Raw genomic sequence first — 55,983 nt, 5'->3', positions numbered from 1 at the left:
CCCACCCGCCGCGCTTCGGCGCCACGGTGAAGTCGGTGGATGCGGAGGCTGCGCAGGGCCTGCCGGGGGTTGTGGGCATCGTCACGATCCCGACCGGCGTCGCGGTGATCGCCCGCGACACCTGGAGCGCGATGAAGGCGCGCGAGGCCCTCAAGATCACCTGGGACGAATCGGCCGCCGAGACCCGCTCGTCGGACGCGATCCTCGCCGAGTACCGCGAAACCGCCAAGACCTCCGGCCTCGTCGCCTCGCAGGCGGGCGACGCCGATGCCGGCATCAAGGGTGCGGCCAAGGTGCTGGAGGCGGAGTTCTCCTTCCCCTATCTCGCGCACGCGGCGATGGAACCCCTCAACGCCACGATCGAGCGGGCGGCGGACGGAAGCTACGACGTCTATGCCGGCTGCCAGATCCAGACCATCGAGCAGGCGGTGGTGGCGGCGACGCTCGGCGTGACGACGGACAAGGTCCGGCTGCACACGCAATGGGCCGGCGGCTCGTTCGGCCGCCGCGCGACCCCGGGCGCCGACTACTTCGCCGAGGCCGCGGCGATCGTGAAGGCCTGGGACGGCAAGGCTCCGGTCCATCTCGTCTGGACCCGCGAGGACGACATGACCGCGGGCTTCTACCGGCCGCAGGTCTACCACACGGTCAAGGCGGGCCTGAACGAGAAGGGCCAGATCACCGGCTGGCGCCACGCCATGGTCGGCAAGTCGATCATGATCGGCTCGCCCTTCGAGGCGATGCTGGTGAAGAACGGCATCGACTCGACCACCGTCGAGGGCGCCTCCGACACGCCCTACGCCCTGCCCGCCTACCGCTTCGAGGTGCACAACGCCCGCGAAGGCGTGCCGGTGCTGTGGTGGCGCTCGGTCGGCCACACCCACACCGCCCACGTCATGGAGGTGTTCATCGACGAGCTGGCGCATGCGGCGGGCGCCGATCCGGTGGCCTACCGGCTCTCGCTGCTGACCCGCGCCCCGCGCCTGTCCGGCGTGCTGCGGCTCGCCGCCGAGCGGGCCGGCTGGGGCGGCAAGTCCTCCGAGAAGGGCCGCGGCCTCGGCGTCGCCGTGCACGAATCCTTCGGCTCCTACGTGGCGATGGTGGCCGACGTGACGGCTGCGGATTCGAATGTGCGGGTCAACCGCATCGTCGCCGCGGTCGATGTCGGCGTCGCCGTGAACCCGGACGTGGTCCGCGCCCAGGTCGAGGGCGCGGTGGGCTTCGCCCTCTCGGCGGTGCTGCGCAACCGCATCACTCTCAAGGACGGCGTGGTGCAGGAGCGCAACTTCGACAGCTATCAGCCGACGCGGATCTCCGAGATGCCGCGGGTCGAGGTCCACATCGTCCCCTCCGAGGTCGCGCCCACCGGCATCGGCGAGCCCGGCGTGCCGGTGCTGGCGCCGGCCATCGCCAACGCGGTCTTCGCCGCGACGGGCCAGCGCGTCCGCTCGCTGCCGCTCGATCTGTCGGGTCTGCGCGGAGCATAATCGCATAGTCCGGTCTCCCGCCGGTCCCGAATCGGGATCGGCGGGCGGAAGGCGGCGGATCCGGACACGTCTCGGGGAGGCCGCGCCGCAACAACCTGGGCGTGCTTTACAAGCGCGCCGAACCGACACTTAGGTTGAACCCATCGAGCCGCAACGGGGCGCAGGATGGGCGAGAGAACGAAACCGCCCGCTCGGTCGCCGGATTGGGGCGAGACGGGACGGTTTCGGGAGTTCGAGTGGGCCGAAGCCGCGCTTCGGGCCAGCGAGGAGAAGTATCGCACCCTGTTCCAGACCATGGGCCAGGGGTTCTGCGAACTCGAATTCGTGCGCGATGCGCAGGGCCGTGCCGTCGATTTCCGCTACATCGAGCTGAACCCCGCCTTCGAGCGGCTGGTCGGCGTGCCGGCGGCGCAGGCGCGCGGCCGGGCGGGGCGGGAGGTCGTTCCGAAGCTCGATCCCTGGTGGGTCCAGACCTACGAGCGGATCGCCGCCGCGGGCGTGCCGGCGCGGCTCGAGCATACGGACACGCCGCTGGGGCGCTGGTTCGAGGTCTTCGTCTATCCACAGGCGAATGACCGGCTGCTCGTGCTCTACGATGACGTCAGCGAGCGCAAGCGCGCCGAGATGGCCCTGCGCGAGCGCGAGGAGCGGCAGGCCTTTCTCCTGAGCCTGAGCGATGCGGTGCGCACCCTCACCGATCCGGCCGCGATCCAGGGCGAGGCCTGCCGGCTGATCGGCGAGCGGCTGGACGTCGGCCGGGCCTACTACGTCGCCATCGACGAAGCGTCCGATCTCGCGCGGGTGGCATGGGACTATGTGCGCGAGGATGTCCCCTCGCTCACCGGCGAACACCGGATCGCCGACTTCGCATGGTCCGTCGATATCCTCCGCCGGGGCCTGTGCCACGTCGTGGACGACACGCAGACCTCGGACACGGTTCCGCCAGCCGACCGCCCCGCCCTGGCCGCCCTGCGCATCGCCGCCTGCATGGGCGCGCCGCTCATCAAGAACGGCAGCCTCGTGGGCGCCCTCTGCGTCACCCATTCCGGTCCGCGGTCCTGGACGGAGGGTGACGTCGGATTGCTGCGCGACGTCGCGGAGCGGATCTGGTCCGCGGTCGAGCGCGGCCGGGCGGAAGCGGATATCCGGCGCAAGAATGCCGTGCTCGAGGGGATCAACCGCATCTTCCGCAAGGCGCTGACCGCGCGCACGGAGGAGGAACTTGGCCGCGTCTGCCTCGCGGTGGCCGAGGACGTGACGCAGAGCGCCTTCAGCTTCATGGGCGAGGTCAACCACGAGAGCCGTTGCTTCAACGAACTCTCCATCAGCGACCGCGGCTGGGACCATTTCGCGATGGACGACCCCGCCTTTTCGAAGGGTCTGCCTCCGACGGGACTCAAGCTCCACGGCCTCTACGGCCGGGTGCTGCAGGACGGGAAGAGCCTCATCGCCAACGAGCCGGGCACCCATCCCGATCGGATCGGCACGCCGCCCGGCCACCCGCCGCTGAAGGCGTTCCTCGGGGTGCCGCTGAAGCGGGACGGGCAGACCGTCGGGATGATCGGGCTCGGCAACCGCGAGGGCGGGTACCGGACGGAAGATCGCGAGGCGGCCGAGGCGCTCGCCCCGGCGATCCTTCAGGCGCTGCTGAGCCGGCGCACCGCCGACACCCTGCGCGAGAGCGAGGAGCGGTTCCGCACCCTCGCCGAACTCGTGCCGAGCCTGCTGTGGAACTGCGATCCCGCGGGCAAGGTCGTCGTCGTGAACCAGCAATGGGGTGACTATACCGGCCAGGGACCGGACGAGATTCAGGACGGTGGCTGGCTGGCGACGATCCACCCCGACGAGATGGCGGAGACGGAGCGCGTCTTCACCGAGGCCTTCGCCACCGGTCGGTCGGTGGAGCGGCAGCAGCGCATCCGCCGCCGCGACGGCGCCTACCGCTGGTTCCTGGTGCGCCACGCCCCGGCGCGGGACGCGGACGGCCGGATCACCCGCTGGTTCGGCGCCGCCACGGACATCCACGACCAGCATCTCGCCTCGCAGAACCTGCGAGCGGAAGAAGCGCGGCAGGCCTTCCTGCTCGACCTCGCCGACCGGCTGCAGGGCCAGATGGATCCGCAAGCCGCCCTTCACACCGTGGTCGAGGCCTTGGGGCGCCATCTGGGCGCCGGCCGGGTCGGCTACGCGCGCCTTTCCGCGGACGGCGAGCGGGTCGAGCGGCAGGTCGGCTATCACGCCGAGACCGAGGCCCGGCTCGGCCCCCTGCCGATCACCGCCTTCGGGCGGGCGATCCTCGACCGGCTCCGTGACGGCGAGACGATCATCGTGGACGATGCCGCGGCCGTCACGACCCCCGGCGTCTGGCGACAGGGCGCCGTCGGGAGCTTCGTGGCGGTGCCGCTGGTCCGGGACGGCCGAGTGCGCACCGTCCTCTACCTGACCCATCGCGAGCCCCGGACGTGGACGCGCTCCGAGACGACCCTGATCGAGGAGGTCGCCGCGCGGACCTGGGAGGCGGCGGAGCGGGCGCAGGCCGAGACCGAGCTGCGGGCGAGCGAGGCGCGCCAGCGCGCCCTGGTCGAAGGCATCCCGCAGCTCATCTGGCGCGCCGGCATCGACGGCGCGTGGAGCTGGGCGAGCCCGCAATGGTGCCGCTACACCGGTCAGACCGAGGCCGAGAGCCGCGGCTTCGGCTGGCTCGACGCGGTCCATCCCGAGGATCGCGACCGCGCCCAGGAGGTCTGGGGTGGTGCCGCCGCGGCCGAGACGCTGACCTTCGACTACCGCATCCGCCATGCCCCGGAGGGCCGCTACCGCTGGTTCCAGTCGCGGGCGCTGCCGCTGCGCGAGGGGAGCGAGATCATCGAGTGGCTCGGCACGTCGACCGACATCGACGATCTGCGCCGGCTGCAGGAGCAGCAGGACGTGATGGTCGCCGAGTTGCAGCACCGCACCCGCAACCTCATCACGGTGGTGCGCTCGCTCGCCGAGCAGACCATGGCCCGGAGCGCCTCGATGGAGGTGTTCCGCAGGCAGTTCTACGACCGGCTCTCCGTGCTCTCGCGGGTGCAGGGCCTGCTGTCCCGCTCCGGCATCGAGCCGATCACGCTGCACGCGCTGATCTCGACGGAACTCGATGCCCTCGGCGCCGGGGAGGCGGCCGACCGCATCTATCTCGAAGGCCCCTCCGTGCGGCTGCGCAAGGCGATGGTGCAGACGCTGGCGCTGGCCCTGCACGAACTCGCCACCAACGCCCGCAAATACGGGGCGCTGGCGGGTAATGCGGGGCGGCTGACCGTGACGTGGCGGACCTATGCCGAGAACGGCCGGATGCGGCTGGCCCTGCGCTGGAACGAGACGGGAATCGCGGGCCGGAGCGATGCGCAGGCCTCGGAACGGCGCGGCTACGGACGCGAGCTGATCGAGAAGGCGCTGCCCTACGCCCTCGACGCGCGCACGCTCTACGAATTGGGCGAGACCGCCCTGCACTGCTCCATCGACCTGCCGCTCACGGAGCAGCGCAAGACGCTGCGCTAGGGCGGCATGTCCGGGACAGCGGGTGCTCTCTGCCCGGACCGATGCCTATTCCCGGGCCAGCGCCCCCTCGATCCCCCGCGCGACGGCGAGCGCCCGGCCGTCGTCGCCGAAGCGGGCAATCACCTGCACGCCGAGCGGCAGGCCGTCGCCCGGCACCGGAACGTTGACGCAGGGCACGCCCATCAGGGTCCAGAGCCGGTTGAAGCGCGCATCCCCGGTCGAGCCGAGCCCGCGCGGTGCCCGGCCGACACTGGAGACGGTCAGGATCGCGTCGACATCCGCGAACAGCTCCTTGAGCTGCCGCCGCGCCCGGTGCGCCTCCCGGCGGGCGGCGTCGTAATCGGCGGCCGTGAGATCCTGCGCCCGGTCGAGCTGGCCGCGCAGCACCGGCGGCAGGGCGTCGCGGTGCTCGGCATATTCCCAGGCGAGCGCTTGGCGGGCCTCGAAATCCTGCACGGTCGGGTGCACGGCCCAGGCCCGCGCGAAGGGTGCGGGCAGGACGAGATCGTGCACCACCGCCCCGGCCCGCTCGGCGGCGCGGACCGCGCGCTCCAGGGCCGCGAGGGCGTCCGCGTCGGCGCTTCCGGCAAAGTCCTGGAGGCAGAGGGCGAGGCGCGGACGCTCCGGCGCCGGGGCCTCGATCGCCGGCCGCTCGGCGATCAGGGCCAGCGCGTGGGCGATGTCGGCCACCGAGGCGCCGAACAGGCCCACCGTGTCGAGCGCCCACGAGAACGTCTTCACCCCCACCGTCGGCAGCAGCCGGAAGGAAGGCTTGATCGCTGCGACTCCGCAGAACGCCGCGGGCCGGATCACCGATCCGCCGGTCTGGGTGCCGAGCGCCAGCGGCAGCATCCCGGCGGCGACCGCGGCGGCCGAGCCCGAGGAGGAGCCGCCGGGGGTATGGCCGGGATCGCGCGGGTTGACCGTCGCCGCCGGGTCGAGGCCGGCAAAGGCCGTCGTCGCGGTCTTGGCGAGCGGCACCGCGCCGAGCGCCCGCAGCCGCGAGACGATCGCCGCATCCGCTCTCGGCCGCCAGCCGGCATAGATGTCCGAGCCGTACTCGGTCGCCATGTCGGCGGTCGCGATGATGTCCTTCACGCCCACCGCGATCCCGGCAAGCGGCCCGACCTCGGGCACCACCGCCGTCTCGGGCGCGAGGCGCAGGATCGCGCCGATGGCGGGGTCCTGCGCGGCGATCCGTTCGCGCGCCCCGCGGATCGCGTCCGCAGCCGGGAGGGTGCCGTCCGCGATGCGGGCGCGGATGTCGAGAAGCGAGATCATGGCACCCGAGTCACGGCCCGTATCGGATCTGTCAACAGCCCTCCACATGGCGCCGGCGCGACGCGGCATCGTTAGCGGCTCGTTTACGGGACGGTGCGCATCGTTCGGCCCATGTGGCGTAAAGCGTTAGCGTTCTCGGCCCTGGTGCTGTTCGGCGCGGGGCTCACGGGCTGTGCGATCAACCGGTTCGAACGCCGGGAGGCATGGCGCGACCAGGCCGAACAGATGTGCATCGCCCGCAAGCTGGTGCAGCCGACGGCCTATGTCTCGCTGGCCAAGGAGATCGACGGTCCCGGCCCCTGCGGCATGCAGCAGCCCTTCCGGGTGACCCGGCTCGGCGGCGGCAGCGTGGCGCTCAAGCAGCGCATGACCCTGGCCTGCCCGGCGCTCGCCGAGGCCGAGGCATGGCTCGCCGACACCATCCAGCCCGCCGCCAACCTGTATTTCGGCGTGCCGGTGGCCGAGATCAACGCCGGCTCCTATTCCTGCCGCGGCCGCAACAACCAGGCCGGGGCCAAGCTCTCCGAGCATTCGTTCGGCAATGCGCTCGACATCATGTCCTTCACGCTGGCCGACGGCCACGTCATCACCGTCAAGGGCGGCTGGCGCGGCACCGAAGCCGAGCAGGCCTTTCTGCGGGAGGTCTTCGTCGGGGCCTGCGCCCGGTTCTCGACGGTGCTGGCGCCGGGCTCCAACGTGTTCCACTACGACCACATCCACGTCGATCTGGCGATGCACGACCCGCGCGGGCTGAAGCGTATCTGCAAGCCGCTGCTCAAGTTCGAGTCGCAGCTCGCCACCGCCGACGGCTCGCCCCGTCCCCTGGCCTCGCCCCGCCCGCCCGCGCGTCAGACCGTGCCGACCCAGGCCCCCATCGACGTCGAGGAGGACGATCCCTACGGCGTCGCGCCGACCTCCTCGCGCACGACCGGCACGCGCGTCGCCCGCGCCCCTTCCGCCCCCGCACCGACGGCCTACGCCGCCGCGCCGGCGCCGAGCCGGCCGCGCTCCCCGGTTCCGGCTCACGATGCGGCCTACGAGCCCCTGTCGCTGGCGGCCCCCCACGACTCGGACGAGCCGATTTATTGATCTCGGACCATCGCCCCGAAAGGTGGTTTCCGGCCTTCGGACGAAGGCGATGATCAGCGTCGAGGTGTGCCCGGCACACCCCAGGCCCGGCCAAAAGCGGCGCCCGCGCCCGGTCCAAGCTTGACTTGGGCCGGGGCCGGCGCATCGTCTCCGGCCATCCGGTGCCTGTCGCGACACGCCCTTCGAGGTCGAGCGTCGCCCCACGGCACCCTCAACAGGCGGATTTTTGAGCGGCATGCGCCCGAACCTTCCCCTCGCCGTCCTGGCGCTCGGCCTCGTCACGGCCTCCTCCGTGCTGCCGGCGCTCGCCCGTTCCGGCCGCGAAGAGATCTCGCCGGCCGAGGAGCAGACCTTCCCCTACGACGCCGACATTCCCGGCTGCCAGGACGCCGACGTGCTGGAGAAGGTCTCGACCCAGTTCGCCGAGAAGGAAGCGAAGTTCTGGAACTCGTCGCTGACGATCGTGTCCTACGAGCGGATCGAACGCACGGCGTGGCGCCCCTACGGCGTCGACTTCATCCCGCGCCGCTACTGCTCGGCGCTGGCCACCACCTCGGACGGGGTGCGGCGCAAGGTCGATTACTCGGTGCGCGAGAGCCTCGGCATCATCGGCGCGACCTGGGGCGTCGAATTCTGCGTCCACGGCCTCGACCGCAACAACGCCTACGCCTACGCCACCGCCTGCCGGATGGCCCGGCCCTGATCGGGGCGGGAACGCCGGGGGCGCGGCGGGCACACGCTTGACTTGTACCCCGCGCCCGGCATCGTCCTGAGACGTCCCGATCCCGAGTCCCGTCCATGCCTCGCCTTCGCATCGCCGCCCTGGCCCTCGGCCTCACCCTGGCCTCCGGCGCGCAGGGGCAGGATTTCGGCGGATTTCGCCGCGGCGGCGAACCCGGCAGCTTCGATTTCTACGTGCTGGCGCTGTCGTGGTCGCCGACCTACTGCGACGGCGAGGGTGCGCGCCGCGACCGCAACGGACAATGCGCGCCGGGCCGCGGCCTCGGCTTCGTCGTGCACGGGTTGTGGCCGCAATACGAGCGCGGCTTTCCCTCGAACTGCTCGGCGGTGGAGCGCCCGCTGACCCGCAATGCGGTCGAGGCCGCGGGCGAAATCATGCCGAGCGAGGGACTGGCCCGGCACGAGTGGCGCACCCACGGCACCTGTTCCGGCCTCGATCCGCTCGCCTATTTCAAGGCGGTGAAGACGGCCCGCGAGGCGGTGACGATTCCGGACGCCTTCACCAAGCCGGAGACGAGCCTGCGCGCCGCCCCGATCGAGATCGCCCGGCAATTCGTGACCGCCAACAAGGGCCTGCGTCCGGATATGATGTCGGTGACCTGCCGCCGCGGGCAGTTGCAGGAGGTGCGGATCTGCTTCTCGAAGGACCTGCGCGGCTTCACCCCCTGCCCCGAGGTGGCGCGCCAGAATTGCCGCGCAGGCGAGGTGACGGTTGAAGCAGCGCGGTGAACCGTCGGCCTACCGCCGGATTATGTGAAGCCTCAATTCCCCGGATTGTGGAATTCCGTGAAACGACATTATGTTGTGGGTGGAGGCCGGCAGGTGGCAGCCCGCCGGCCCCCGTGTCAGACGATCCTGATCAGATCAGCGCGAGGTGGATGGCTAGGCGCCAACCATCTCGCGTTCTCGTCACGGTGATGCTGACCGCAATCGAAAAACCGATCACATCCTCTCACCTCCTTCCCGGTCTGCCTGCTCGCGATGGGCGGTGGCCGGCTGGCTCCACCGCAAGCCCCGCTGGCCACGGGACCGTCGCAACCGGGAAGGTTCGCGTCCGACAAGGACGACTATGAGAGGTTGCGTTTCAGCCCGTCAACGACGGCGGCGCCGCGCCATCGATCCGCACGCCCTCGACGCCGCCCCTCCTGATCTTGGATATCCACCCTGAACTACCGTCACGCCTTCCATGCCGGCAATTTCGCGGACGTGCTCAAGCACCTCGTGCTCACCCGCGTGCTCGTGCACCTCTGCGCCAAGGACAAGCCGTTCCGCGCCATCGACACCCATGCGGGCCTCGGCGTCTACGATCTCGAAGCGGACGAGGCCGGGCGCACGGGCGAGTGGCACGACGGCTTCGGCCGGCTCGAGGCGCCGTTCCCGCCCGAGGTCGAGGTCCTGCTGGCGCCCTATCGCGCAGCGGTCGCGGCGGTGCGGGCGCGCTTCGGCGCCACCACCTATCCCGGCTCGCCCGCGATCATCCGCGAGGCTCTCCGGGCCGGCGACAAGGGCGTGTTCGTCGAGCTGCATCCGGCCGATGCGCAGACGCTCGCGCAGCGGTACGCCAGCGACTCCCGCACCAAGGTGATGCATCTCGACGGCTGGACCGCCCTCAACGCCCTGATTCCGCCCCCTGAGCGCCGCGGCCTCGTGCTGATCGATCCGCCCTACGAGGAGCGCGGCGAGATCGACCGGCTGGGCGCGCAGCTGCTGAAGGCCGCGCGGAAATGGCCGACCGGGACCTATCTCGGCTGGTATCCGATCAAGGACGTCGCCGGAATCGACCGGATGACCGCGGCCCTCGATGCAGGCTTGGAGCGGCCGGCCCTGCGGCTGGATCTCATGATCGAGCGGCCCGACGATCCGACCCGGCTGACCGGCACCGGCCTCGTCGTCATCAACCCGCCCTGGACGCTGGCGGCGGAGGCGGAGCTGTTCCTGCCGGCCCTGGCCCAGCGGCTCGCCCGCGGCGGCTACGGCGCGTTCCGCTGCGATCGGCTCGGGCCGGAGGCGTAGGACAGGCGCAGGGCGCCGGCCTCGCCGTCAATGCAGCGTCCCCTCCCCCGGCCCCGGCGGCGTGTCGGCCCCGGTGATCGCTTCGGCGAACGGAAATTCCAGAACCACCTCGCCCGCCTCGTCGATGACGACGAGGATCGCCGCGACGAGACGGGGGTCGGCGCCCTCGTCTTCCAGGCTCGCCTGGATCGTCGCCCGCGCCACCCGCCACGCCTGATCGGGATCGCGCAGCTCCACCCCCTCCTCGTCGGGGAGGATGTCGGCACCGATGCGGGTGTGGAAGAAGTAGCGGGGCACCGGGGAGAACGGCCTTACTTGGATGGGTCCTGCTGCGGGTTCTGGCCGCCGGACTTGTCCTTCTTGTTGGCCTCGTGGTGGCCGACGGCGCAGCCTGCGGCGGCCCCGGCCTTGCCGTGACCGGCCATGCTGCCCGCGACGCCACCGACGACGGCGCCCTTGAGGCATCCCTTGGCGTCGGCCGGACCGGCGAGGACCGCGACGCCGAGACCGAGGACGGCGGCGGTCAGGATCGATTGCTTCATCGCGAAGGCCTCTCTTCGAAGCATCCAGCCGGAAGGGGATCCGGCTCGACGCGTTAGGGTGAGACGCCAACCGGCGGCGGATCGCATCCGTTCCGCCGCCGCCGAATGCTCAGGCCGCCACCCGTCCTTCGAGCGGGAACACCTTGGCCGGATTCATCAGCCAGGCGGGATCGAACACGTTGCGCACCCGCATCTGCTGTTCGAGGTCTTCCTGCGCGTACTGGAAGCGCATCAGCTCGCGCTTCTCGATACCGACGCCGTGCTCGCCGGTGAGGCAGCCGCCGACCTCGACGCAGAGCTTGAGGATCGCGTCGCCCGCGGCCTCCGCCTTCTGCAGTTCGCCCGGCTTGTTGATGTCGAACAGGATCAGCGGGTGCAGGTTGCCGTCGCCGGCATGGAACACGTTGGCGACGCGCAAGCCCTGCTCGGCGCAGATCGCGCCGATCCGCTCCAGCACGTGGCCGAGCTGACCCGTGGGGATCGTGCCGTCCATGCAGATGTAGTCGGAGATGCGGCCCGTGGCGCCGAAGGCGGATTTGCGCCCCTTCCAGATCGCGGCGGATTCGGCTTCCGACTTCGAGACGCGGATGCTGGTCGGGTTGAAGCGGGCGGCGATGGCCTCGATGCGGGCCAGCATGTCCTCGCATTCCTCGTCGGACCCCTCGACCTCGATGATCAGCATCGCCGCGGCGTCGCGCGGGTAGCCGGCCTTGGCGAAGTCGTCGGTGATGAGGATCGCCTCGCGGTCCATGTACTCGATCGCGACGGGGATGATGCCCGCCGCGATGATCGCCGCGGTGCAGGCGCCGGCATCCTCCACCGAGGAGAAGCCGACCAGGGCCGGCCGCGCCCCCTCCGCTGCACGCAGGATGCGCACGGTCGCCTCGGTGACGATGCCGAGCTGGCCCTCAGAGCCGCAGATCAGCCCGAGCAGGTCGTAGCCGCCGGAATCGAGGTGCTCGCCGCCGATCTCGACCACGGTGCCGTCATTGGTCACCAGCGTCACGCCCATGAGGTTGTTGGTGGTCACGCCGTATTTCAGGCAATGCGCCCCGCCGGAGTTCATGGCGATGTTGCCGGCGATGGTGCAGGCGAGCTGACTCGACGGGTCGGGAGCGTAGAAGAAGCCCTCGTGCGCCACCGCCCCCGAAATCGCGAGGTTGGTGATGCCGGCCTCGACCCGCGCGACGCGGTTGGCGAAGTCGAGATCGAGGATGCGGGTCATCTTGCCCACCCCGAGGATGATCGCGTCCTCCTGGGCGATGGCGCCGCCGGCGAGCGAAGTGCCGGCGCCGCGGGGCACCACCCGCACGCCGTTGGCGTGGCAGAACGCCATCACCGCCGAGACCTCCCGGGTCGTGGAGGGCAGCACCACGGCCAGCGGCATCTTGCGGTAGGCGGTGAGGCCGTCGGTCTCGAATGCGCGGCGCTCGTCCTCCGTCGTCACCAGGGCTTCCGGCGCCACCAGCGCGGACAGGCCCTCGATGATCGCCTCACGGCGGGCAACCACATCCGCGTCCGGCGCGGGGAAGGCGATCGACATGGCCGGCATCTCCTCCAGAAATTTGCAGAACCCCGTCTGCGTCCTGCCGTTGCGGCGCGACGAGGATGCGAGCGGTGAGCGTCCGCCGTCCGGCGATCCACAGCCGCCGGGCCGAGTCTTCAGCCCCGCTTCAGCCGCCCTGTTCCAAGTTCGCTTGGACGACCTCGGACGCGCACTCTAACCGAAACGATCCCGGGACGCACGGCGGTTCCCGCCGACCCATGCAGCCACCGAAAGGAGCGTGAGCGTCATCGTGAAACGACCTCGGCTGGACGCGTGCCCGGCTTAGTCTATATCTGTTCTAAGGCTACAAGCTCTGCCATAAGCAGGCCGGCTTCGGCCCTTCCAAGGAGGAAAACAACGATGCGTCATCTCATCCTCGGCGCCGCATTCGCGCTGCTTCTGCCTGTCGCCGCCCAAGCCGAGGGCGATGCCGCCGCCGGCGAGAAGGCGTTCGCCCCCTGCAAGGCCTGCCACAACTTCGAGAAGAACGGCGTCGGCCCGACCCTGAAGGGCGTCGTCGGTGCGAAGGCCGGTGAGGGTGCCGACGGCTACGCCTTCTCCGATGCGCTGAAGAAGTCCGGCATCACCTGGGACGAGGCCAACCTCAAGGAGTGGCTCACCGACCCGAAGAAGAAGGTGCCCGGCACCAAGATGGTCTTCCCCGGCATCAAGGACCCGAAGAAGGTCGACGACATCATCGCCTACCTCAAGACCAAGTCCTGAGGCCTGCGCGGCCCGTCCGGGCCGCCTAGCGAAAAAGGAAAGCCGCCCCTCGGGGCGGCTTTTCTCGTTTGCAGCGCTCGGTGAACGGGGCAACGGGTCAGGGCGTCGCGCCTTCCGCGGGCATGTCGACGCTTCCCGCACGGGCGTGCAGCTCGTCGCGCATCAGGGCGAGATTCTCGAGAAGCGCCCGCCGCTCGTCGAGGGTCATCCCGGTCATGCCGCCCACCGTCAGCGGCAGGCAGTCCATCTTGCCCTTGAGCCCGCGGCCCTTCTCCGTGAGGAAGATGCTGACTTGGCGCTCATCCGGCCGGTCGCGGGCGCGGCGGACATGGCCCGAGGCTTCCAGGCGCTTGAGCAGCGGCGTGAGCGTGCCGGAATCGAGGAACAGCCGGCTGCCGATCTCCTTGACCGACAGACCCTCCTCCTCCCACAGCACCAGCAGGACGAGGTATTGCGGGTAGGTCAGTTCGTGGTGGGCCAGCAGGCTGCGGTAGGCGCGGCCGAAGGCATGTGCCGCCGCGTAAACGGCAAAGCAGAGCTGGTTATCGAGTAATTGCGGGTCATCGCGGCCCGTTTGACTCATGACACTCTTCCTCGGTGCGCGTACGGCGCACTGTCGTTTCGGACCCGCGGACGCGCCCGGCACCGGCAGATATGGGGGCGGCAAGCCGCCTTCGCGAATCGTTGGGCCGCCCCGCGACCGACCGCCGCCCGGCGCGGCTCTTCGCCGCTCCGCACCATGCGAACCGATGGCGGCTGCGCGGCAAGAATCCCTGCGACCGACCTAAGGCGCGGACTCTAAAGAAAAAACCTCGTGGGTACAATCGAACCACGCGCATGGCTTTCGCGGTCCTCCGCATGGAGGCAGCCCTCGTCCAGCCGGCCAGCGAAAATTAATCCGGGCGTACGGGAAAAATCGTGATCGGGGACGCGCTGTGAACACCGCGGCTCCGCTCCAAGCGGAGCGCACTGACCGCCCTCATCCGAGAGGCCGGCGACGTCCCTCCGGGCGACGCTCTACCCCTTGCCGCGCCCCGGCTCCTCGTCGGTCGGCTCGGCCGGACTGTCGATGGTGCAGGAGACCGCCTGCACCGCCGCATCCGCCACGGCGCGCTCGCTCGGCAGCGCGGCGATGACGCGGACCGTAGCGAAGCCGCGCCGGGACGGAGCGATGATGCGCACGTCGCGGGTCACCTCGCCGGCCACGTCGTTGGCCAGAGCCTCGTCGTACTGGGCGCGGGTCATCACCACGAGGTCGAGGCCGCCACGCACCGCCGCCTGGTCCGTCACGGCGTAGAAGGCGCCGCGGCGGCTATGCATCGAGACCGAGAGCATCAGCGAACCGGCCTGGGCCGAGACCCGCATCGGCCCGTCGTCGAGGTCGTAGGAGCACACGCCGACCGAGACCGAAGGGTCGGGATTGGGCAGCCACTCGCCGCCCGCCGCGGGCGGGCCGCCCGCAAGTCCGTGGATGCGCAAGGGATGGTCGAGGGTTTCGCTCGCCCGGGCGCGGGTGAAGGCGTCGCCCTCCGAGAAGCGCGGGATCGCCAGCACCGTGGCGATGTGGACGATGCCGGCGATGACGAGGCCGCAGGCGGTGGCGAGCCAGAAGGCGCTGCGGCTCATGATCCGCACCCCGTCCGCTCGATCGCCGGCAGGCTGTCACGGTCGAGCGAGCCGACGCTCGCCGCCACCGGGGTGTCGTAGAGGCGCAGCGCAAGCCGCACCGGACCGCTCGGACGCGGCATCGGCAGCCAGTTGCCGGGCTGGACCTCGGGGCTCAGCAGGATCGCGAAGCGGCCGTCGGTCTCACGCAGGATCTCGGTCGAAGTGAAGCCGGTCCGCACCGGCTCCTGCCCCGGCGGCAGCGCGCCGCGGCCCGTCACGGTGATCGTCCAGGCGCGGGCCGGGGGCGTGACGCCCGCGAGGCGGTAGCTGCAGCGGGCATCCAGCGTCCGCCCCTCGTCGTCGCTGGCGGCGGTGAGCAGCATGCCCTCGCCGACCGCGAGGGGAATGTCGCCGCGCCGGGCGTTGACGGCGCGGGCGTAGGGATCGGAATCGAGCGAGCCCGCCCGCGGCCAAGCGGTCCAGCTTCCGATCGACGTGCCGCCGAAGGGATAGCCGCCGCTCGTGGCGTAGTCGGCGCTGGCAAGGCCCAGCAGGCCGCCGAGGGTCAGCGCGTAGACGAACAGCCCGACCCGCGAGCTGCGCGTGGCGGCACCGCGGGCAAGGCGGCGCAGGCGCGAGGACGACTCCTCGCGTGCAGAACGTGCGGCCACCGGGCCGATCCCACTCGACAGGGCCATGCAGCCGGCCTCAAGGCGTTCCGAAACCACCGGAGGCGCGCGCGCCCTCGGCGACGTCGACCGGCGCGAGGCCGGGCGCCCGCATCCGCTCCGGAGCGACGGAGCCGGAGCGCGCCGAATCGGGTTTGCCAGACTCGTTCTTGGCGGCCGAGCGGCTGGTCTCGACGGTGCGGAACAGGCCGTTGAGGCCCGACAAGACCTCGAAGGAGCGGCGCGAGAGCCGACCGCTCGTGCTGGCGGCGGCCGCGGCCCCGTCGGCCTGGGCCTGGGCGACCTGCGGCGCGCCCTTGCGGTCGTTGAGGCCGGGCATCGGCTTCAGCTCGATGCCCTGGTGGGCGGGCGCCATGATCTCGTGCCACGTCATCGCGGGGAGCGAACCGCCGGTCATCTTGTTGGTCGGGCTGTGGTCGTCGTTGCCGTACCAGACGGCGCCGACATAGTTGCCGGTGTAGCCGACGAACCAGGCGTCGCGGTAGCCGTTCGTGGTGCCGGTCTTGCCCGCGACCTTCACGCCCTCGATCTGGGCCTTTCGCGCGGTGCCTTCCTCGACGACCTTGTTGAGCATGTAGTTCATGTCCGCCGTTACCTGGGACGAGAGCACCTGCACCGGCTTCTCGTCGGCGTGGCGGTAGATCACCTCGCCGCTGGAATTGCGCACCTCGGTGGCGACGTAGGGTTTGGCGACCCGTCCGCCATTGGCGAAGACGGCGAAGCCCGCGGCCTGATCCATCACCGTCACCTCGGTGGCGCCGATCGGCAGCGAGGGCGTGTCGGTGAGCGGCGTCGTCACGCCCATCGCCTTGGCGAGTTGGATGATCTTCTCGCGGCCCGCCTTGGCCGCCTTCCAGTCGTGGGTGATGCCGAGCCCCTTGCCGATGGCGGTGGTGACCTTGATCGGGATCGTGTTGACCGATTTCGCCACGGCGAGCCACATCGGCTGGCGGCCGGAATAGGAGCGGCCGTAGTTCTGCGGGCACCAGTTGCCGACGCAGACCGGCGAATCCACCACCGGCGTGTCCGGCTTGAACAGGCCCGAGGCCAAAGCCGCGGCGTAGACGTAGGGCTTGAACGAGGAGCCCGGCTGGCGCAGCGCATCGGTGGCGCGGTTGAACTGGCTCTCGCCGTAATCCGCGCCGCCGACCATGGCCCGCAGGGCGCCGTCGGGATCGAGGATCACCACACCCGCCTCGTCCACGTCGTACTGGTCGCCGAAGCGGCGCAGGGTGTTCTCCACCGCCTGATCGGCGGAACGCTGGATCGAGAGGTCGAGGGGCGTCTTGACGGTCAGCACGCGGTCGTTGCGGAGCTTGCCCGCATCCGCCATCCGCTTCACCTCGTTGAAGGCCCAATCGAGATAGTAGTCGGCGGTGATGTCCTTGGTGCGGGTCACCGGGGTGGCCGGGTTGCGCAGGGCCGTCTGGATCTGGCCCTCGGTGACGAAGCCGGCCTCGACCATGTTGTGCAGCACGTCCACCGCGCGGCTGCGGGCGGCGGGCAGGTTGACGTTGGGCGAGTACTTGGTCGGCGCCTTGAACAGGCCGGCGAGCATCGCGGCCTCCGCCAGCGTGACGTCCTGCAGGCGCTTGCCGAAATAGTAATCCGCCGCCGCCACCGCGCCGAAGGTGCCGCCGCCCATATAGGCGCGGTCGAGATAGAGCTTGAGAATCTGGTTCTTGGTCAGATGCGTTTCGAGCCAGAAGGCGAGGAACGCCTCGTTGATCTTGCGCTCCAGCGAGCGCTCGTTGGTGAGGAACAGGTTCTTGGCGAGCTGCTGCGTCAGCGTGGAGCCGCCCTGCATGTTGCCCCGGCCGGACGAGTTCGAGACCAGGGCGCGGGCGGTGCCGATCGGATCGATGCCCCAGTGCTCGTAGAAGCGCCGGTCCTCGGTCGAGAGCAGCGCCTTGATCATCAGCTCTGGGAAGTCGTCGAATTTGAGCGAGTCGTCGTGCTTGATCCCGCGGCGCCCGACCTCGGTGCCGTAGCGGTCGAGGAAGGTGACGGCGAGATCCTGCGCCTTGAGCCAGTTGTCGCTCGTCAGGTTGAAGGCGGGCTGGGCCAGGAACAGCAGCAGCAGCGCGCCCACCGTGCCGAGGGTGACGCCCTCGCTGGTGAGGTCGAGGGCATAGCGCTTCCAGCCACGAACCGAGAAGACCTGCATCCGCGCCTGGAAGCGCTCATAGGCCTCCGTCGTGGAATGGCCGCCCTCGTACAGGCTCGCATTGACCCAGGCGTCGAAGGCCAGGGCCGCGCGGCTGATCCGCGTCGTCAGCGTCTTGAGGCTGGGCAGGCGCAAGGCGGATTCCGGTTTCTCTCGGCGTGGTCCGGGTCGGCACGGAGCGGTGGTCCGGACAACGATCTCCCGATACGTTCTGTATCAGGACACGCGCCGGCCCGCGAGCTTTCGCTTCCGTTAAGGAACGCGAAACGCGGGCCGCCGACACCGCGGCGCCGGCAAACCCGGCATTAACCTTAAGATCCTGATGACAGCCGAATCCGGCGGGCGGATGGCGAGGTGCCCTGCCGTGCTTGCTCCCGGCGCCGCCATGCGGCAGGAGGGGCACCTGTCCCGAAACGAAACGATCGAAGGCGAGCGAGGCGCCCGATATGGCCGAGCGCAGCGACGGGCCGTTCTGGCGCGTGAAGACCCTTGAGGCGATGAGCCCGACGGAGTGGGAGAGCCTGTGCGACGGCTGCGGACGCTGCTGCCTGCTCAAGCTCGAGGACGACGATACCGGCGAGATCCACCACACTGATGTCGGTTGCACCCTGCTCGACACCCATACCTGCCGCTGCCGCGACTACCGCAACCGCGCCAAGCGCGTGCCGGACTGCGTGCGCCTGACCCCGGAGGCGGTGCGCACGATCCCCTGGCTGCCGCCGACCTGCGCCTACCGACTCGTGCGCGAGGGCCGCGACTTGCCCGCGTGGCATCCGCTGAAGACGGGCCGCCGGGCCAGCGTCCATGAGGCGGGGATCTCCGTGCGCGGGCGGGTTGCCGGCAACGAGGAGGAATTTGCCGAGGACGAGCTGATCGAGCGCATCGTCGCGTGGCCGGATGAGGCCGCCTGAGGGACAGACCGGCGGGAGGCTCAGGAGGAGGCTCAGGCCGCCCGCCGCAGAAACGGCAAGGGAGGCGGCGCCGGCAGAGGCGCCGGCAGCGGCAGGGCCGCCACGGCGAGACTGAAATCGAGGGCGACCTCGAACCCCTCCCGCCAGAGCGAGAGCGGTGTCGCCCGCGCGAGACGGATCGCGCCCTCGCTCTCGCCCTCGGTGAGGCGCACCTCGGCGCCGAGCCCCGCGACCAGCCGCCGCATGGGGGCATTGTGGGGCAGGCAGCGCAGGCGAAGCTCGGCGATGCCGTGGTTGCGGGCCGCCTCGGCCAGACGCCGCAGCAGCCTCGAACCGAGGCCCGAGCGCCGGAATCCCCGCTCGACCGTGAGCGCGACCTCCCCCGTCCGGGCATCCGTCCGCCCGACCCCGTATGGACGCAGTTCGCCGAGCGCCCGCAGGGTGCCGTCCACGAAGACGCCGACGACCAGACCGGGGGCTGTCATCGCCTGCGCCGCGTAGGCGGCGATCGTCCGGTCATTCATCGCGGCCATGAAGCGGCTCGCGCGGGTATCGGGGTCGAGGCGCAGGAAGAAGGCCTCCACCGCCGGTCCGTCGCTCGGCCAGAGCCGGCGCAGACTCGGTCCGCCCCACACGGTGCCGGGGACGCGGCCCGCAGGGGGGTCGATCGGAAACGTTGAGGGGGACATCGGGGACGCGAGAGAACTCTTGTGCTGAGCCGGATCGGCACTCCACCCGCGCGGCCTCCCTCTCCGGCGCGGACCGGACGGATCTGGTGCTTAACCGCCGGTGCCGCAATGCACCAAAGCGCATGGTCCGGGCCCAGGCCTGCATGGCTCGTCTGTCAGAGACCATCCCGGCACCGTGGCAGACGCCTTGCGGGCGTCTCACCACGCGTTCGCAGCATAAACCCAAATTTCTAGCATCATGTTATCTTTTATTTAAATTCTGAACGATACAATCCCCCTATGCGGCGAGAATCGAACTATATTAGAAACGAGGAGGGATCGACAGCTGTCGAGTTCGCCCTCGTCGGGACTGCATTCATTCTTACGCTCTTGTTTGTCATGGCGTCCTCGCTGGTATTCTACATGAATCAGGCGCTCGACAATGCGACCGCGCGGGCATCGCGTAAGATCCTGACCGGCGACCTCCAGTCACAATCGACGGCTGCTACGCTGACGAGTTTCAGAGAGAACGTCTGCAGCAATCTGCCGGCCGCATTTTCCTGCAGCAACCTCGTCATCAACCTCTACGTCGTACCGAAAGAGGTTCAGCCCAGCGGTTACTATTCTTTCGTCAGCGCCAACTTGGACGGCGTCCTCGTCTCCAACCTCGCGGCGGGCGCGGGTCAGTTCAACCTGGGCGGTCGCGGTGATTACCAATACCTGCAGGTCATCTACCCGATCATGTTTCTTCCGCCGCAGATCTCGTCCTGGCTGAGCGGCGGAGCGACCTTCGGCGGCAAGCCGGCCTATCTCGCGGTTTCAGCCGCGGCCTTTCGCAACGAGCAGTACTGATGGCGGCCGCCTCCCCCCGCCCGCCCGTTCCCGCGGTACGGCCCGAGTCCATCGGAGCAGGCGGCCGCAACTGTCACGGCAAGGCCCGGCCCGGAACCCTCCGTGCCGGTCTCCTCATGCGGATGCGGCGCTTCGGCGCGGCGGATGGGGGCCTGGCCGCCATCGAATTCGCACTGATCATGCCGACGCTGCTGTTCATCTTGTTCGCCGGAGCGCAGCTGATCGCCTACGTGGACGCGACGCGCAAAGTCGAACTCGTCGCCCATTCGATCAGCCAGATGATCTCGCAGGCAACGCCGCCCAAGGGCGAGACCGTCGCGCAGGTCAACGCCACCGACCTTCACTTCAGCTACGACGCGACACTCGTTCTGTTCCCCTACGTGATGAAGGATGCCAAGCGCCGCAAGGTCGCTTGGTGGGAGAATATCTCGATCAACTATGCCAGCATCAGATTCACGGCGAAGAATGCGGCATGCAAGTCCAATACTGATACCAGTGCCGACCTGAGCACCTGCTACGACGCCAATGTCGTCTGGACGACGACGGGCACGGCTCAGCCCGGCGGCAACAACTACCGCTCCTGCGATACGCCGCAATTGCCGGTCGCCGACGACGCAACGCCGAGTCGAACCACCCTGCCGCGCTCCTCCTACGGACCAGGATCGCTCGTGGCGATCGACGTGGTGTTTGATTTCCAGCCGACCTTCGGCTCGGGCCTCGTTCCCGCCATCCGGATCGCGCGGTCGGCCTATGTGCAGCCGCGCTACGCTTCGCTGGTGAGCTTCGACACGACCAATAACGACGGGATCGCAACCAAATGTACCGGCTACTGACCCGCGCGAACCGTCTGAAGGACCGAGCGGCGGCTCTGGCCTCCGACCGCGGCGGCAGCATCAACATCATGTTTGCCCTCGCCCTGCTTCCGACTCTGGGCCTCGTCGGCCTCGGCATCGATTACGGCATGGCGATCACGAGCAAGACCCGGCTCGACAACGCGGCGGACGCTGCCGTTCTCGCGGGCGTGGTGACGGCCAAGGAGTACATCGCTTCCAACGCAAAGCAGGGCGACGCGACGGCAGCCGGCCTCACGGCAGGCCGGAACCAAGCCACCAAGGCCTTCGCGATCAATACGGGCAAAGTCCCGTTCGCAACCGTCAGCGTGTCGAGACTCGACGTGACGCGGAGCGGGCAGACGCTGACGGCAACGGTCATCTACACGGCCACGATCCAGAACACCTTCGGCAAGATCTTAGGTTTGTCGTCGACGACGTTCACCAATACGATCACCGCCTCGGCTGATTTGGCGAGCTACCTTGATTTCTACCTGATGGTCGACGTGTCGGGCTCCATGGGTCTGCCGACGGCGGCGGCCGATGCCGAGAAACTCGCCAGTATCACCAAAGAAGATCAGGGAAACTGCCAATTCGCGTGCCACTTCCCCGGTCGAAAAGGCTGGAACAATGCTGCGGGCAAGATTCAGCTGCGGTCGGACGCGGTGAACAATGCGGTCTGCGAGCTGCTCAAGCGGGCCGCGACGCCGGTGGTGCCGAACCAGTACCGGATCGGTTTCTATCCCTTTATCAACCGATTGGCGACGCTCTCCCCCCTCAGCGATACGACGACGTCCATGACGGCCCTGAGAACGGCCGCGCAGTGCGACAAGACTTGGCCGCTGGCCTTCACCAATCTGCTCGATACCGGCAGCACGCAGCTCTTCACCGGCAACAATCCAACCACCGGCACCGGCAGCGGAGGCACCCATTTCGAGAAGGCCCTGCCGCAGATGAAGGCGACCATCCAGCCCTATGGCGACGGCTCGTCCACGACGAACTCGAAGCCCTTCGTGTTCCTGATCACGGACGGCATGCAGAACAGCCAATCCTACTCCACAAACAACGATGCGAGGACGTTCCCCGGCAGTCCTTCCCTTTTCAAAGGCTACGGCAATGCCGGCTGGGACGGATCACAGCCCGCGCAGATCGATCCGAGCAAGTGCAAAGAGCTGAAAGACGCAGGCGCAATCATCTCGATCCTGTACATTCCGTACAACCAAGTCAAAAACTACACCAATGACAGCTACATTGTCTGGGAAAACAACCGAGTGAACGGATTCAGCCCAACGTTGGCCGATCCGCTTCGGAAGTGTGCTTCGCAAGGTTTCTTCTACACGGCCAATAGCGCGGACGATATCACTGCATCGCTCGGCGCGATGTTCGATCAAGCGCTGAGAGTGGCGCGCATCACCCAGTAGGGTCGGCCGTTGGCCGATCGCGGCCGCATCGCGGCTCGCCCCGCGGTCCTGCTTCGGATCGCGGCGGATGTATGCGCGGTTGACCCGGGCCGGCTTGATCGGCGTGCTGCGGCGCGGCAGAGCGGGGGCGAGCCCCATCGCCCCTCTCCTCCGCCGGCGCGCTCGCCGGAAGAGACGCTTCCTCACGCAAACGATCGGCCGGGATGCCCGAGAGTCACACCCCCTCCGACCATGCCCGCGCCGGCGCGGTCTCGCCCGGCCCCGTCCGCGAGCGCTACGATGCCCTGGTCGCCTCGGGCGCGATCGAGCGCGACCCGGCGCAAATCCGCCTCGTCCAGGCCCTCGACCGGCTGCTGCCGAACCTGGAGCGCCGCCGCCGTGCCAAGAAGGGCAGCGCCCTGGGCTGGCTGTTCGGCCGCAAGGACGACGATGCCGGGCCGCCCAAGGGACTCTACATCTGGGGCTCGGTCGGGCGCGGCAAGACCATGTTGATGGACCTGTTCCACGAGGCCGCGCCGGGACCCAAGCGCCGAGTTCACTTCCATGGCTTCCTCGCCGACGCGCATGAGCGCATCCACGCCCACCGTCAGGCCCTGAAGCGGGGCGAGGTGAAGGGCGACGACCCGATCCCGCCGGTGGCCGAGGCACTGGCGGCAGAGGCGACGCTGCTCTGCTTCGACGAATTCACCGTAACCGACATCGCCGACGCGATGATCCTGGGACGCCTGTTCGGCGCCCTGTTCAAGCACGGGGTGACGGTGGTGGCGACGTCGAACGTCGAGCCCGACCGGCTCTACGAGGGCGGCCTCAACCGTGCCCTGTTCCTGCCCTTCGTGGCGGAGTTGAAGGCGCGGGTCGAGGTGCTGCGCCTCGATTCCCGCACCGATTTCCGCCTGGAGAAGCTCGGCGGCACTTCGGTCTACCACGTGCCGGCGGATGCGGCGGCCGATCAGTCCCTCGACGCCGCCTTCAAGGCGCTCACGGGGCGCGCGAAGGGCAAGCCGGGCACGGTGCAGGTGAAGGGCCGCGCCGTGCCGGTGCCGGAGGAGGCCGGCGGCGTCGCCCGCTTCGGCTTCGACGACCTGTGCCGCAAGCCGCTCGGCGCCTCCGACTACATGGCGCTTGCCGACCACTTCCACACCGTGATCGTCTCGGGGATTCCGGTGATGGGCGAGGCGGAGCGCAACGAGGCCAAGCGCTTCATCACCCTCATCGACACGCTCTACGACGCGCATGTGAAGCTCATCGCTTCGGCCGCGGCGGAGCCGACGGGCCTCTACACCGCGGCGGAAGGCCGGGAGGCCTTCGAGTTCGAGCGCACCGCCTCACGCCTGATCGAGATGCGCTCGGAGGAATATCTCGGCACGCCGCATGGGCGGGCGCCGTCCGAGTCGAGCGCGGGCCTGGCCGAAACGTAGAATCGTATCCGACCCGATCGCATCGGGCCGGCGCCTCTCGGTCTTTGTCTCGACGCGCCTTCGTTCGACGAACCGGTGACCCCTTCGTCGCAATGCGCTCTAAGCCCCCTCCCCCGCAGCCCCGGGCTTCGCCCGCGGCAGCGGCCGGCTGAGATAGGGCGAGCCCGGCACGAGGAACCGCCAGGGCGCCTCGATCCCGCGGCTGATGCCGATGCGGGTCGTTGCCGCGACCGTCAGAGGCCCACGCGGCGGCTCGAGGGCGAAGGGGGGCCGGTCGAGGGGCAGGCCGTCATGCGAGAGGTCGATGCCGAGCGCCTGGGCGAGCCGGCCCGGCCCGGCACAGAGGAGGCGCGGCGCGTCGAGGCCGCGGCGGGCCCGCATCGTCTCCAGGCCCGCGCTCGGTTCGAGCGCGCGCAAGAGTACGGCGCTGCCGGTCTCGCAGACGAGGTTCAGGCACCAGTGCAGGCCGTAGGAGCGGTAGACGTAGGCACGGCCCGGCGGCCCGAACATGCTGGCGTTGCGCCGGGTCGGCCCGCCGAAGCTGTGGGAGGCCGGGTCGGTCCGGTCATAAGCCTCGGTCTCGACGATGACGCCGCCGACCCCGTCCACGAACAGCCGGTGGCCGATCAGGGCGGCGGCGACCGTCGCCGCGGGTCGATCGAAGAAGGCCGGGCCCATCGCGCCTGCGCCGGTCCGGCTCAGGAGGCCTTCTGCAACTCGGCCCGCACCCGGGCGACGCCCGGGGGCTTGAGTTCCAGCGCCAGCCGCACCGCGTCCTCGAGATAGGCCTGGGGCGTGATCCCGGCCCGGCCCGCCGCCCGCGACAGGGCGTTGGCCAGATCCGCGCTCAGCGCCACCTGCACGGTCTTAGTGTGCGCAGGCGATGGCACAGGCGGCTCCGGCACGGGATCGGCCGGCGGGAGCGTCGCCTCCCCCGACGTCGTTCCACTCAGAGCCTCCCGCCGGCCCAGCGCCGCGAGACGGTCGGCGCGCTCGTTGCCGGCCTCGCCGGCATGGCCGCGCACCCAGGTCCAGCGCACGTCACGGGCTGCGGCCAGCGCGTCGAGGCGCTGCATCAGGTCGATGTTCTTCACCGGCCCCGTGGCGGTGCGCCACCCCCGCGCCTTCCAGCCGCGCATCCACTCGGTGACCGACTTCACCACGTACTGGCTGTCGCAGCGCATCTCGATGGAGGCGCCTTCCGGGAAATGCTCCAGGGCGCGGATCGCCGCGGTCAATTCCATGCGGTTGTTGGTGGTGGCGCGGTCGCCGCCATGCAGTTCGACGGTGCCGGCGGGATCCTGGATCACCACGCCCCAGCCGCCGGGGCCAGGATTGGGGTCGCAGCCGCCATCCGCGTAGACGATGGTTCGCATCGGTCCTGTTCGCTCCGGGCCCTGTGCCTGCCGACTTCGAAGCGAGGCTAATACTTGGCCACCACGGGCTGCGCCACCACCGGCGCGGCCAGCACCGCCTGCGCCGGAGGCTCGATGAGCCCGCAGCGGGCCGCGGCGTCCGGCGGCAGCAGCGGATCGAGCAGCGCCCGGCGCCCTTCGAGGAAGGTGATCGCCTGCTCGGCCGGAGCCGCCTCGCGGCCGGGCATCTCGATCAGGAAATGTTCGAGCGCGTAGCGGTAGCGGGCGATGCGCAGGGCCGTTTCGAGCCGCGTCCAGGCCACGATGCAGCGGTTCTCCGCGACCCGCATCGCCGCCTGCTTCACGTCCCCGTCGTCGAGGCTCTTGGAGAACGGCAGGGCACGCAGGCGAACCCCGTCCGCGGCGAAGACGCGCTCGGCAATGGCTGCGAAGGGCGGGATCAGCCGGCCGTCGGCGACCGCGTCGTCCGACAACCTGCGGTAGCGCGAGTAGGGAGAACGAAACGCTTCGGAGATCAAATCGTTGTGATAGGCGGGGATGTCGTCGGTTCGCCAGCGTGGCGGCAGGACGCGGGCGCGGGTCAGGTTGGCGAGCGCATCCTCGAAGGCGGAACGGGTGTCGGCGGGCATCAAGAACCGCCACGCACGATCCCGCAGGATGGTCTCGTCGTCGGTGAGCGGAAAGACCGAGGCCGGTGCGCCGCGCTCGCGGGCCGCCAGCGTCCCGGTGGTCTCGATCAGGCTGTTCCAGGCGCTCGGGGCCGGGCGTCCGAAATCCCCCTCCTGTGCGCAGGCGCCCAGCAGCAGCAGAAGCGGGCCGAGTGCGCGGGCGCCGGGGGCCATCACGAGCGGCGGCGGCGCGGAACCGGCAGCGCCTCCGCGTCCGGCATCCTCTCATAGCGCACGCCGGTGAACAGCAGGATCTGACCCCGCGGTGCGTCGTCCGCCTCGCGGCGGAAGCGGCGGGTCGTCGCGGGCGCGAAGGGGACGACGGAGCCCGTCGGGGTGCGGTCCCGGTGGGCCGGCGCCGTCGGAGCCGACGAGAGAAGAAGCGAGGACGTCTTTGAAGGAGGCATGAACCAGTCCCGTCGATGTGTGTGGCGGCCGGCTTCCACCCCGCCACGCCCCGGAAGGGACCGGCAGCGGAATGGGCGCTCCTCGTGAGCGGGACGGGCCCGCCCCGGCCGGGCGATCTCGGGAAAAGCTCAGCACGACGTGGTTAACGGAGTGTTTCAACGCACGCGGCATCCGGGCCGTGGGTGGGCCGATGCGCTGCCTTCCTCACCACCTGTCACGCCACCGGCACAGTCCTTGCAATGCCCGTCCTGCCCATGGCGGGCGTTTCCTCCCTTGACTCCGGCCCCGCGCGAGCCCGCTGCGGGGCCGTTCTTTGAGAGCCCTGTTTCCGGGCTTGCCGAAGCCCAGGCCGGGCGCCGCGATGCCGACGCAACGACGGCGTGCTGCGCTTGCTAACGAGGGGCGATGCCCGATATGCGGGGCCAACTCATCTTCGATCGAGCGAAGGACAAGGCAGGATGCGTCCGGACTTCTCACGATTTGGCAGCCTGGTGCGCGGCAGGTCCCCGGCCCTGAAACTGGTTCCCCTCGCCCTGCTCGCGGTGGCGGCGGCGAGCCCGGCCCAGGCCCAGCGCGACGACCAGGGGCTCCAGCTCGGCTGTGCCAACGACTATTTCCGGCTCTGCGCCGGCGTCGATCCGAACAGCCCGGATGCCGATGCCTGCATGACCCGCAACCGCCCTCGCCTCTCGCCGGAGTGCAAGGCCGCGATCAGCGACTACGACCGGCGCACCGGCGGCAGTTCGCAGTCCCGCGGCCAGCGCTAGGGCGCATTTCGACGAAGGGGTCACCGGTTCGTCGAAATGCGCGTCACAACGCCGACCTAGAGCTGCCGGCCTGACGCGGTCAGGCCGGACACGGCTCGAGGAGCCTGTCCCGACACGGCGCGTGCCGGCTTTTGGGACGGGGCACGAACCACAGGATCGACCGGCGCGGGCTCGCGGCGAGCCCGCTGTTTCGGCAGACCGTGCAGCAATCCGGGGACGAGCATGGCGTTGACCGTCGCGGTCCAGATGGACCCGATCCAGTCGATCCGTATCGCGGGCGACACCACCTTCGGCCTGATGCTGGAGGCACAGGCCCGGGGCCACAGCCTCTACACCTACACGCCGGACCGGCTCTCGATGCAGGGCCGGCTGGTGACCGCCTATGCCCAGCCGGTGACGGTCCAGGATGTCGAGGGCGCCCATGCGAACCTCGGGGGCCCGGAGCGGATCGACCTCGCGCAGGTCGACGTGGTGCTCATGCGCCAGGATCCGCCCTTCGACATGGCCTATGTCACGGCCACGCACATGCTGGAAAAGGTGGCCGGGCGTACCCTCGTGGTCAACGATCCGGCCGAGGTCCGGAACGCGCCGGAGAAGTTGTTCGTCCTCGACTTCCCCGAACTGATGCCGCCGACCCTGATCTCCCGCGACCGCGCCGAGATCGAGGCGTTCCGCAAGGAGCACGGCACGATCGCGATGAAGCCGCTGCACGGGCATGGCGGCGCGGCGGTGTTCCGGGTCTCGGAGGAGGATCCGAATTTCGGCTCGATGTTCGACCTGTTCTCCGCCACCTTCCGCGAGCAATGGGTGGTGCAGCGCTTCCTCGAAAAGATCACCGAGGGCGACAAGCGCATCATCCTTGTGGACGGCGAGCCGATGGGCGCAATCAACCGCGTGCCCGCCAAGGGCGACATCCGCTCCAACATGGTCCGCGGGGGCGCGGCGGGCGCCTCGGAGCTGACCGAGCGGGAGCGCGAGATCTGCGCCACGATCGGGCCGGAGCTGCGGCGGCGCGGCCTGATCCTCGTCGGCATCGACGTGATCGACGGGCACCTCACCGAGATCAACGTCACCTCCCCCACCGGCATCCGTACCATCAAGCGGCTCGGCGGCCCCGATCTCGCGGTGTCGGTCTGGGACGCGATCGAGGCGCGGCTTTCGGCCCGTCGCAGCGCCGGGGCCTGACCGGTCGCCCGACACCGCCTCGTCCGAGCGGGCCGCCGCGGCTCTGAGCTTCTGTTCTGACGCGCACTCCTGCGCCGAACCGGTGACCACTTCGGCGGAGAACGTTCTAGCGGAAGACTGGAAGCCCGAGCCCGATCAGGACGAGGCCGGCGATCAGCAGCCCTCCCGCGAAGGTCTCGGCGAGCGCCGCGCGCGCACCGAAACGCGGCGCCTGGGCCGCCAGCCCGACCCCTGCGACGAGGCAGACGGTGCTCGCGACCATCAGCACGAGCATCCCAGCGAAATGGCAGACGGCCGACGGCGCATGGGGCCCGGCCGGCCGGACCGGGCGGTTACCGGGCACACGAAACGTTGCCGACCAGGGCGCGACGGCGCGGGCATCGATCGGGGTACCGGACTCACAATCGGGCTTGGCATCAAACTTGGCATCGGACGAGACCTGGCCGCCGCGTCCGCGGAGGACGGCGGGACAATGGGGAATAGCGCGGGTGCGCCGCGGACGGCACGCCGAGGCGCGGCCAATGCCGGCACGGTCCTGTCCGGCGCACTCATGACAGTCGCCGTCAGTCCCGGACGCACCGACGGCCCGGCCCTTAACGCATGCGCAGGGGATTTCCGAGTAATCTGCAGTTGAATTTACCGATCATGCACATCCGCCCTGTCCAGAAATCTGATCAGACACAAACGATGACCGCCGGAAATTGGTTTCGGCATCGAAGCCCCGAATACGAATTTTCATGAAATTTGCCGCCCATCCGCAGCTCAGTATCAGAGGCATGATAATTACAAGTTGCATTCGTCTAGAAGCAGCCGAGAGGGTTCTTCATCCCGTCGATCCCACACCGATGATCTGAGATCACGATCGAGATACTTGTATCGCCGCCCCAGCGCGACCGGAAAACCGGAACTGCGGCGTCCCGACCGCCGACGATTTACGCCTCGGCCCGCGGCGTCGCGTTGAGCTCGGCCCAGTCGAGTTCCTGCTCCAGAACGAAGTAGGCGTCGTCGCCGATCCGGCCGTTCCGGCGCAGGGCGAGGAGGCGGTCGCGGGCGGCGTGGATCGCGCGGCGGCGGGGCTCGTCGGTCGGCAGGCCTTCCGGCGCAAGGCCCTCCTCATGCGCCTCGGCTTGAGCCAGGGCGGCGTGGAACTCCCGGCGCAGGGCGTCCGCCGCCTCCGACTCGTCGCCCTTCAGGGCATCGACGGCGGCTCCGTAGGCCTCGGCCCGCGCCCGGCCGACCTCGTGCCCGACCGGATCGCTGTCCTCCAGCCCGAGACGCGCCAGGATCGGGCGCAGGGTCAGCCCCTGCACCACCAATGTACCGATCACGACGCAGAAGGCGGTGAGCACGATCAAGTCGCGATAGGGGAATTCGCGGCCCTCGGGGCCGCCCTCGGGCAGGGCGAGGGCCGTGGCGATGGTGACGAGGCCGCGCATCCCCGACCACGAGACGGCGAAACCCGCACCGAGGCCGAGGTCGCGGGTCGGGCGCAGATCGTCGGGATGGACGGAGCCGCTGCCGAAGCCGACGCGGCGGACGGCGCTGGCCGGCAGGACCCAGGCGATGCGGACGAGGATCACGGTTACGACCACCGCCCCGGCGACGGAGGCGTAGGCGAATTCCTGCTCGGGCGTCATCCGAGAAAGGATCGGGCCGATCTGCTCGCCGATGAGCACGAAGGCGAGGACGTTGAGGACGAAGATCGCCGTCTCCCAGACCGCGTTCGAGATCACCCGCAGGCGCGGCGAGGTCTGGCCGGGGGCGCGGCGGGCCACGGTGATGGCGAAGCTCACCACGGTCAGCACGCCGGACAGCTCCATCGCCTCGGCGGCGATCCACAGGCCGAAGGCGGCAGCGAACTGAAGCACGATGACGCTCACCGGCTCCTCGACCCGGCGCAGGATCCGCAAGTAGACGAGCGCGGCGAGCGGCCCCGCCACGAGGCTGCCGACGACGCCGATCGCGAAGGCCGGCGCTACCTCGGAGACGGAGAAATGGCCGGTCACCGCCGCGGCCACGCCGAGGCGGTAGATCAGCAGCGAGGCGGCGTCGTTCAGGAGGCTCTCGCCCCGCAGGATCGTGGCGAGGCGGTGCGGCAGGGAGACGTGGCCGAGCACCGAGAGCGCCGCCACGGCGTCGGGCGGGGCGACGACGGCGCCGAGCACGATGGCGGCGGCGAGCGGCATGTCCGGCACCAGCCACAGGGCAACCGCGGCGACCGCCGCCGTGGTCGCCGCCACCGCCCCGACGGCGAGACCGGCGATGGGGCGGGCATTGCGCACGAGGTCGCGCAGCGAGGTGCTGTAGCCCGCATCCATCAGCACGGGCGCGAGGAACAGGGCGAGCGCCAGTTCCGGATCGAGGCTGAGGCTCGGCATGCCGGGCAGGAAGGCAAGGCCGACGCCCCCCAGCGCCAGGAAGGCGGGGTACGGCGCGCGCAGGCGCCGCGCCAGCGCGGCGAGAAGAACCGCGCCGACCAGGACGCCGACGATCCAGTGAAACACGAACATGAAGGGAAACGGGGTCCGACGCGCCTCCGCCGATGACGGTGGCGACGAAACGCCGGGCGGCCGAAAATCTTTCCGAACTTTCCCGGCAGCGTTCAGACCGGCTGGGCGGCGATGAGGTCGCGCAGGGTCGTGATCGTCGAGGAATCGGCGACGCCGTCGATGCGCGCCGGCCGGAAATGGCGCTGGAAGGCGGTGACGACCGCGCCCGTCGCCGCGTCGAACTGGCCGGTGACCGGCTGCGCGTAGCCGTAGAGGGCGAGCATGGCCTGCAGGGCCTCGACAGGCTGGCCGGTCTCGCCCATGGCGAGGAAGCGCCCGTCGCGCACCGGCGCCGGCGGCACCCAGTGCCCGACCCCCTCCTGCGCCAAGCGTTCCCAGGGAAAGTTCTCGCCCGGATCCTCCTTGCGGGCGGGGGCCACGTCGGAATGGGCGAGCACGCGGGGGGCCGGGATCGCCCGACGGACGACGATGTCGCGGGCCAGCCGCGTGACCGCCGCGATCTGCACCTCCGGATAGGGCGGAAGCCCGCCGGCATGGCCGGGATGGGCGATCTCGATGCCGATGGATCGCGAGTTGATGTCGCGCGTCCCCGCCCAGGCCGCCGCCCCGGCATGCCAGGCCCGGTCGGCCTCCGGCACCATCTGTACGACGCGCCCGTCCTCGAACACGAAGTAGTGCGCCGAAACCTCGGCGGAGGGATCGCACAGGCGCTCCAGCGCGCCCTGCGCCGTCGGCATGCCGGTGTAGTGCAGGATCAGCATGTCGAGGCTGTCCCCGACGCGCGCCCCGCGGTTGGGCGAGGCGACGACGTCCCGCACCAGAGAGCTGTCCGGGGAAAAGCTCACGTCAGACCCCGCTCGGCGGCGATCCGATCCCAGGCGGCGTTGATGGCGGCGAGCCGGCGCGTGGCGATCGCCACCGCCTCCGGCGGCAGGCCGCGGGCCAGCGCCCGGTCGGGGTGGTTCTCGGCCACCAAGCGGCGGTACTGCGCCTTGAGGGCGGCCGCATCGGTCGAGGCGTCGAGGCCGAGCACGAGGTAGGGATCGTCGGCGAGCCGCACATGCCGGGCGGCGATCCGGCGGAAGCCCGCCTCGTCGAGGCCGAAGATCCCGGCCACCGCGCGCAGGTAGCGCTCCTCGCCCTCGTGAATGGCCCCGTCGGCGGTGGCGATGTGGAACAGGCCGTCGAGCACGTCCTCGAGCAGCGCCGGCTCCTCGCCGAAGGTCGTGGCGAGCTGCCCGGCATAGGCCTCGAAGCCGTCGGTCGTCGCCTTGGCGAGATCGAACAGGCGCTGCACGCCCGCCCGCGCCTCGGGCTCGACCTGCACCACGCGCTCGAAGGCCCGGACCTCGGACTCGGTCACGACGCCGTCGGACTTCGCCATCTTGGCCGCGAGCGCCACCAGCCCCGTCGTGAACACCACGTCCCGCGGCGTCGGCCCGAAGGGCGCGCCCTGGCGATCGACGAGGAAGTGCCCGGCGACCCCGCCGACCAGCGCCCCGATCGGTCCGCCGACCAGCACGCCGATCCCGGCCCCGCCGATCTTACCCCACAGGCCGGTGCTCATCGGGCACCGCCCGCGGCGAGGGGGCGGAGGCGGACGAGATCCAGTGCGGGTAGAGGCGCAGGCAAGGGCGGTTCCGAGGTCATTGGGCGGGAGCGTCGCTCACGGCTTAACGCCGCAAAGCGTATCGCGGCGCAAGCCCGGTGCTTTAACCGACCTCAAAAGGAAAGGGCCGGGGCTCACCGCCCCGGCCCTTTCCGCAGCCATGGTGTCGCGATCAGCGGCAGTAGACGTTGCCGTACTCGTCGCGGAAGGTGCCGTAGGGGCAGCGCGGCGCCGTCGCGGCGCCGGCGATGGCACCGCCCGCGCCGCCGATGGCCGCACCGGCCAGGGCGCCGCCCGCGCGGCCCGTGGCGAGGCCGCCGACCGCCGCACCGAGGCCCGCGCCGAGAGCGGCGCCGCCCAGGGCGCGATCCTGAGGCGTATTGCAGGCACCGAGCGAGAGCGCGAGGCTGCCCGCGAGGGCGGCGGCAATGAGTCTCTTCATGGTGGTCCGAACTCCCTTGTGCATCGGCGATCGGGCCTTCTGCCGGCGCGGGGCACCGTTTGGCCTTGGTTTGTCACCGGCTGCCATCGTCGGCACATGAAACGGCCAAGATTGGGGCGGGTTGCATCCGAGCATGACTTTTCGCCCTGTGCCTGCCATCTGAGGGCGCGCCTGTTGCAAAATCGCCCGGTTTCGGCCCGTAGCCGACGGGCCCATGGACCGAGGACCACCATGCCCAAAGCCAGCCTGATCGTCCGCAAGGCCGCCGTCCGGCCCGATCTCGTCGTCGATACGGTGACCCTCGACCATGTCGCCCGGGGACGGGCGCACGCGCACCTCACCACGGCGGGCGGACTGGCCGTCGATCTCGCCCTGGACCGCGCCGCCGGCCTGGAGGACGGCGATGCGCTGAAGCTCGAGGACGGGCGCCTCGTCGGCGTGCGCGCCGCGGAGGAGGCGCTGTTGGAAGTGCGCGCCGGCAACCCCGCCCGCCTGCTGCGCCTCGCCTGGCAGCTCGGCGGCGAGCACGTGCCCGCCGAAGTCGGGGCGGACGTCCTCTACGTGCCGGCGCGCGCGGCCGAACTGGTGCGCGGCGCCGGCTGCACCGCCACCGCCGTGAACCGCCCGTTCAAGCCGGAGAAGGCGGCCCACGATCACAGCCAGTGCGGCCATGACCACCATCATCACGGCCACGACACCCAGGCCGAAGCCGGTCACGGCCATGAGCACGCGCATGAACACGCGCATGAGCACAAGCACGACCATAGCCATGACCAAGGGCACAGCCATGGGCATAGCCACGCACACGATCACGGACACGATCACGGGCACGACCATGCCCATGGCGGCTGCGGCTGCGGGCACGATCATCGCCACGAGCATTAAGCGGCCCGGACGCCGTCGCAGATCGGAGGAGCGGCGCGGGCACAGGGCCCGTCCGGCCCCGCCCGGAACAGGGAGCGGCGCGGGCTGGTTGATCCCGCAGTCCCCATCCGGGAGAACGCCGTGGCTGCCATCAACGTCGTTCAGAACGACGACGGCCTCTGGGCGGTGACCGCCCAGGGCCTCGTCATCACCGGCCTGAGCAAGGAAGACGCCGAAGCCTTCGCAGAGGCCTTCCTCCGGCTCCACGGCGAGCGCACACCGCCCGCGTCCTAGCCGGCCGCCGCAACGCACCGTCGATCGGCGGAGTTTCGCCGCGCCTTTGTCGAGGCCGGGTACGGCGAGCCCGCCGCGGTCCCACGGTGATGCAGGGGCGCACCGATCCCGCCCGGCGATCGGGCTGGCACCCGAGCCGGATGTCGCCTAGACATCGCCCCTCTTCAGCGACCTCGATCGCCGATCCTGCTTCCATGGCCCGACGAGCCGTGACACGCTGCCGGGATCGCGATCGGAATACCCTCGCATCGGGAGGATGATGTGCAGCAGGCTCAGGCAAGCCGCGAAGACCGGATCAGAGCCGCCGCGGCCGTCATCGCTCAGCAGACGCTCACCGACAGACAGCTGCCGCTCAACGGCCGGCTGCCCCATGACGTCGCCCGCGCCCTCGCCGAACGCGCGGTCGATGCCGTGATCGCCGCCGACGAGCGGGTGCACCGGCGCGCTTCGGGACCGGCCTGACCGATCCTCTCTTCGGAGGCCGGGCGCCGGAAGCCGCCGGCCCCTCCCGTCGGGAGAGTGCCTTTTGAGGCCGGCCGATGCGTGGTATCGGAGGCCATCGCGTCCATCCTTCCAGAGGAATGGCCCCCGCTCGCGCGCGGCCGACCGGCCACCTCCCGCGCATCGGTCTCCACCGCCGGTCGCGGGTCGGCATCGAATTGTAGACAGGGCGCACGTGTCGACGCCGGCTGAAAAACTGAACGCTCTGAGCGGATGGCGCTTCTCCGTGGCGCCGATGATGGATTGGACCGACCGGCAGTGTCGCACGTTCCACCGCGCCCTCTCGCGCCGTGCCCGGCTCTATACGGAGATGGTCACGACCGGTGCGGTGCTGCACGGGGACCGGGAGCGGCTGCTCGGCTTCGATGCCGGCGAGCAGCCGGTCGCGGTGCAGCTCGGCGGCTCGAACCCGCACGATCTCGCCGCGGCGGCGCGGATCGCGGCCGATTACGGCTATGCCGAGATCAACCTCAATGTCGGCTGTCCCTCGGACCGGGTGCAGGAGGGGCGCTTCGGGGCCTGCCTGATGCGCGAGCCGGGCTTGGTCGGCGAGTGCGTGGCGGCGATGAAGGCCGCCGTCGCCGTGCCGGTGACCGTCAAGTGCCGCCTGGGCGTCGATGATCAGGATATCGAGGAAGCCCTCGACGCTGTGGCCGGCGCCGTGGTCGCGGCGGGGGTCGACGGGCTCATCGTCCATGCCCGCAAGGCGTGGCTCAAGGGCCTCTCGCCGCGGGAGAACCGGGACGTTCCGCCCCTCGATTACGGCCGCGTCGCCCGGCTGAAGCAAGTCCGCCCCGACCTGCCGATCGCGGTCAATGGCGGGATCGCCGACATCGCCGCGGCGAAGGCCCGGCTCATCGAGGTCGACGGGGTGATGATCGGGCGCGCCGCCTATACCGAGCCGGCGCTGCTGCTCGACGTCGATCCCGAACTGTTCGGCGAGGCCGCGCCCGCCGCCGACGCCTTCGCCGCGGTCGAGGCGTTCGAGCCCGTGGTCGCGGCGGGGCTCGAACGGGGCCTGCGGCTTCACGCCTATACCCGGCACATGCTCGGCCTGTTCAACGGACGTCCGGGGGCACGGGCCTATCGCCGGCATCTGGCCACTGCCGGCATGGCGGCGGAGGCGGATCTCGCGACCCTGCGCGAGGCGGTGGCGAAGGTGTCGCGGGAGCGTGCGCCGGTCCGAGCGCCGGATTCCGAGGCGGCCTGAGACCGCCCCGCGGCGCGTCTCAAGACGTGACGCCGCGTCACGCGGCGCGGCGCGTCCGCCCGTTCCAGGTTTCGAGCAGGGCCGGCAGCGCACAGGCCGGCACGGGCGGGCTGAACAGGTAGCCCTGCACCTCGTCGCAGCCCTCCTCGCGCAGCCAGGCGAGCTGTTCCGGCGTCTCGACGCCTTCCGCCGTCGTCGTCATGCCGAGGCTGGAGGCGAGGCTGACCACCGCCCGCACGATGAAGCCGGAGCCCTGCTCCACCGTCAGGTCACGGGTGAAGGACTGATCGACCTTCATCTTGTCGAAGGGGAAGCTGCGCAGGTAGCTCAGGCTGGAATAGCCGGTGCCGAAATCGTCCATGGCGATGCGCGTGCCCAGGTTGCGCAGCCCGTGCAGGATCGCGACCGTGGCGCTGCCGTTGACGAGCAGCACGCTCTCGGTGATCTCCAGTTCGAGGCGGCGGGCGGGCAGGCCGCTCTCGGCCAGGGCCGCCTTCACCGTCCCGATCAGCGCGCTCGAGGTGAACTGCGCCGCCGAGACGTTGACCGCGACCTTGAGGCCCTCGGGCCAGCCGGCGGCCTCGCGGCAGGCGCGGCGCAGCACCCACTCGCCCAGCGGCACGATGAGGCCGATCTCCTCGGCGAGCGGCACGAACTCGGCGGGCGAGACCCGGCCGCGGGTCGGATGGGTCCAGCGCAGCAACGCCTCGAAGCCGCAGATGCGCTCCGCCGAGAGGTCGTAGATCGGCTGGTAGTGCAGGTCGAACGCCTCCGCCTCGAAGGCGGCGCGCAGGTCGAGTTCGAGGGAGCGCCGGGCCTGGAGCCGGGCATCCATCTCCGCCTCGAAGAACCGGAACACGCCGCGCCCGTCGCCCTTGGCGCGGTACAGGGCGACGTCGGCGCATTGCATCAGGCGCTCGGCCTCCAGCCCGTCGCCGGGCGCGAGCGCGATGCCGATGCTGACGCCGACGATGACGGAATGGTGGGTGAGCGCGTAGGGGGCGCTCACCACGTCGAGGATGCGCTGGGCCAGGGTCGCGGCATCGGCCGGCGTCGTGACCGCGGCCTGGATGATCGCGAACTCGTCGCCGCCGAGCCGGGCGACGGTGTCGACCTCGCGCACACAGGCCCTGAGCCGGTGGGCCACCGCCCTGAGCAACTCGTCGCCGACGGCGTGGCCGAGGGTGTCGTTCACCTGCTTGAAGTTGTCGAGGTCGAGACAGAGCATGGCGAAGCCGGTCTCGCGCCGGGCCTGGGTGATCGCCCCCTCGATCCGTTCGCGCAGCAGCACGCGGTTGGGCAGGTCGGTCACGGCGTCGTGCCGGGCCATGTGGGCGATGCGGGCCTCGGCATTCCAGCGTTCGGTCGCCTCCTCGTAGATCGCCACGAAGCCGCCGCCGTCGATCGGCTGGATCTCGACGGCGACGACGCGGCCGTCGGGGAGATGCTGGATCTGGGCCGGCGCGGCGCCGGACCCCATCAGCGCGCCGATCTCGGCGAGCTGCTCGGCCTCGCTCCGCTCCGCCTCGCTTCCGGCCTGGACGTTCCGGCGCAGCACCTCCCGCGCCGACATGCCGGGCGTCACGGCGCCCGAAGGCAGGCGGTAGATCTCGTGATAGCGGCGGTTGACCACCAGCAGCCGGTGATCGCGGTCGTAGAGCAGAAAGCCCAGGGACAGGGTATCGAGCGCCGCGTTCAGCCGGGCGATGCGCTCGCTCAGCACTGCCTCGCTGCGCTTCAGGACCGCGATGTCGGCCGCGACCGTCAGGGCCGTCGTTTCGGCGCACATCGCGGCGGAGTCTTCGGCGGCCCGCATCGCTCCGTCGAGGCGGCGGGCGAGCCGGAGCAGTGCGAGGGAGACGAGGACAAGGGCCGTGGCGGCGGCGAGGACGGTCGCGGCCCCCAGGCCCGGCATGGACAGGAAGACGGCCCCCAGCGCGACGGCGGCGGATGCAGCGACGATCAGGCACACCGCCAGCCCCGCGCGCCGCACGTCGCGACCCACCGATCCCCGCAGCGTCTCCCGATCACCCTCCCCGCCCCGCGAAGCCGGCCGGCGGTCCGCGGTTCCCTGACGTTCGGCCTTCCCCTGCATCGGTGACCCGACCTTCTTCTCTTTCCCGGGGAGAATGCCCGCTTCCGGTTAAGAGTGCCTGACGGGAAACCAACTACAGGTCGTTTTCTGCAGGGCGAGCCCAGCCCGGGTCAGAACTTCCCGAGCAGCGGAAACTCTTGGCTCAGGGTCGATTCGGCCGGCAGGGGGGCCTCGCGGCGGCGGGGCTTGCGGTTGAGCACCTGCTTCAGCTTGGTCTTCAGGAGGTTGATGTCGAACGGCTTGAGGATGAAGGCGTCGGCGCCCGCGACATGGGCGTGGTTGATGTCCTCGAAGTCGAACGAGGTCTCGGTGAGGATGAAGGGCGTGTTCATCAGGCTGTCGTCGGCCCGGATCTCCCGCAGGAGCTGGAGCCCGTCCATCGGCTCCATGGCGAGATCGGAGATGACGAGGGCGTAGCGGCGCTCCCGCATGCGGCCGAGGGCCTCGGTGGCGTCCGACACGCCCTCGACGTCGGGGAAGCCGAGGCGGGTCATCAGCTCGATGATCAGCCGCAGGAGCTTGGGCTGGTCATCGACGATGAGGATGGGAAGCGTGTCGCTCATGGCGTCCGAGGTGATATCTCAACAGTTCTCGGGAGGGCGGGCTTAAGGGTGCCCGCCCGCTCAAACGAACAGATGGTCGATGCCCTGCTTGGCCATCGATTCGGCTTGGAGGGTGACGGCCAGCCCGTGGATCGCGCTGCCCTTGGGCGTGCCCCGCTGCAGCATCGGCAGCAGTCCCGATTTGGCGAAGTGCGGCTCGTTGGCGGCCGTGCGGCTCACGGTCGTGAACGAGGTGACGAACTCGCGCTTGGCAATCTCGCGCCACTCGACGATCTGGACGTCGCGGTGCCGCGAGTCCGCGGCCACCCGCTGGAAGGTCTCGTTGACGGACTGGCGCTCGCCCTCGATGACCTGGATCGCGAAGTTCTGGTCGATGATCAGGAAGCTCGTGATCACGGCGAACTCGTTCTTCTTCTGCGCCTGGCGCGTGATGTCGCCGATCTGCTTGGCGCGCAGGGCCGGCTCGTTCGACAGGGTCAGGCGCGAGAAGTAGATCAGGTGGACGAGGCTCGTCCTCTTGTTCTTCATGAATCCCGTCCGACGCGAAAACTCGGCATCCACCCTAGCGGGCATCGCGATAACGGGCCGTAAACACGATCCCACCCGGCAGAACCTGCCGCCCGGCGCACGCCCGCCCGTCCGAATTTGCCGGGTCCGGCCGGGCCCACCTCAATGATTTCAGCGACTTGGCTCTGGCACGCGGATTGCGCCCGGCTCTTCGGATCCACCGCCTCGGGCGGACTTCGAACGGACTTGCGGAGCGAGCGAACGCCATGGACGTCTTTTCCGCGCTTCAGACCGCGGTCTCGGGCCTGAAGGCGCAGTCCTTCTCGCTGAGCAACATCTCCGGCAACATCGCGAACTCGCAGACGACCGGCTACAAGCGGATCGACACGAGCTTCGTCGACATGCTGGTCGACGGCGACGCCCGGAGCCAGACCGCGGGCTCGGTCGCGGCCTTCTCGGAACTGACCAACTCGGTCCAGGGCAACAAGGTCTCGACCGGCGTCTCGACCAACATGGCGCTCGACGGCCAGGGCTTCTTCGTCGTGCGCAAGAAGACCACCGATGCGGGCGGCGCCGAGAGCTTCTCCAACGCCAACCTCTTCACCCGCCGCGGCGACTTCGCCCCGGACAAGGACGGCTACCTCGTCAACGGCGCGGGCGCCTACCTCGTCGGCGCGAGCCTCGACCCGGTGACCGGCCAGACCACCGGCACGGGGCCGATCAAGATCTCCAACGCGATTATCCCGGCCAAGCCGACCACGACGATCACCTACTCGGCCAACCTACCCAAATCCCCCGCCACGACCAACGCCGCCTCGACCGACGGTCTGCTCTCCGCCTTCAGCGACGGCACCGACCCGCGGGTGACGCCGGCCAATGGCGCGACGACGGGCACCGTCTCCGAGGCCAACGCGCAGAGCTTCATCGACAACAGCATCGCCGGCCCGGCGCTGACCGTCTACACTGCCTCCGGCGCCCCCGTGAGCGTCCAGAGCCGGTGGGCCAAGGTGGCCGCCGCCGACACGGCGACCGGCACGAGCGACACCTGGAACCTGTTCACCGCCGACAAGACCAGCGTCACCGGCAACCAGACGAGCTGGACCAATATCGGGCAGGCCTTCGCCTTCAGCGCCAGCGGGCAGATGACGGCTCCGACGGGAAAGACGGTCCCGATCAACAACCTGACCGTCGACGGCGTCAATGTCGGGCAGGTCACCCTCGATCTTTCCGGCGGCCTGACGCAGTACGCCGCCGCCTCCGGCACGGTGACGACCAACGACCTCAAGCAGAACGGCTACGCCTCCGGCTCGCTGAACTCGGTCGAGGTCGGCGATAACGGCCTCATCAGCGGCAAGTATTCCAACGGCTCGGTGATCGGACTGGCCCGGGTCGAGGTGGCGCAGTTCGTCAACCCGGACGGGCTGAAGCCGGATTCCCTCGGCAACTACGAGCAGACCGTGGCCTCGGGCGAGGCGATCAACGGGCTCAAGGACTCGACCGTGGTCGGGGCCAACGTCGAGCAGTCGAATACCGACATTGCTGCGGAATTTTCAAAGATGATCGTTACCCAACAGGCCTATTCCGCCAACACCCGGGTGATGTCGACGGCGCAGACGATGATCTCCGACCTGTTGAACGTCATCCGCTGACGTTCCCTGAGGGAGAGAAGACGGGAGGAGAGTCGCCTTGGCCCTCGACGCGTTCAGCACGGCCACCGCCGGCCTGCGGGTCACCCAGGCCCAGATCGGGGTCGTCTCGCAGAACATCGCCAATGTCGGCACGGCGGGCTATGTCCGGCGCACGCTCTCGCCGGTCGCCGCGGGCGTGGGGAATGCGGGCGTCGCCACGGGCACGATCGGGCGGGCGCTCGACGCCGCGGCGCTCAAGCAGCTCCGCTCCGAGACCTCGGGCGCGGCCTATACCGGGCTGATGGCCCAGACCCGTACGCAGCTCGACACGCTCTACGGACGGCCCGGCGACAGCTCGGCGCTCGACGGCGTGTTCAACAGCTTCACGCTCTCGCTTCAGACGCTGGCCGCCAACCCGACCTCGACGGCGGCCCGGGCCACGGTGCTCAGCTCGGCCAGCGACCTCGCCACGCGCATCGGCAGCGCCGCCAACGGGGTCCAGGCCCTGCGCTCCGGGCTCGAATCGCAGCTCGCCGCCGACACCGACCAAGCGAGCAACCTGCTGGCGCAACTGGCCAAGCTCAACACCCGCATCGTCGCGACCTCGGCCGACGACCCGAGCCGCCCCGATCTGGAAGATCAGCGCGACCAGGCGCTCACGAGCCTGTCGGGCCTCATCGACATCAACGCCGTCACCCAGAGCGACGGCAGCGTCAGCGTGCTGACCGGCTCCGGCGTCACCCTGCTCGACCGCTCCAATGCCGCCTCGCTCAGCTTCGATGCCCGCGGCACGCTCTCGGCCAACGCGCTCTATTCAAACGACCCGTCGCAGAGCGGCGTCGGCACGATCGTCGCGACGACGCCCGGCGGCGGCAAGATCGACCTGCTCGCCTCCGGAGCGATCCGTTCCGGCTCGATCGCCGCCGCGGTCGAACTGCGCGACACGGTGCTGCCGCAGGCCCAGCGGCAGCTCGACGACCTCGCCGCCGGCCTGTCGCGGGCGATGTCCGACCGGGTCGCCACCGGCACCGTTCCCACCGACGGCACCAAAGGCGGCTTCGATATCGACCTGACCGGTCTCTCGGCCGGCAACGCGATCACCCTGACGGTGCAGGACGGGAGCGGCACGCAGCGCAACCTCATCCTGGTGCCGTCCTACCAGACGCCGCCTCCCGCGATCCCCGCCGGCGCCACCGACGATGCGAACGCCACGGTGATCCCCTTCACCATCCGGCGGCCGGATGCGGTCCCGCCCCGCACCGCGGACGAGATCCGCGGCGCGATCACCGCCGCCCTGGGCGGCGGCTACACGGTATCCGGGGTACCGGGCGGCGAGGCCGGCGCGGTTCGGATCCTCTCGTCCGGCGGTGCCGCGCTGGTGGCCGCGAGCGCCAGCGTGACGCAGGTCACCTCGGCCGCCGACATCAAGGGCTCGGCCACGCAGATCCCGCTCTTCGTCGACGGCGCCTCGGCCACGCTCTTCACCGGCTCCTTCGACGGCGGCTCTCAGCTGACCGGCTTCGCCCAGCGCATCGCCGTGAACCCGACGGTGGTCGGCAGCGCCGGAAGCCTCGTCGGCATCACCGGGACGGGCACGACCAGCGGCATCGGCGACGGAGCCCGGCCGCAGGCGCTCTTCACCGCCCTGACCGGCACCCAGCGCCTGTTCTCCTCGTCGAGCGGCATCAGCGGCATCAACGCCCCGACCCGGTCGAGCGTCGCCGATTTCGTCCAGGGCGTCATCTCGGTGCAGGGCGCCGCGGCGGCGGCGGCGCAGGATCTCGACGAAGGACAGGGCATCGCCCTCTCGACGGCGCAGGGCCGCTTCGCCTCCGCCTCCGGCGTCAACATCGACCAAGAGATGTCGAACCTGATCGCCCTGCAGCAGGCCTACGCGGCCAATGCCCGCGTGCTGACGGCCGCCCGCGACATGATCGACACCCTCCTCAGGATCTAGGTGCGGAGCCGCCGATGACCATCACCAGCTTCGCCGCCGGCACCTACCGCTTCGACCGCCAGTCGGCGAGCCTCGTCAGCATGAAGAGCCAGCTCGACGGGCTGGCCCGGCAGCTCTCGACGGGGCGCACCGCCGAGACCTATGGCGGCCTGGGCGTGGGGCGCACCACCAGCCTCAGCGCACACGCGGCGATCAGCGCCCAGGACGGCTACCTCGCGGCGATCACCTCGGCCGAGACCCGGGTGAAGCTCACGAGCGCCAGCCTCACCCAGCTCAAGTCGCTCTCCGACAGCACCCGCTCCAACCTCACCGGGATCGTCGCCTCCCGCAACGAGGCGCTGCCGGCGACCACCGTGCAGCTCGCCGCCAACAACCTCTCGGCGGCGGTCGATGCCCTGAACCAGCAGGCGGGCGGGGTCTACGTCTTCTCCGGCCGGGCGACGGACACGGAGCCGGTCGTCTCTCAGGACGCCATCCTGAACGGCGTTCCGGCAGAGGGGCTCGACGGGCTCAGGACCCTGATCGCCGAGCAGAAGGCGGCCGATCTCGGTCCCCTGGGCAATGGACGCCTCACCCAGGGCATCGGCACCCGGAGTATCGGCCTGTGGGAGGATTCCAGCGCCGAGGCCCGGGCCAATTTCGGCTTCACCCTGATGGCCGCGTCGAGTTCGGGCAGCGGCGCGCTCGGTGCGAGCGTCGCCGCCGGGGCAAAGCCGGATGTGTCCCTGAGCTTCGCCGAGCAGCCCGCCGAGGGCAGCCAAGTGCGGGTCGTGGTGCAGCTCGCCGACGGAAGCCAGAAGACCCTCGACCTGACGGCCCGTGCGGGAGAGGCCGGGAACGCGGCGGGCGCCTTTTCCATCGGGGCGACCCGGGAGGAGACCGCAGCGAACCTCGGGCGGGCGCTCGGCGGCGCCGACATCGCCAGTGTGCAGAGCGCCAATCCACCCGGCATCGCGGCGGCCTTCACCGGCGGCCAGCCGGCTTCGGCCAGCTTCACGGTCGGCAACAACCCGGCAGCGGGCGACACGATCACGCTCAAGCTCGGCCTGCACGACGGCACGACCAAGACGATCACCCTGACCGCCGCCGCCTCGGCCGATCCCACCTCCGCGACGACCTTCGCCATCGGCGCGACGCCGGAGGAAACCACCGCAAACCTGTCGCGGACGCTTCAGAGCGCCCTGACGAGCGCGGCCAACACCGAACTCTCGGCGAGTTCGACCGCCCGCGCTTCGCTCAACTTCTTCGAGGGCTCGCCCGCGGCCGGCCTGAGCCCGCGCCGCGTCGCGGCGGACGGCAATGGCTACGCCGAGGCCGCGAGCGCCAAGACCGTGATCTGGTACAAGGGCGACACCGCGTCCGATCCGCGGGCGAGCGCAACCGTGCAGGCCGGTGCCAGCCGGACGGTGGCGATCGGCGCCCAGGCCAACGAGGAGGCGATCCGCCGGACGCTGGCCGGTCTCGCCGCGGTAGCGGCCGAGAGCTTCACCACCGGGAGCGGAACGGTGGATACGGCGCGGTTCGAGGCGGTCTCCGGCCGGGCGGCCAGCCTGCTCACCGCGAGCGAGGGCCAACAGAGCCTGGAGCAGCTCGGGACCGATTTTGGGCTGGCGGCGAGCAGCATGGCCAACGCGAAGTCGGTGGCCAACACCACCAAGGCGACGCTGCAGGATTCCCTCGACGGAGTCGATACGGTCTCGACCGAGGAGGTGGCGGCCAAGCTTCTCAGCCTGCAGACGCAGTTGCAGGCAAGCTACAAGGTCACCTCGATCCTCTCCGAGATGAGCCTCGTCAACTATCTCCGCTAGCGCGTTCTCCGCCGCGGCGGGCGCCGGTTCGACACCAGAACTCACGGCGTGCCGGATCGGGGACGCCCTCCCCGCGAAGGCTCCAAACGAAAGCGGCCCGAGGATCCCTCGGGCCGCTTTCATCATGTTCGGTTCGGCTTACTCGGCCGCGTCGGGCGTATCGGCCTTCTCGGGAGCGGCCTCATCCTCTGCACCCTTGTAGCGGGTCCGGCGGCGCCGGGGCTTGGGCGCGGGGGCATCCTCCGCCGCGGGCAATTCGGCGGCGGCGGGGGCCGCCTCGCGCGGGGCCTCGGCCGGAGCCGGTGCCGGGGTGGGATTGCGGGTCGCCGTCATCAGGAAGGCGGGCAGCGCCGACGGATCGGCGGGCTCGGCCGCAGCGGCGCGGCTGGCCTCGCTCGCACGGCTGCGTCCGCGCCGCGGCGCCGGGCTGTCGGGACGCACCGGTCCCTCCGCGCGCGGGGCCGCCTCGGAGCGGCTGTCCTGGCGCGGCTCCTGCCGCGGATCTTGGCGCGGCTCGATCGGGCGGGCTTCCTGACGCGGCTCCTGCCGCGGTTCTTGGCGGGACTCACGCGGCTCTTGGCGCGGCGTCTCGGGGAGGTCGGCGCGGCCATTCTCGAAACGGCCGGCCTCGCGACGGTTGTCGCGCGGGTTCTCACGGCCTTCCTGAGGCGACTGCCCGAAATCCTGGCGGTAATCCTGGCGCCGGTCCTGACGGTAATCGGGCCGGTTGCCATCCTGGCGGGAATAGTCCTGGCGGTCCTGACGCTCGGGCCGATCCTGACGCTCAGGTCGATCCTGGCGATCCTGCCGGAAGTCCTGCCGCGGCTCACCGCGGTTGTAGTCCTGCCGGTTGCCCTCGAAGCGCTGGCCTCGGTCGTTGCGGTCCCCGCGCTCGTTGCGGTCGTTCCGGTCGCGGCCCTGGAAGCGCTGGCCTCGGTCGTTGCGGTCCCCGCGCTCGTTGCGGTCGCGGCCCTGGTTCCGTCCGTCGAAGTCGTGGCGCTCGAACGGCTGCGGCTGCTGGGCCGGGTCGCCGTACTCGTCGCTGCCGTAGCCGAAGCCCTGGCGACCGCCCTCGCCGCCCTGGCCCTGCACGGCCTCGTCGTCGCCCTCCTCGTCCTCGTCGAAGCCGTTGCGGGCATAGCCCTGGCTGGCCTGCGGACGGCCCGGCTCCTGGGCGCCGGTGATGATGCGGAAATAATGCTCGCCGTGCTGGAAGTAGTTCTCCGCAGCGATCGGATCGCCGCTCGCGAGCGCGTCGCGGGCGAGCTGCGCGTATTTGTCGGCGATGTGCTGGGCGGTGCCGCGGATTTTGACGTCGGGACCGTTCGACTCGTAGGAGCGCGTCAGCGGATTCGGACCCTTGGGCCGATTGCGACCCCGCATCCGTCGATTCTGGTTTGGTCTCATCGGCCTCGATTGACCCTCGTTACCTGTCGCTCAGCGTGACTGACAGCGCCGGAGCCTTGCTCGCGGACGAGACGGTCCGGGCGCGCGGCGCCCGAGCACGCACATCCCGCGATGTTTGCCGCTCGTCCGGTGGCTGCGCTCCGTTCGGCGCGCCGCGAGACATCCCTCGACTGTCAGGTTCGATCCCACCGAGCCTGGCCGCGACTGCCGGAGCGCGTCCGCTCGATGGTGGGAAGACCGTCCGAAGCCGGAGGACACGGTCAAAACCGATCCTGCCGATACCGTCTTAAAGAGTGCCTCACAAAACTCCCGGATCTCGGGAACTCCCTTTGGCCGGACGGCGCAGCAGGAGATTCGTGAGAGACGCTCAACGGGCCGTTGGCGGTCTGCATGTCTAAGCTAGTGACTGACGCCCTCGACAACAAGCATTTTTTCGGGGCTAAGACGGCTTATGCCGGAATTGTGCGGATTCGGCGATCATCGGCACCGTATCCAACTCTGAATCCGCCCCTCGGAGCGTCACCTGCCCGCCAAGGATGGCCGAAGCGTGACGACCCGGTCGTTGCCGGCGAGATCCCGGCCGACACGCACATCCGCGAAACCCATCGCTTGGGCGAGGCCGGTCAGCGCCGGCCCCTGATCGTAGCCGATCTCGAGGACGAGCGCGCCCTGCGCCGAGAGCAGGCCCGGCCGCCGCGCGAGACCCGCGAGAATCGCCCGGTAGGCGTCGAGCCCGTCATCCCCGCCGTTGAGGGCGGCGCGCGGGTCGTGCAGGCGCACCTCCGGCTCGAGCGTCGCGATGACCGGGGCAGCGATGTAGGGCGGGTTCGAGACGATCAGGTCGAACGGGCCGGAGAGCGCATCGAGCCAGGAGCCGCACAGGAAAGAGGCGCGATCCGCGACGCCGTTCGCCGCCGCATTGTTCCGGGCGACCGCGAGGGCGCCCTGGGCCCGGTCGAGGCCGATGCCGTAGGCGCGCGGGCGCTCGTGCAGCAGGGCCACCAGAATGCAGCCGGAGCCGGTGCCGAGATCGATCAGACGCAGCTTCCGCTCGCGCTCGGGAAACAGGCCGAGCGCCGCCTCGACCACACTCTCCGTATCGGGCCGCGGCACCAGCGTGTCGGGCGACAATGCGAAGGGCAGCCCCCAGAACTCCCACGCCCCGAGGATCCGCGCCACCGGCTCGCCCGCAAGCCGGCGCGCAGCCGCCCGTCCGAGCGCCTCCGCCCCGGCCGCGCCGAGGGGTTCGCGCCCGCGCAGGCTCAGGTCGAGGGGGGTGAGCGCCAGGATGTGCAGGGTGAGGAAGCGGGCATCCGAGCGCGCATCCGGGAGCCCGGCCGCCTCGAAGGTTCCCACGAGCCGGCGCAGAGCGGCTTCACGGGACAGCGCCGGGGCCAGATCGACGGTCATGCCGGTCGGGGCGCGCCGAAGAAGGCGGGCCCTGCCCTCACGCCATCCCCTCGGCCGCCAGCAACTCGGCCTGATGCTCGGTCACCAGCGCATCGATGACTTCGTCCAGCGCCGGCCCTGCCATGACCTCTTCCAGCTTGTAGAGGGTCAGGTTGATGCGGTGATCGGTGACGCGCCCCTGCGGGAAGTTGTAGGTGCGGATGCGCTCCGAGCGGTCGCCGGAGCCGACCTGCGCCTTGCGGTCGGCGGCCCGGGCTGAATCCTTGGCGGTGCGCTCGGCATCGAACAGCTTCGAGCGCAGCAGGGCCATGGCGCGGGCGCGGTTCTTGTGCTGCGAGCGCTCCTCCTGGACGAACACCACCACGCCGGTCGGCATGTGGGTGATGCGGATCGCCGATTCCGTCTTGTTGACGTGCTGGCCGCCGGCTCCTTGAGCCCGCATGGTGTCGATCTTCAGATCGGCCTCGTTGATGGCGATGTCGACCTCCTCCGCCTCCGGCAGCACCGCCACCGTGGCGGCGGAGGTGTGGATGCGGCCCTGCGTCTCGGTGTCGGGCACGCGCTGGACGCGGTGGGCGCCGCTCTCGAACTTGAGCCGCGAGAACACGGAGCGGCCCTTCACCTCGGCGACGACCTCGCGATAGCCGCCGACGGTGCCCTCGCTCTCCGAGATCACCTCGACGCGCCAGCCCTTCGACTCGGCATACTTGGCGTACATCCGGAACAGGTCGCCCGCGAACAGGGCGGCCTCGTCGCCGCCGGTGCCGGCGCGGATTTCGAGGATCGCGCTCTTCTCGTCGGCCGCGTCCTTGGGCAGCAGCATCAGTTGCAGGGCGCGGTGGGCCTGCTCCAGCGCCTCCTCGGCCTCCGGCTTCTCCTCGGCAGCGAGCGCCCGCATCTCGGGATCGCCGCCGGGCTCGTCGATCAGCGCACGGATGCCGGCGAGGTTGGCCTCGGCCGCCCGGTAATGACGGATCGCCGCCACCACGCCGTCGAGTTCGGACAGTTCGCGGGAGAGCTGCACGATGCTCTCGGCGTCGGCGGAGCCGTCGGCGAGCTGCGCCGTGACGAACTCGTGCCGAGCCAAGATGGCGTCGAGGCGATCGGAAGGAATGGGGGTCATCGCCCTGACAATACTCGCGACGGTTCTGACACGTTGAAGGGTGGGTTCACCTGTTCCGGCCGATGGCCGGGCGGCGTTCAGATAGGCACGCCGTGCGCCTTGGCATAGGCTGCGAGCGCGGGCCGGATCGAGGTGCCTTCGGAGGCGCGGGCCAGCTCGGTCTCGATCAGTTGCGCCACCTCACCGGCATGGGCGGAGAGCACCATCGCCTTGATCGGGCCGATCGCGGCCGGCGACATCGAGAAGTCGCGAAAACCCAGGCCGATCAGCGCCAGCGCTTCCAGCGGACGCCCGCCGATCTCACCGCAGACCGTGGCCGGGCAGCCCTGCGCCGCCGCACGCTCGGCGATCAGGCGGAAGGCGCGCATCGCCGCCCCGCACAGGGGATCGAAGCGGTTGGCCACGCGCCGGTTCTCGCGATCGACCGCGAACAGGAACTGCATCAGGTCGTTGGAGCCGACCGACAGGAAGTCCGCCTCGCGGGCGATCTCGTCGATCTGGAACAGCAGCGAGGGCACCTCGACCATCGCGCCGAGGCGGCAATCGCTCGGCAGCACGTAGCCGTGGCGGCGCAGATGCGCCTTCTCGCGCTCGACGATGTCGCGGGCGCGGGTGAACTCCTCGACGGTGGCGACCATCGGGAACATGATCTTGATCGGGCGCCCGGCCGCCGCCTTGAGCAGGGCGCGCAGTTGCACCCGCAGCAGCGCCGGACGGTCGAGGCCGATGCGGATCGCCCGCCAGCCGAGCGCCGGGTTCTCCTCTTCGAGGGCCGGCATGTACGGGAGGATCTTGTCGCCGCCGATGTCGAGGGTGCGGATCGTGACCGGCAGGTCGCCGGTGGCCGAATAGACCGCCTCGTAGAGCGTCTGCTGCTCGGCCGCCGAGGGCATCCGCTCGGCGATCATGAATTGCAGCTCGGTGCGGAACAGGCCGACGCCCTCCGCCCCGGTCTCGTGCAGGTGGGTCAGATCCACGAGCAGGCCGGCGTTGAGATGGAGGCCGATCTTCACCCCGTCGCGGGTGACGGCGGGCACATCGCGCAGCGCCCGGTACTGCTCCTGCCGCCGGGCACGCAGGCGCACCATCTCGGCATAGGACGCCTCGACCTCGGGAGTCGGCCGGATCTGCACCTCGCCGGACAGGCCGTCGACGATGATCGCGTCGCCCGAATCGCACAGGCCGGTGGCGTTGGCGATCTCGCCCACCGCCGGAATGCCGAGCGCGCGGGCGACGATGGCGATGTGGCTCGTCGGCCCGCCCTCCTCCAGCACGACCCCGCGCAGCCGCGCCCGGTCGTAATCGAGGAGCGCCGCCGGCCCCATGGAGCGGGCCACCAGGATCGCGTTCTCCGGCAACCCGTCGCCGGCCCGCCCCTCCTGGCCGACGAGGCGGCGCAGCAGGCGGTTGGCGAGGTCGTCGAGGTCGTGCAGGCGGTCGCGCAGATAGGGATCGCTCTGGCGCAGCATCCGCGCCCGGTTGTCCGACTGCACCCGCTCGACCGCGGCCTCCGCAGTCAGGCCCGACTGGACCGCCTCGCGCATCCGGCGCAGCCAGCCCTTGTCGTGGGCGAACATCCGCACCGTCTCGAGGATCTCGCGGGACTCGCCCGAACTGAGGCCGTCGCCGCGCTCGACCAACTCGTCGATCGCCGAGCGCACGTCCTCGATCGCCGCCTCCAGCCGCTCCATCTCGCGCTCGACGTTCTCGGCGATCAGCGTCTTCACGACGATGCGCGGCTCGTGCAGCACGACGTGACCCAGCCCGATCCCGTCGGCGAGGGCGACGCCGCGCTGGCTCACCGGACGGCGGGCCGCGGTGCCGGCGCCGGGCGACAGCGCCTGGAGTTCGCCCGAGGCGATCAGCTCCGCCAGCACCATGGCGGTGGTCTGGAGCGCCTCGATCTCCTCCTCGGAATAGACGCGGTAGGTCTTGTTCTGGACCACCAGCACGCCGAGCGTATTCCCGGCCCGCAGGAGCGGCACGCCGAGGAAAGCGTGGTAGATCTCCTCGCCCGTTTCCGGCCGATACGAGAACGAGGGGTGCGACTGCGCGTCGGAGAGCGCGAGCGGCTCGGCGGTCTTGGCGATCAGGCCGACGAGGCCCTCGTCGGCGCGCATGCGGGTGATGTGGACTGCGTCGCGGTTCAGACCCTCGGTTGCAAACAGTTCGAGGGTGTTGTCATCGCGCACCACATAGACCGAGCACACCTCGGCGATCACGTTCGCCGCGATGAGGACGACGATCCGGTCGAGGCGCTGCTGCGGACTGACCGGCTCCGCCATGGCTTCGCGGAGCCGGCGCAGCAGCAGGCGCGGGCCTCCGGGCGCAGCGGGCATCGTGTCGTCAATCCGGGTCGGCCGGCGCAACCCTGGCCTGTGAGCCGTGGGGCCGACGCCGACGGGAACGGTCAGGCCTGGTCGAGGCCGTATAGCGAGTGGAGCGTGCGCACGGCAAGCTCCGTGTAGGCGGCGTCGATCAGCACCGAGAACTTGATCTCGGATGTGGTGATGGCGCGAATGTTGATACCCTTCTGCGCCAGCGCCCGGAAGGCCTTGGCTGCAACGCCCGCATGCGAACGCATGCCGACGCCGATCGCCGAGACCTTCACGACATCGGTCGCGCCCTCGATCTGACCGAACTGGATCGTCTCGCGCTGGGCATCGAGGATGGCGCGGGAGCGCTCGTAATCGGCCGCCGGCACGGTGAAGGTCATGTCGGTGGTCGATTGATCGCCGGACACGGTCTGGATGATCATGTCGACGTTGATGTTGGCATCCGCCAGCGGGCCGAAGATCGCCGCGGCGATGCCGGGGCTGTCCTTCACGGCGCGCAGGGTGATCTGCGCCTCGTCCTTCGAGAAGGCGATGCCGGTGATGATCTGCTGTTCCACGATTTGGTCCTCGTCGCAGATGAGGGTGCCCGGCCGCGCGGCATCGGGGGGATCGAAGGAGGAGCGCACGGTGGTCGGCACCCGGTGCACCATGGCGAGCTCGACGGAGCGGACCTGGAGCACCTTGGCGCCCAGCGAGGCCATCTCCAGCATCTCCTCGAAGGTCACGCGCTCCATGCGCTGCGCCTTGGGCACCACGCGGGGATCGGTGGTGTAGACCCCGTCCACGTCGGTGTAGATGTCGCAGCGCTCCGCGCCGATGGCGGCGGCGATGGCGACGGCCGAAGTGTCCGAGCCGCCGCGCCCGAGCGTCGCGATCCGGCCGGTCTCGGCATGCACGCCCTGGAAGCCGGCGATGACCGCCACCTCGCCGCGCTTGAAGCCCTCGTCGAGGTTCTTCGGGTCGATGCCCTCGATGCGGGCCGAGCCGTGCGCCTCGGAGGTGTGGATCGGGATCTGCCAGCCCTGCCAGGAGCGGGCCTTGATGCCGTCCTTGTTCAGCGCGATCGCCAGCAACCCGGAGGTGACCTGCTCGCCCGAGGCGACGACGGTATCGTACTCCGCCGCGTCGTAGAGCGGGTTGGCGTCCTTGACCCAGGCGACCAGCTCGTTGGTCTTGCCCGACATCGCCGAGACCACCACGGCGACCTCGTAGCCGGCCGCGACCTCGCGGGCGACGTGGCGCGCCACGTTGCGGATACGATCGACGTTGGCGACGGAGGTGCCGCCGAATTTCATCACCAAACGGGGCATGTCGCGTCCGGTCCGCTCATCTTGTCCCCACGATGCCGGCCGCGAGGCCGGCGCGCCGCGTCGCTCAGGAAAACAACACGGCGCGGCTGTACCGGGGATGCGCCCGGCGGGTACAAGGGCCCCCCGGCCGTGTCAATCGGACGGACCGTAGGTTCAAACGTTACGAAAGTGAGCCGGATGACGGGCGCCTCGATCGATCGGGACGAAGTGGCGCGCTTCGACGCGCTGGCCGCGCGTTGGTGGGACGAGCGCGGACCGATGGCGGTGCTGCACAAGTTCAACCCGGTGCGGGTCGGCTACATCCGCGACGAGGTCTGCCGCATCTTCGACCGCGATCCGGCCGCGCCCTTCCCGCTGGAGGGCCTGAGCGTCATCGATATCGGCTGCGGCGGCGGGGTGCTGTCGGAGCCGCTTGCCCGGCTCGGCGCGACGGTGACCGGCCTCGACCCGGCGACCGGCAACATCGCGGCCGCCCGCGCTCATGCGGAGGCCGAGGGCCTCTCCATCGACTACCGCGACGAGACCATCGAGGCGGTGGCTGCCCGCGGCGAACGCTTCGACGTGGTGCTCGCCATGGAGGTGGTGGAACACGTGCCCGACCGCGCCGGCTTCCTGCGCGCCTGCTGCACCACCGTGAAGCCCGGCGGCCTGATGTTCGCCGCCACCATTAACCGGACGATGCGCTCCTTCGCGCTCGCCATCGTCGGCGCCGAGTACGTCCTGCGCTGGCTGCCGCGGGGCACCCACGACTGGGAGAAGTTCGTCACGCCGCGGGAGCTGACCGCCGACATCGCCGCGGGCGGCCTGACCGTCACCGACACCACCGGCGTGGTCTACAATCCGCTCAACGATTCCTGGCGGGCGAGCCGCGACACCGGCGTGAACTACATGGTGGCCGCGCACCGCCCCGCCTGAACGAAGCGGGTGGGGATTCGTTGAGGGTTCTCTGACACGGAAACGGAGACCCTCACCGATGCTCGAAAAGCTGCCGCACGCCGTCGGCGAGGCCCTGTCCGGCGTCCGAGCCGGCACGCAGAATGCCGCCTTCCACATGGTCGCCGCGGAGGCTCCCGCGACGCTCCGCGTGACGAGCGGGGCCTTCGCCGACACCGCGCCGATTCCCGCCCGCTACACCGCGGACGGCGACGGGCTCTCGCCGCCCCTCGCCATTGCCGGCGTGCCGGACGGCGCCGCGGCGCTGGTCCTGTTCGTGGAGGATCCGGACGCGCCCTCGCCCCACCCCTTCGTCCACCTCATCGCCTGGAACCTGCGGCCGGAGGACCAGAGCTTTCCCGAGGGCGCGTTCGCGAGCCCAGCGGGCGACGGCTTCCGGCACGATCTCGGCCGCAACTCGTTCCAGAAGGAGGGATGGCTGCCGCCGGACCCGCCCACCGGCCACGGCCCGCACCACTACCTGTTCCAGGCTTTCGCCCTCGCCCGCCCGGCGGAACTGCCCGCCGCGCCGGGACGCAGCGCCCTGCTCGACGCACTTCAAGGCAACGTGATCGCCAAGGGCCTGCTGACGGGGATCTACGAGCGGGCGTGAGCGACGGGGCAAGCGCCGGGGAAAGCGACTTGCGCGCACCGCGCGCGAGCGGGCATGACCGTCCTCGAACGCGGCGCCCATCGCATCCCGCCGGTCGGGGGGCTGCGGTGCGGGACGACCGGCGCTATGAGGGAGACAGCGCGGAATGAAGGCCCTGGTTTGCAGCCGGCTCGGCGGCCCGGAGGATCTCGCGGTTCAGGATCTGCCCGATCCCGTGCCGGGGCCCGGCGAGGCGCTGGTGCGGGTGCGGGTCGCCGCGCTGAACTTCTTCGACACGCTCATCATCGCCGGCCGCTATCAGGTGAAGCCGGACCTGCCGTTCTCCCCCGGCGGCGAGGCCTGCGGGGTGATCGAGGCGCTGGGCTCGGACGCGGAGGGCTTTTCCGTCGGAGACCGGGTGATGGTCCATCTGAGCCACGGCACCGCCCGCGAGCGGATCGCGGTGCCGTTCAAGCGGCTCGCGCGGGTGCCGGATGCCGTCTCCGACGAGACCGCCGCCGGGCTGTCGATCACCTACGGCACCACGCTTCACGCGCTCCGCGACCGCGCCGACATCAAACCGGGCGAGACCCTCGTCGTGCTCGGCGCCTCGGGCGGCGTCGGGCTCGCCGCGGTCGAACTCGGCAAGCTGCTGGGCGCGCGCGTGATCGCCTGCGCCTCCTCGCCTGAGAAACTCGAGACCGCCCGCGCCCACGGCGCCGACGAACTGATCGATTACAAGGCCGATAACCTGCGCGAGGAATTGCGGCGGCTGACCGGCGAGCGCGGCGTCGACGTGGTCTACGACGCGGTGGGCGGGGATCTCGCCGAGCCCGCCATGCGCGCGCTCGGCTGGAAGGGCCGCTTCCTCGTGATCGGCTTCGCCGCGGGCGAGATCCCGAAATTTCCCCTCAACGTCATCATGCTCAAGGGCATCGACGTGCAGGGCGTGCATTGGGGCGCCTTCGTCGAGCGGGAGCCGGAGGCGCATGCCGCCAACCAGGACCGGCTGCTCGCCTGGGCGGCGGAGGGCAAGCTCACCGTGAAGGTGCACGGCGTCTACCCGCTCGACGCCTACGAGGCGGCGCTCGGCGTGCTGATCCGCCGCGAGGCTGTGGGCAAGGTTCTGCTCGACCTCGCCCCCTGATCACCGGGCCGGGACGGACAGCAAGTCCCTGGAAGACGTGCCGAAGGGCAACCGCCCCGCCTCGAACGGCAGCGATATGCCAAGATTGTATCGGGCGCAGCCCCGCAATCGGCCCGGATTAAATCATCACCGTACTCGTGATGCGGCCGGGTGCCGGGGACTTCCAATCCAGCACCTCATGGACCTGCAAACAACCCTGAATACCCGCTCAAATTTTTAACAATTGTAATCGATGAAGGTCGGGAGCGGGACGGCCCGCCTCCTCCCGGATCGAATTCGATGCTCTCGAAGTGCCGCTTCATCGTTCTGATGCAGCTTGCGGTCGGCTGCCTTGGGGCAACCACGGCGGGTGCCCAGACCCTCGACGCCGCCAAGGCGGCCTACAAGCGGCCGACGCATATCCCGTTCCCGGACGAGGCGCCCTACGCGCCCCAGACGGCAACACTGGGCAAGATGCTGTTCTTCGATCCCCGCCTCAGCGGCAAGCAGAACCTGAGCTGCGCGAGCTGTCACAACCCGTCCTTCGGCTTCGAGGTGCCCGTCCCCGGCGCGATCGGCGCCACCAACAAGCCCCTCGCCCGCAAGGCGCCCTCGGTGCTGAACGCCGCCTGGATCCCGACGCTGTTCTGGGACGGACGCGCCCCGAACCTCGAAATGCAGGCGATGGGTCCGATCACCGCCGACGCCGAGATGGACGGGAAGTTTCCGGAGATCATCGCCCGCCTCAAGCGCATCCCGGAATACAAGGCCTCGTTCGACGCGCTGTTTCCCGGCCGCGGCGTGAGCCAAGACACGATCCTGACAACGATCGCCACCTATGAGCGGACCGTCGTCTCCGGCTGGGCCCCGTTCGACCGCTGGGTCGAGGGCGACGAGGCGGCGATGTCGGATGGGGCCAAGCGCGGCTTCGCGCTGTTCACCGGCAAGGCCGCCTGCTCGGGCTGCCACACCGGGTGGAACTTCACCGACAACAAGTTCCACGACATCGGCATCGACACCAAGGATATCGGCCGCGCCGCCTTCGATCCCGACGACCGCTACACGAAGCACGCCTTCAAGACGCCGGGCCTGCGCAACCTGAGCTACCGGGCACCGTTCGGGCATGCGGGTCAGTTCGCCGATCTCGACGCGATCATGGCCCATTACGAGTCCGGCGGCCTCCAGCGCCCGTCGAAGTCGCCGCTGATCAAGCCGGTCGCGCTCACGCCCGACGAGCGTGCGGACGTGATCGCCTTCCTGCGCTCGCTCACGGCGGACCAGACCGAGACGGCCCTGCCGAACCTGCCGAACTGACCGGCTTCCGCCGACCTCCACCCGCCGCCCGCGCGTCCATCCAAACGAACGACGAGACGAATCCGCCATGTCGATTCGCCATAAGATCCTGTTGCCGCTCCTCGGCTTCATGCTGCTCGGCGGGCTGCTCTCCGCGATGACGGGCCTGACCGGACTCTCCGCCTTCGGGGAACTCTCGGGTCTCGCCGGGCGCGCCGTCGAGGCGAGCGAGGCCAGCCGGTCCGCCCGCGATCGCTTCCGCCGGGCCGAGGCCCTGGTGGCGCGGGTCACCGCCATGACCGACCTCCTCGACATGGGCCGGATCGGCGGCGAGTTCACGGCGAATGCCGACGCCCTCGATGCCGGCCTCGGCCGGCTGAAGGCCTCGGCGCTCTCGGAGCGGATGCTCGCCCTGTCCAGAACCGCCGAGGCCGAGGCTCGGCAGTGGCGCGCGGGCGCGGAGATCCTGCTGGGCCTGCGCAAGGCGCGCGAGATCCCGACCCTGGCCCTGATGGCGCGCAGCAGCGCCGCGATC

General features: G+C 70.1%; 52 protein-coding genes (2 of these 52 cut by a window edge). 25 read left to right on the top strand and 27 right to left on the bottom strand.

Annotation, left to right across the window (positions count from 1 at the left end; genetic code table 11):
• Both HNR51_RS22575 and HNR51_RS22570 read left to right on the top strand, forming a co-directional pair.
• On the top strand, positions 1–1,487 hold the 3' portion of the coding sequence (locus HNR51_RS22575) for a xanthine dehydrogenase family protein molybdopterin-binding subunit (RefSeq protein WP_182556423.1). The gene continues 709 nt to the left of window position 1, outside the view; the window shows 1,487 of its 2,196 coding nt (coding positions 710–2,196); its start codon lies off the left edge, out of view; the stop codon is at positions 1,485–1,487.
• 165 nt (positions 1,488–1,652) lie between these two features.
• Positions 1,653–5,027, top strand: coding sequence for a GAF domain-containing protein (locus tag HNR51_RS22570; RefSeq protein WP_182556422.1), 3,375 nt, complete (start codon positions 1,653–1,655; stop codon positions 5,025–5,027).
• Positions 5,028–5,072: 45 nt separating this feature from the next.
• Here HNR51_RS22570 and HNR51_RS22565 read toward each other — a convergent pair whose 3' ends face one another.
• Complete coding sequence (locus tag HNR51_RS22565; protein ID WP_182556421.1) at positions 5,073–6,308, bottom strand: amidase; 1,236 nt, start codon at positions 6,306–6,308, stop codon at positions 5,073–5,075.
• A 111-nt stretch (positions 6,309–6,419) separates the two neighbouring features.
• Between HNR51_RS22565 and HNR51_RS22560 the strand changes: the two genes are divergently transcribed.
• From HNR51_RS22560 to HNR51_RS22545, 4 genes are all read left to right on the top strand, one after another.
• Positions 6,420–7,397: an extensin-like domain-containing protein gene (locus tag HNR51_RS22560; RefSeq protein ID WP_182556420.1), complete on the top strand. Its 978-nt coding sequence runs from the start codon at positions 6,420–6,422 to the stop codon at positions 7,395–7,397.
• A gap of 235 nt (positions 7,398–7,632) precedes the next feature.
• Complete coding sequence (locus tag HNR51_RS22555; protein ID WP_012452788.1) at positions 7,633–8,100, top strand: hypothetical protein; 468 nt, start codon at positions 7,633–7,635, stop codon at positions 8,098–8,100.
• 95 nt (positions 8,101–8,195) lie between these two features.
• Positions 8,196–8,867: a ribonuclease T2 family protein gene (locus tag HNR51_RS22550; protein WP_182556419.1), complete on the top strand. Its 672-nt coding sequence runs from the start codon at positions 8,196–8,198 to the stop codon at positions 8,865–8,867.
• Positions 8,868–9,344: 477 nt separating this feature from the next.
• Positions 9,345–10,151 carry a 23S rRNA (adenine(2030)-N(6))-methyltransferase RlmJ gene (locus tag HNR51_RS22545; RefSeq protein ID WP_182556418.1) on the top strand — a complete coding sequence of 269 codons (807 nt, stop codon included), beginning with the start codon at positions 9,345–9,347 and terminating at the stop codon, positions 10,149–10,151.
• Positions 10,152–10,178: 27 nt separating this feature from the next.
• Here the strand turns inward: HNR51_RS22545 and HNR51_RS22540 are convergent, their stop codons facing one another.
• The 3 genes from HNR51_RS22540 to HNR51_RS22530 form a co-directional block, all read right to left on the bottom strand.
• On the bottom strand, positions 10,179–10,448 hold the full coding sequence (locus tag HNR51_RS22540) for a DUF6894 family protein (RefSeq protein ID WP_152275946.1): 270 nt from the start codon (positions 10,446–10,448) through the stop codon (positions 10,179–10,181).
• A gap of 14 nt (positions 10,449–10,462) precedes the next feature.
• Entirely contained in the window at positions 10,463–10,693 is a 231-nt protein-coding gene (locus tag HNR51_RS22535) for a hypothetical protein (protein WP_012452792.1), read from the bottom strand.
• A 109-nt stretch (positions 10,694–10,802) separates the two neighbouring features.
• Positions 10,803–12,236 carry an FAD-linked oxidase C-terminal domain-containing protein gene (locus tag HNR51_RS22530; protein ID WP_012452793.1) on the bottom strand — a complete coding sequence of 478 codons (1,434 nt, stop codon included), beginning with the start codon at positions 12,234–12,236 and terminating at the stop codon, positions 10,803–10,805.
• A gap of 363 nt (positions 12,237–12,599) precedes the next feature.
• Between HNR51_RS22530 and HNR51_RS22525 the strand changes: the two genes are divergently transcribed.
• The gene (locus HNR51_RS22525) at positions 12,600–12,962 is read left to right on the top strand and encodes a c-type cytochrome (RefSeq protein WP_012452794.1); all 363 of its coding nucleotides are present in this window, start codon (positions 12,600–12,602) and stop codon (positions 12,960–12,962) included.
• Positions 12,963–13,059: 97 nt separating this feature from the next.
• On the opposite strand, the gene HNR51_RS22520 is transcribed toward HNR51_RS22525, so the two are convergent.
• From HNR51_RS22520 to HNR51_RS22505, 4 genes are all read right to left on the bottom strand, one after another.
• The gene (locus HNR51_RS22520; RefSeq protein ID WP_141950460.1) at positions 13,060–13,545 is read right to left on the bottom strand and encodes a MarR family winged helix-turn-helix transcriptional regulator; all 486 of its coding nucleotides are present in this window, start codon (positions 13,543–13,545) and stop codon (positions 13,060–13,062) included.
• 434 nt (positions 13,546–13,979) lie between these two features.
• Positions 13,980–14,588, bottom strand: a complete 609-nt coding sequence (locus HNR51_RS22515) for a DUF1254 domain-containing protein (RefSeq protein WP_012452796.1) — start codon at positions 14,586–14,588, stop codon at positions 13,980–13,982.
• Positions 14,585–15,268, bottom strand: a complete 684-nt coding sequence (locus HNR51_RS22510; protein WP_012452797.1) for a DUF1214 domain-containing protein — start codon at positions 15,266–15,268, stop codon at positions 14,585–14,587. Before HNR51_RS22510 ends, HNR51_RS22515 begins: the two co-directional genes overlap by 4 nt.
• A 10-nt stretch (positions 15,269–15,278) precedes the next feature.
• Positions 15,279–17,561 carry a transglycosylase domain-containing protein gene (locus HNR51_RS22505; RefSeq protein WP_182556417.1) on the bottom strand — a complete coding sequence of 761 codons (2,283 nt, stop codon included), beginning with the start codon at positions 17,559–17,561 and terminating at the stop codon, positions 15,279–15,281.
• Between the two features lie 311 nt (positions 17,562–17,872).
• Here HNR51_RS22505 and HNR51_RS22500 point away from each other — a divergent pair, with 311 nt between their 5' ends.
• Positions 17,873–18,337: a YcgN family cysteine cluster protein gene (locus HNR51_RS22500; protein WP_141950463.1), complete on the top strand. Its 465-nt coding sequence runs from the start codon at positions 17,873–17,875 to the stop codon at positions 18,335–18,337.
• A 32-nt stretch (positions 18,338–18,369) separates the two neighbouring features.
• On the opposite strand, the gene HNR51_RS22495 is transcribed toward HNR51_RS22500, so the two are convergent.
• A complete protein-coding gene (locus HNR51_RS22495) occupies positions 18,370–19,026 on the bottom strand; it encodes a GNAT family N-acetyltransferase (protein ID WP_182556416.1) in 657 nt (218 codons plus the stop codon).
• 279 nt (positions 19,027–19,305) lie between these two features.
• Between HNR51_RS22495 and HNR51_RS22490 the strand changes: the two genes are divergently transcribed.
• The 4 genes from HNR51_RS22490 (at position 19,306) to zapE (ending at position 23,526) form a co-directional block, all read left to right on the top strand.
• The gene (locus HNR51_RS22490) at positions 19,306–19,857 is read left to right on the top strand and encodes a TadE/TadG family type IV pilus assembly protein (RefSeq protein WP_141950465.1); all 552 of its coding nucleotides are present in this window, start codon (positions 19,306–19,308) and stop codon (positions 19,855–19,857) included.
• A 116-nt stretch (positions 19,858–19,973) separates the two neighbouring features.
• Positions 19,974–20,690 carry a TadE/TadG family type IV pilus assembly protein gene (locus HNR51_RS22485; protein ID WP_373325214.1) on the top strand — a complete coding sequence of 239 codons (717 nt, stop codon included), beginning with the start codon at positions 19,974–19,976 and terminating at the stop codon, positions 20,688–20,690.
• On the top strand, positions 20,675–22,108 hold the full coding sequence (locus tag HNR51_RS22480; protein WP_182556414.1) for a TadE/TadG family type IV pilus assembly protein: 1,434 nt from the start codon (positions 20,675–20,677) through the stop codon (positions 22,106–22,108). The genes HNR51_RS22485 and HNR51_RS22480 overlap by 16 nt, the downstream gene beginning before the upstream one ends.
• 203 nt (positions 22,109–22,311) lie before the next feature.
• On the top strand, positions 22,312–23,526 hold the full coding sequence (gene zapE, locus HNR51_RS22475; RefSeq protein ID WP_182556413.1) for a cell division protein ZapE: 1,215 nt from the start codon (positions 22,312–22,314) through the stop codon (positions 23,524–23,526).
• A 99-nt stretch (positions 23,527–23,625) separates the two neighbouring features.
• Here the strand turns inward: zapE and HNR51_RS22470 are convergent, their stop codons facing one another.
• Genes HNR51_RS22470 through HNR51_RS22455 form a run of 4 tightly spaced genes read right to left on the bottom strand, consistent with a single transcriptional unit; the run spans position 23,626 to position 25,977 of the window.
• A complete protein-coding gene (locus HNR51_RS22470) occupies positions 23,626–24,204 on the bottom strand; it encodes a DNA-3-methyladenine glycosylase (RefSeq protein WP_182556412.1) in 579 nt (192 codons plus the stop codon).
• 20 nt (positions 24,205–24,224) lie between these two features.
• Positions 24,225–24,902: a ribonuclease HI gene (rnhA, locus tag HNR51_RS22465; RefSeq protein WP_182556411.1), complete on the bottom strand. Its 678-nt coding sequence runs from the start codon at positions 24,900–24,902 to the stop codon at positions 24,225–24,227.
• A 47-nt stretch (positions 24,903–24,949) separates the two neighbouring features.
• Positions 24,950–25,744: a hypothetical protein gene (locus tag HNR51_RS22460; RefSeq protein WP_210280197.1), complete on the bottom strand. Its 795-nt coding sequence runs from the start codon at positions 25,742–25,744 to the stop codon at positions 24,950–24,952.
• Positions 25,744–25,977, bottom strand: coding sequence for a hypothetical protein (locus HNR51_RS22455; protein ID WP_152275960.1), 234 nt, complete (start codon positions 25,975–25,977; stop codon positions 25,744–25,746). The genes HNR51_RS22460 and HNR51_RS22455 overlap by 1 nt, the downstream gene beginning before the upstream one ends.
• A gap of 459 nt (positions 25,978–26,436) precedes the next feature.
• Here HNR51_RS22455 and HNR51_RS22450 point away from each other — a divergent pair, with 459 nt between their 5' ends.
• Both HNR51_RS22450 and gshB read left to right on the top strand, forming a co-directional pair.
• Positions 26,437–26,745, top strand: coding sequence for a hypothetical protein (locus HNR51_RS22450; protein WP_141950472.1), 309 nt, complete (start codon positions 26,437–26,439; stop codon positions 26,743–26,745).
• Between the two features lie 222 nt (positions 26,746–26,967).
• Complete coding sequence (gene gshB / locus HNR51_RS22445; RefSeq protein ID WP_182556409.1) at positions 26,968–27,930, top strand: glutathione synthase; 963 nt, start codon at positions 26,968–26,970, stop codon at positions 27,928–27,930.
• Positions 27,931–28,036: 106 nt separating this feature from the next.
• Here the strand turns inward: gshB and HNR51_RS22440 are convergent, their stop codons facing one another.
• The 5 genes from HNR51_RS22440 to HNR51_RS22420 all read right to left on the bottom strand — a co-directional run bounded on the left by HNR51_RS22440 (position 28,037) and on the right by HNR51_RS22420 (position 32,491).
• Positions 28,037–28,192, bottom strand: coding sequence for a hypothetical protein (locus HNR51_RS22440; protein ID WP_165608582.1), 156 nt, complete (start codon positions 28,190–28,192; stop codon positions 28,037–28,039).
• Positions 28,193–28,862: 670 nt separating this feature from the next.
• The gene (locus tag HNR51_RS22435) at positions 28,863–30,440 is read right to left on the bottom strand and encodes a cation:proton antiporter (protein ID WP_182556408.1); all 1,578 of its coding nucleotides are present in this window, start codon (positions 30,438–30,440) and stop codon (positions 28,863–28,865) included.
• Positions 30,441–30,532: 92 nt separating this feature from the next.
• A complete protein-coding gene (locus tag HNR51_RS22430; protein WP_012452813.1) occupies positions 30,533–31,285 on the bottom strand; it encodes an N-acetylmuramoyl-L-alanine amidase in 753 nt (250 codons plus the stop codon).
• Positions 31,282–32,007 (bottom strand): TerB family tellurite resistance protein, encoded by a 726-nt coding sequence (locus HNR51_RS22425; protein ID WP_012452814.1) that lies wholly within the window; start codon positions 32,005–32,007, stop codon positions 31,282–31,284. Before HNR51_RS22425 ends, HNR51_RS22430 begins: the two co-directional genes overlap by 4 nt.
• Positions 32,008–32,221: 214 nt before the next feature.
• A complete protein-coding gene (locus HNR51_RS22420; RefSeq protein WP_012252649.1) occupies positions 32,222–32,491 on the bottom strand; it encodes a YMGG-like glycine zipper-containing protein in 270 nt (89 codons plus the stop codon).
• A 231-nt stretch (positions 32,492–32,722) separates the two neighbouring features.
• On the opposite strand from HNR51_RS22420, the gene HNR51_RS22415 reads away from it, so the two are divergent.
• Together HNR51_RS22415 and HNR51_RS22410 are read left to right on the top strand one after the other, a co-directional pair.
• Positions 32,723–33,376: an urease accessory protein UreE gene (locus tag HNR51_RS22415; protein WP_182556407.1), complete on the top strand. Its 654-nt coding sequence runs from the start codon at positions 32,723–32,725 to the stop codon at positions 33,374–33,376.
• A 120-nt stretch (positions 33,377–33,496) separates the two neighbouring features.
• Positions 33,497–33,649 (top strand): hypothetical protein, encoded by a 153-nt coding sequence (locus HNR51_RS22410; RefSeq protein WP_182556406.1) that lies wholly within the window; start codon positions 33,497–33,499, stop codon positions 33,647–33,649.
• A gap of 147 nt (positions 33,650–33,796) precedes the next feature.
• On the opposite strand, the gene HNR51_RS22405 is transcribed toward HNR51_RS22410, so the two are convergent.
• Positions 33,797–34,087: a hypothetical protein gene (locus HNR51_RS22405; RefSeq protein ID WP_182556405.1), complete on the bottom strand. Its 291-nt coding sequence runs from the start codon at positions 34,085–34,087 to the stop codon at positions 33,797–33,799.
• 238 nt (positions 34,088–34,325) lie between these two features.
• Between HNR51_RS22405 and dusA the strand changes: the two genes are divergently transcribed.
• Entirely contained in the window at positions 34,326–35,360 is a 1,035-nt protein-coding gene (gene dusA / locus HNR51_RS22400) for a tRNA dihydrouridine(20/20a) synthase DusA (RefSeq protein WP_182556404.1), read from the top strand.
• Positions 35,361–35,397: 37 nt separating this feature from the next.
• Here the strand turns inward: dusA and HNR51_RS22395 are convergent, their stop codons facing one another.
• The 3 genes from HNR51_RS22395 to HNR51_RS22385 form a co-directional block, all read right to left on the bottom strand.
• The gene (locus tag HNR51_RS22395) at positions 35,398–37,455 is read right to left on the bottom strand and encodes a putative bifunctional diguanylate cyclase/phosphodiesterase (protein ID WP_182556403.1); all 2,058 of its coding nucleotides are present in this window, start codon (positions 37,453–37,455) and stop codon (positions 35,398–35,400) included.
• Positions 37,456–37,565: 110 nt separating this feature from the next.
• Complete coding sequence (locus HNR51_RS22390; protein WP_012452821.1) at positions 37,566–38,018, bottom strand: response regulator; 453 nt, start codon at positions 38,016–38,018, stop codon at positions 37,566–37,568.
• A gap of 60 nt (positions 38,019–38,078) precedes the next feature.
• Positions 38,079–38,546 carry a BLUF domain-containing protein gene (locus HNR51_RS22385; RefSeq protein ID WP_012452822.1) on the bottom strand — a complete coding sequence of 156 codons (468 nt, stop codon included), beginning with the start codon at positions 38,544–38,546 and terminating at the stop codon, positions 38,079–38,081.
• Positions 38,547–38,791: 245 nt separating this feature from the next.
• Here HNR51_RS22385 and HNR51_RS22380 point away from each other — a divergent pair, with 245 nt between their 5' ends.
• The 3 genes from HNR51_RS22380 to HNR51_RS22370 are packed head-to-tail and all read left to right on the top strand — an operon-like array spanning position 38,792 to position 43,918.
• Entirely contained in the window at positions 38,792–40,174 is a 1,383-nt protein-coding gene (locus HNR51_RS22380; protein WP_182556402.1) for a flagellar hook protein FlgE, read from the top strand.
• A 37-nt stretch (positions 40,175–40,211) separates the two neighbouring features.
• Positions 40,212–42,110: a flagellar hook-associated protein FlgK gene (gene flgK, locus HNR51_RS22375; RefSeq protein ID WP_182556401.1), complete on the top strand. Its 1,899-nt coding sequence runs from the start codon at positions 40,212–40,214 to the stop codon at positions 42,108–42,110.
• Positions 42,111–42,124: 14 nt separating this feature from the next.
• Positions 42,125–43,918 (top strand): hypothetical protein, encoded by a 1,794-nt coding sequence (locus tag HNR51_RS22370; protein WP_182556400.1) that lies wholly within the window; start codon positions 42,125–42,127, stop codon positions 43,916–43,918.
• A gap of 138 nt (positions 43,919–44,056) precedes the next feature.
• Here the strand turns inward: HNR51_RS22370 and HNR51_RS22365 are convergent, their stop codons facing one another.
• The 5 genes from HNR51_RS22365 to HNR51_RS22345 all read right to left on the bottom strand — a co-directional run bounded on the left by HNR51_RS22365 (position 44,057) and on the right by HNR51_RS22345 (position 51,504).
• Positions 44,057–45,301, bottom strand: coding sequence for a DUF4167 domain-containing protein (locus HNR51_RS22365; RefSeq protein WP_182556399.1), 1,245 nt, complete (start codon positions 45,299–45,301; stop codon positions 44,057–44,059).
• Between the two features lie 543 nt (positions 45,302–45,844).
• A complete protein-coding gene (gene prmC, locus HNR51_RS22360) occupies positions 45,845–46,735 on the bottom strand; it encodes a peptide chain release factor N(5)-glutamine methyltransferase (protein WP_182556398.1) in 891 nt (296 codons plus the stop codon).
• A gap of 37 nt (positions 46,736–46,772) precedes the next feature.
• Positions 46,773–47,858 (bottom strand): peptide chain release factor 1, encoded by a 1,086-nt coding sequence (gene prfA, locus HNR51_RS22355; RefSeq protein WP_012452828.1) that lies wholly within the window; start codon positions 47,856–47,858, stop codon positions 46,773–46,775.
• 77 nt (positions 47,859–47,935) lie between these two features.
• Positions 47,936–50,197: a phosphoenolpyruvate--protein phosphotransferase gene (gene ptsP / locus HNR51_RS22350; RefSeq protein WP_012452829.1), complete on the bottom strand. Its 2,262-nt coding sequence runs from the start codon at positions 50,195–50,197 to the stop codon at positions 47,936–47,938.
• Between the two features lie 71 nt (positions 50,198–50,268).
• Complete coding sequence (locus tag HNR51_RS22345) at positions 50,269–51,504, bottom strand: aspartate kinase (protein WP_012452830.1); 1,236 nt, start codon at positions 51,502–51,504, stop codon at positions 50,269–50,271.
• A 168-nt stretch (positions 51,505–51,672) separates the two neighbouring features.
• On the opposite strand from HNR51_RS22345, the gene ubiG reads away from it, so the two are divergent.
• The 5 genes from ubiG to HNR51_RS22320 all read left to right on the top strand — a co-directional run.
• Positions 51,673–52,419, top strand: a complete 747-nt coding sequence (gene ubiG, locus HNR51_RS22340; RefSeq protein ID WP_182556397.1) for a bifunctional 2-polyprenyl-6-hydroxyphenol methylase/3-demethylubiquinol 3-O-methyltransferase UbiG — start codon at positions 51,673–51,675, stop codon at positions 52,417–52,419.
• A 58-nt stretch (positions 52,420–52,477) separates the two neighbouring features.
• A complete protein-coding gene (locus HNR51_RS22335; RefSeq protein WP_182556396.1) occupies positions 52,478–53,050 on the top strand; it encodes a YbhB/YbcL family Raf kinase inhibitor-like protein in 573 nt (190 codons plus the stop codon).
• 145 nt (positions 53,051–53,195) lie between these two features.
• On the top strand, positions 53,196–54,176 hold the full coding sequence (locus HNR51_RS22330; protein ID WP_182556395.1) for an NADPH:quinone oxidoreductase family protein: 981 nt from the start codon (positions 53,196–53,198) through the stop codon (positions 54,174–54,176).
• A gap of 279 nt (positions 54,177–54,455) precedes the next feature.
• Positions 54,456–55,469, top strand: a complete 1,014-nt coding sequence (locus HNR51_RS22325) for a cytochrome-c peroxidase (protein WP_239681550.1) — start codon at positions 54,456–54,458, stop codon at positions 55,467–55,469.
• Positions 55,470–55,536: 67 nt separating this feature from the next.
• Positions 55,537–55,983, top strand: the 5' portion of a protein-coding gene (locus HNR51_RS22320; RefSeq protein ID WP_182556394.1) for a methyl-accepting chemotaxis protein. It continues 1,206 nt past the right edge of the window; 447 of the gene's 1,653 nt are visible here — the first part of the coding sequence; it begins with the start codon at positions 55,537–55,539; its stop codon lies off the right edge, out of view.

Origin of the sequence: Methylorubrum thiocyanatum (assembly GCA_014138645.1) — a bacterium.
GTDB classification, from domain to species: Bacteria; Pseudomonadota; Alphaproteobacteria; order Rhizobiales; family Beijerinckiaceae; genus Methylobacterium; species Methylobacterium thiocyanatum.
This window is presented reverse-complemented; position numbering and strand designations above follow the sequence as displayed.

Bases quoted from the DNA above. Each gene is read 5' to 3' on its own strand.
- zapE (WP_182556413.1), top strand. From the start codon at position 22,312: ATGCCCGAGAGTCACACCCCCTCCGACCATGCCCGCGCCGGCGCGGTC.
- HNR51_RS22495 (WP_182556416.1), bottom strand. From the start codon at position 19,026: ATGTCCCCCTCAACGTTTCCGATCGACCCCCCTGCGGGCCGCGTCCCC.
- HNR51_RS22515 (WP_012452796.1), bottom strand. From the start codon at position 14,588: ATGAGCCGCAGCGCCTTCTGGCTCGCCACCGCCTGCGGCCTCGTCATC.
- HNR51_RS22330 (WP_182556395.1), top strand. From the start codon at position 53,196: ATGAAGGCCCTGGTTTGCAGCCGGCTCGGCGGCCCGGAGGATCTCGCG.
- HNR51_RS22345 (WP_012452830.1), bottom strand. From the start codon at position 51,504: ATGCCCCGTTTGGTGATGAAATTCGGCGGCACCTCCGTCGCCAACGTC.
- HNR51_RS22535 (WP_012452792.1), bottom strand. From the start codon at position 10,693: ATGAAGCAATCGATCCTGACCGCCGCCGTCCTCGGTCTCGGCGTCGCG.
- gshB (WP_182556409.1), top strand. From the start codon at position 26,968: ATGGCGTTGACCGTCGCGGTCCAGATGGACCCGATCCAGTCGATCCGT.
- HNR51_RS22395 (WP_182556403.1), bottom strand. From the start codon at position 37,455: ATGCAGGGGAAGGCCGAACGTCAGGGAACCGCGGACCGCCGGCCGGCT.
- HNR51_RS22485 (WP_373325214.1), top strand. From the start codon at position 19,974: ATGCGGATGCGGCGCTTCGGCGCGGCGGATGGGGGCCTGGCCGCCATC.
- HNR51_RS22380 (WP_182556402.1), top strand. From the start codon at position 38,792: ATGGACGTCTTTTCCGCGCTTCAGACCGCGGTCTCGGGCCTGAAGGCG.
- HNR51_RS22530 (WP_012452793.1), bottom strand. From the start codon at position 12,236: ATGTCGATCGCCTTCCCCGCGCCGGACGCGGATGTGGTTGCCCGCCGT.
- HNR51_RS22510 (WP_012452797.1), bottom strand. From the start codon at position 15,268: ATGGCCCTGTCGAGTGGGATCGGCCCGGTGGCCGCACGTTCTGCACGC.
- prfA (WP_012452828.1), bottom strand. From the start codon at position 47,858: ATGACCCCCATTCCTTCCGATCGCCTCGACGCCATCTTGGCTCGGCAC.
- HNR51_RS22365 (WP_182556399.1), bottom strand. From the start codon at position 45,301: ATGCGGGGTCGCAATCGGCCCAAGGGTCCGAATCCGCTGACGCGCTCC.
- HNR51_RS22565 (WP_182556421.1), bottom strand. From the start codon at position 6,308: ATGATCTCGCTTCTCGACATCCGCGCCCGCATCGCGGACGGCACCCTC.
- HNR51_RS22450 (WP_141950472.1), top strand. From the start codon at position 26,437: ATGCGTCCGGACTTCTCACGATTTGGCAGCCTGGTGCGCGGCAGGTCC.
- HNR51_RS22525 (WP_012452794.1), top strand. From the start codon at position 12,600: ATGCGTCATCTCATCCTCGGCGCCGCATTCGCGCTGCTTCTGCCTGTC.
- HNR51_RS22520 (WP_141950460.1), bottom strand. From the start codon at position 13,545: ATGAGTCAAACGGGCCGCGATGACCCGCAATTACTCGATAACCAGCTC.
- HNR51_RS22385 (WP_012452822.1), bottom strand. From the start codon at position 38,546: ATGAAGAACAAGAGGACGAGCCTCGTCCACCTGATCTACTTCTCGCGC.
- HNR51_RS22420 (WP_012252649.1), bottom strand. From the start codon at position 32,491: ATGAAGAGACTCATTGCCGCCGCCCTCGCGGGCAGCCTCGCGCTCTCG.
- HNR51_RS22335 (WP_182556396.1), top strand. From the start codon at position 52,478: ATGCTCGAAAAGCTGCCGCACGCCGTCGGCGAGGCCCTGTCCGGCGTC.
- HNR51_RS22555 (WP_012452788.1), top strand. From the start codon at position 7,633: ATGCGCCCGAACCTTCCCCTCGCCGTCCTGGCGCTCGGCCTCGTCACG.
- HNR51_RS22435 (WP_182556408.1), bottom strand. From the start codon at position 30,440: ATGTTCGTGTTTCACTGGATCGTCGGCGTCCTGGTCGGCGCGGTTCTT.
- HNR51_RS22415 (WP_182556407.1), top strand. From the start codon at position 32,723: ATGCCCAAAGCCAGCCTGATCGTCCGCAAGGCCGCCGTCCGGCCCGAT.
- HNR51_RS22480 (WP_182556414.1), top strand. From the start codon at position 20,675: ATGTACCGGCTACTGACCCGCGCGAACCGTCTGAAGGACCGAGCGGCG.
- HNR51_RS22325 (WP_239681550.1), top strand. From the start codon at position 54,456: ATGCTCTCGAAGTGCCGCTTCATCGTTCTGATGCAGCTTGCGGTCGGC.
- prmC (WP_182556398.1), bottom strand. From the start codon at position 46,735: ATGACCGTCGATCTGGCCCCGGCGCTGTCCCGTGAAGCCGCTCTGCGC.
- ptsP (WP_012452829.1), bottom strand. From the start codon at position 50,197: ATGCCCGCTGCGCCCGGAGGCCCGCGCCTGCTGCTGCGCCGGCTCCGC.
- HNR51_RS22370 (WP_182556400.1), top strand. From the start codon at position 42,125: ATGACCATCACCAGCTTCGCCGCCGGCACCTACCGCTTCGACCGCCAG.
- rnhA (WP_182556411.1), bottom strand. From the start codon at position 24,902: ATGCGAACCATCGTCTACGCGGATGGCGGCTGCGACCCCAATCCTGGC.
- HNR51_RS22500 (WP_141950463.1), top strand. From the start codon at position 17,873: ATGGCCGAGCGCAGCGACGGGCCGTTCTGGCGCGTGAAGACCCTTGAG.
- HNR51_RS22390 (WP_012452821.1), bottom strand. From the start codon at position 38,018: ATGAGCGACACGCTTCCCATCCTCATCGTCGATGACCAGCCCAAGCTC.
- HNR51_RS22490 (WP_141950465.1), top strand. From the start codon at position 19,306: ATGCGGCGAGAATCGAACTATATTAGAAACGAGGAGGGATCGACAGCT.
- HNR51_RS22550 (WP_182556419.1), top strand. From the start codon at position 8,196: ATGCCTCGCCTTCGCATCGCCGCCCTGGCCCTCGGCCTCACCCTGGCC.
- HNR51_RS22425 (WP_012452814.1), bottom strand. From the start codon at position 32,007: ATGAGCACCGGCCTGTGGGGTAAGATCGGCGGGGCCGGGATCGGCGTG.
- HNR51_RS22455 (WP_152275960.1), bottom strand. From the start codon at position 25,977: ATGCCTCCTTCAAAGACGTCCTCGCTTCTTCTCTCGTCGGCTCCGACG.
- HNR51_RS22560 (WP_182556420.1), top strand. From the start codon at position 6,420: ATGTGGCGTAAAGCGTTAGCGTTCTCGGCCCTGGTGCTGTTCGGCGCG.
- HNR51_RS22470 (WP_182556412.1), bottom strand. From the start codon at position 24,204: ATGGGCCCGGCCTTCTTCGATCGACCCGCGGCGACGGTCGCCGCCGCC.
- HNR51_RS22440 (WP_165608582.1), bottom strand. From the start codon at position 28,192: ATGGTCGCGAGCACCGTCTGCCTCGTCGCAGGGGTCGGGCTGGCGGCC.
- HNR51_RS22460 (WP_210280197.1), bottom strand. From the start codon at position 25,744: ATGGCCCCCGGCGCCCGCGCACTCGGCCCGCTTCTGCTGCTGCTGGGC.
- HNR51_RS22570 (WP_182556422.1), top strand. From the start codon at position 1,653: ATGGGCGAGAGAACGAAACCGCCCGCTCGGTCGCCGGATTGGGGCGAG.